This is a genomic window from Amycolatopsis sp. NPDC059657, assembly GCF_042734395.1.
In the GTDB taxonomy this organism is placed as follows: domain Bacteria; phylum Actinomycetota; class Actinomycetes; order Mycobacteriales; family Pseudonocardiaceae; genus Amycolatopsis.
The window spans coordinates 1-57,625 of the sequence record NZ_JBHWEB010000062.1 but is presented as its reverse complement, the minus strand read 5'-3'; the positions used below and the strand labels follow the sequence as shown (position 1 = coordinate 57,625).

General features: G+C 68.5%; 50 protein-coding genes. 18 read left to right on the top strand and 32 right to left on the bottom strand.

The window, feature by feature from the left end:
* Window positions 1-88 precede the first annotated feature (88 nt).
* From narH to ACFV15_RS29100, 14 genes are all read right to left on the bottom strand, one after another.
* The gene (narH, locus tag ACFV15_RS29165; RefSeq protein WP_378354075.1) at window positions 89-1,717 is read right to left on the bottom strand and encodes a nitrate reductase subunit beta; all 1,629 of its coding nucleotides are present in this window, start codon (window positions 1,715-1,717) and stop codon (window positions 89-91) included.
* A gap of 1 nt (window position 1,718) precedes the next feature.
* A complete protein-coding gene (locus ACFV15_RS29160) occupies window positions 1,719-5,429 on the bottom strand; it encodes a nitrate reductase subunit alpha (protein ID WP_378354073.1) in 3,711 nt (1,236 codons plus the stop codon).
* A 406-nt stretch (window positions 5,430-5,835) separates the two neighbouring features.
* On the bottom strand, window positions 5,836-6,828 hold the full coding sequence (locus ACFV15_RS29155; RefSeq protein ID WP_378354071.1) for a ribose-phosphate diphosphokinase: 993 nt from the start codon (window positions 6,826-6,828) through the stop codon (window positions 5,836-5,838).
* A 100-nt stretch (window positions 6,829-6,928) separates the two neighbouring features.
* Entirely contained in the window at window positions 6,929-8,764 is a 1,836-nt protein-coding gene (locus ACFV15_RS29150) for a phosphoenolpyruvate carboxykinase (GTP) (protein WP_378354069.1), read from the bottom strand.
* A gap of 35 nt (window positions 8,765-8,799) precedes the next feature.
* Window positions 8,800-9,594 (bottom strand): hypothetical protein, encoded by a 795-nt coding sequence (locus tag ACFV15_RS29145; RefSeq protein WP_378354067.1) that lies wholly within the window; start codon window positions 9,592-9,594, stop codon window positions 8,800-8,802.
* A 27-nt stretch (window positions 9,595-9,621) separates the two neighbouring features.
* Window positions 9,622-9,828, bottom strand: a complete 207-nt coding sequence (locus tag ACFV15_RS29140; RefSeq protein WP_378354065.1) for a hypothetical protein — start codon at window positions 9,826-9,828, stop codon at window positions 9,622-9,624.
* A gap of 103 nt (window positions 9,829-9,931) precedes the next feature.
* Window positions 9,932-11,461 (bottom strand): NADH-quinone oxidoreductase subunit C, encoded by a 1,530-nt coding sequence (locus ACFV15_RS29135; protein ID WP_378354063.1) that lies wholly within the window; start codon window positions 11,459-11,461, stop codon window positions 9,932-9,934.
* Window positions 11,458-12,939, bottom strand: coding sequence for a proton-conducting transporter membrane subunit (locus tag ACFV15_RS29130; RefSeq protein WP_378354061.1), 1,482 nt, complete (start codon window positions 12,937-12,939; stop codon window positions 11,458-11,460). Before ACFV15_RS29130 ends, ACFV15_RS29135 begins: the two co-directional genes overlap by 4 nt.
* Entirely contained in the window at window positions 12,939-13,604 is a 666-nt protein-coding gene (locus tag ACFV15_RS29125; protein WP_378354059.1) for a hypothetical protein, read from the bottom strand. Before ACFV15_RS29125 ends, ACFV15_RS29130 begins: the two co-directional genes overlap by 1 nt.
* Window positions 13,605-13,643: 39 nt before the next feature.
* A complete protein-coding gene (locus ACFV15_RS29120; RefSeq protein ID WP_378354057.1) occupies window positions 13,644-14,591 on the bottom strand; it encodes a respiratory chain complex I subunit 1 family protein in 948 nt (315 codons plus the stop codon).
* Window positions 14,588-16,606 carry a proton-conducting transporter membrane subunit gene (locus tag ACFV15_RS29115; RefSeq protein WP_378354055.1) on the bottom strand — a complete coding sequence of 673 codons (2,019 nt, stop codon included), beginning with the start codon at window positions 16,604-16,606 and terminating at the stop codon, window positions 14,588-14,590. The genes ACFV15_RS29120 and ACFV15_RS29115 overlap by 4 nt, the downstream gene beginning before the upstream one ends.
* Entirely contained in the window at window positions 16,603-16,965 is a 363-nt protein-coding gene (locus tag ACFV15_RS29110; RefSeq protein WP_378354053.1) for an NADH-quinone oxidoreductase subunit B family protein, read from the bottom strand. Before ACFV15_RS29110 ends, ACFV15_RS29115 begins: the two co-directional genes overlap by 4 nt.
* Before the next feature lie 200 nt (window positions 16,966-17,165).
* The gene (locus ACFV15_RS29105) at window positions 17,166-17,489 is read right to left on the bottom strand and encodes an ArsR/SmtB family transcription factor (protein WP_378354052.1); all 324 of its coding nucleotides are present in this window, start codon (window positions 17,487-17,489) and stop codon (window positions 17,166-17,168) included.
* On the bottom strand, window positions 17,486-18,172 hold the full coding sequence (locus tag ACFV15_RS29100; RefSeq protein ID WP_378354050.1) for a CBS domain-containing protein: 687 nt from the start codon (window positions 18,170-18,172) through the stop codon (window positions 17,486-17,488). The genes ACFV15_RS29105 and ACFV15_RS29100 overlap by 4 nt, the downstream gene beginning before the upstream one ends.
* Window positions 18,173-18,348: 176 nt before the next feature.
* Between ACFV15_RS29100 and ACFV15_RS29095 the strand changes: the two genes are divergently transcribed.
* A complete protein-coding gene (locus ACFV15_RS29095) occupies window positions 18,349-18,732 on the top strand; it encodes an ArsR/SmtB family transcription factor (RefSeq protein ID WP_378354049.1) in 384 nt (127 codons plus the stop codon).
* A gap of 880 nt (window positions 18,733-19,612) precedes the next feature.
* Here ACFV15_RS29095 and ACFV15_RS29090 read toward each other — a convergent pair.
* Window positions 19,613-20,458 carry a class I SAM-dependent methyltransferase gene (locus tag ACFV15_RS29090; protein WP_378354048.1) on the bottom strand — a complete coding sequence of 282 codons (846 nt, stop codon included), beginning with the start codon at window positions 20,456-20,458 and terminating at the stop codon, window positions 19,613-19,615.
* A gap of 350 nt (window positions 20,459-20,808) precedes the next feature.
* Between ACFV15_RS29090 and ACFV15_RS29085 the strand changes: the two genes are divergently transcribed.
* Window positions 20,809-21,705, top strand: a complete 897-nt coding sequence (locus ACFV15_RS29085) for a LysR family transcriptional regulator (protein ID WP_378354047.1) — start codon at window positions 20,809-20,811, stop codon at window positions 21,703-21,705.
* Window position 21,706: 1 nt separating this feature from the next.
* Here ACFV15_RS29085 and ACFV15_RS29080 read toward each other — a convergent pair whose 3' ends face one another.
* The 10 genes from ACFV15_RS29080 to ACFV15_RS29035 all read right to left on the bottom strand — a co-directional run bounded on the left by ACFV15_RS29080 (window position 21,707) and on the right by ACFV15_RS29035 (window position 31,930).
* Window positions 21,707-22,552: an aldo/keto reductase gene (locus ACFV15_RS29080; RefSeq protein ID WP_378354045.1), complete on the bottom strand. Its 846-nt coding sequence runs from the start codon at window positions 22,550-22,552 to the stop codon at window positions 21,707-21,709.
* Complete coding sequence (locus ACFV15_RS29075) at window positions 22,545-23,471, bottom strand: DMT family transporter (RefSeq protein WP_378354079.1); 927 nt, start codon at window positions 23,469-23,471, stop codon at window positions 22,545-22,547. The genes ACFV15_RS29080 and ACFV15_RS29075 overlap by 8 nt, the downstream gene beginning before the upstream one ends.
* Window positions 23,472-23,598: 127 nt before the next feature.
* Window positions 23,599-24,555, bottom strand: a complete 957-nt coding sequence (gene ilvE, locus ACFV15_RS29070) for a branched-chain-amino-acid transaminase (protein WP_378354044.1) — start codon at window positions 24,553-24,555, stop codon at window positions 23,599-23,601.
* A complete protein-coding gene (locus tag ACFV15_RS29065; protein WP_378354042.1) occupies window positions 24,552-25,208 on the bottom strand; it encodes an HAD family hydrolase in 657 nt (218 codons plus the stop codon). Before ACFV15_RS29065 ends, ilvE begins: the two co-directional genes overlap by 4 nt.
* On the bottom strand, window positions 25,169-26,527 hold the full coding sequence (locus tag ACFV15_RS29060) for a D-arabinono-1,4-lactone oxidase (RefSeq protein WP_378354041.1): 1,359 nt from the start codon (window positions 26,525-26,527) through the stop codon (window positions 25,169-25,171). The genes ACFV15_RS29065 and ACFV15_RS29060 overlap by 40 nt, the downstream gene beginning before the upstream one ends.
* Window positions 26,524-27,399, bottom strand: coding sequence for a dTDP-4-dehydrorhamnose reductase (rfbD, locus tag ACFV15_RS29055; RefSeq protein WP_378354040.1), 876 nt, complete (start codon window positions 27,397-27,399; stop codon window positions 26,524-26,526). Before rfbD ends, ACFV15_RS29060 begins: the two co-directional genes overlap by 4 nt.
* Before the next feature lie 11 nt (window positions 27,400-27,410).
* Window positions 27,411-28,085 (bottom strand): RraA family protein, encoded by a 675-nt coding sequence (locus ACFV15_RS29050; RefSeq protein ID WP_378354038.1) that lies wholly within the window; start codon window positions 28,083-28,085, stop codon window positions 27,411-27,413.
* A 32-nt stretch (window positions 28,086-28,117) separates the two neighbouring features.
* A complete protein-coding gene (locus ACFV15_RS29045; RefSeq protein WP_378354037.1) occupies window positions 28,118-30,037 on the bottom strand; it encodes a transketolase C-terminal domain-containing protein in 1,920 nt (639 codons plus the stop codon).
* Between the two features lie 26 nt (window positions 30,038-30,063).
* Complete coding sequence (locus tag ACFV15_RS29040; protein WP_378354036.1) at window positions 30,064-30,879, bottom strand: SDR family oxidoreductase; 816 nt, start codon at window positions 30,877-30,879, stop codon at window positions 30,064-30,066.
* Between the two features lies 1 nt (window position 30,880).
* Window positions 30,881-31,930: an N-acetylneuraminate synthase family protein gene (locus ACFV15_RS29035; protein ID WP_378354034.1), complete on the bottom strand. Its 1,050-nt coding sequence runs from the start codon at window positions 31,928-31,930 to the stop codon at window positions 30,881-30,883.
* 746 nt (window positions 31,931-32,676) lie between these two features.
* On the opposite strand from ACFV15_RS29035, the gene ACFV15_RS29030 reads away from it, so the two are divergent.
* The 11 genes from ACFV15_RS29030 to ACFV15_RS28980 all read left to right on the top strand — a co-directional run bounded on the left by ACFV15_RS29030 (window position 32,677) and on the right by ACFV15_RS28980 (window position 44,264).
* Window positions 32,677-33,066 carry a DUF6917 domain-containing protein gene (locus ACFV15_RS29030; protein ID WP_378354077.1) on the top strand — a complete coding sequence of 130 codons (390 nt, stop codon included), beginning with the start codon at window positions 32,677-32,679 and terminating at the stop codon, window positions 33,064-33,066.
* A 27-nt stretch (window positions 33,067-33,093) separates the two neighbouring features.
* The gene (locus ACFV15_RS29025) at window positions 33,094-34,338 is read left to right on the top strand and encodes a pyridoxal-phosphate dependent enzyme (RefSeq protein WP_378354033.1); all 1,245 of its coding nucleotides are present in this window, start codon (window positions 33,094-33,096) and stop codon (window positions 34,336-34,338) included.
* Window positions 34,335-36,008, top strand: a complete 1,674-nt coding sequence (locus tag ACFV15_RS29020; protein ID WP_378354031.1) for a thiamine pyrophosphate-binding protein — start codon at window positions 34,335-34,337, stop codon at window positions 36,006-36,008. The genes ACFV15_RS29025 and ACFV15_RS29020 overlap by 4 nt, the downstream gene beginning before the upstream one ends.
* Complete coding sequence (locus tag ACFV15_RS29015; protein WP_378354029.1) at window positions 36,005-37,267, top strand: ATP-grasp domain-containing protein; 1,263 nt, start codon at window positions 36,005-36,007, stop codon at window positions 37,265-37,267. The genes ACFV15_RS29020 and ACFV15_RS29015 overlap by 4 nt, the downstream gene beginning before the upstream one ends.
* 46 nt (window positions 37,268-37,313) lie before the next feature.
* The gene (locus ACFV15_RS29010) at window positions 37,314-38,501 is read left to right on the top strand and encodes an MFS transporter (RefSeq protein WP_378354027.1); all 1,188 of its coding nucleotides are present in this window, start codon (window positions 37,314-37,316) and stop codon (window positions 38,499-38,501) included.
* Between the two features lie 19 nt (window positions 38,502-38,520).
* Complete coding sequence (locus ACFV15_RS29005; protein ID WP_378354025.1) at window positions 38,521-39,279, top strand: fumarylacetoacetate hydrolase family protein; 759 nt, start codon at window positions 38,521-38,523, stop codon at window positions 39,277-39,279.
* 4 nt (window positions 39,280-39,283) lie between these two features.
* Window positions 39,284-40,471 carry an acetyl-CoA carboxylase biotin carboxylase subunit family protein gene (locus ACFV15_RS29000; RefSeq protein ID WP_378354024.1) on the top strand — a complete coding sequence of 396 codons (1,188 nt, stop codon included), beginning with the start codon at window positions 39,284-39,286 and terminating at the stop codon, window positions 40,469-40,471.
* A 12-nt stretch (window positions 40,472-40,483) separates the two neighbouring features.
* Complete coding sequence (locus ACFV15_RS28995; protein ID WP_378354023.1) at window positions 40,484-41,668, top strand: ATP-grasp domain-containing protein; 1,185 nt, start codon at window positions 40,484-40,486, stop codon at window positions 41,666-41,668.
* Window positions 41,665-42,609: an ornithine cyclodeaminase family protein gene (locus ACFV15_RS28990; protein ID WP_378354021.1), complete on the top strand. Its 945-nt coding sequence runs from the start codon at window positions 41,665-41,667 to the stop codon at window positions 42,607-42,609. The genes ACFV15_RS28995 and ACFV15_RS28990 overlap by 4 nt, the downstream gene beginning before the upstream one ends.
* A gap of 178 nt (window positions 42,610-42,787) precedes the next feature.
* A complete protein-coding gene (locus tag ACFV15_RS28985) occupies window positions 42,788-43,048 on the top strand; it encodes a hypothetical protein (protein WP_378354020.1) in 261 nt (86 codons plus the stop codon).
* 280 nt (window positions 43,049-43,328) lie between these two features.
* Window positions 43,329-44,264, top strand: a complete 936-nt coding sequence (locus tag ACFV15_RS28980; protein ID WP_378354018.1) for an aminoglycoside phosphotransferase family protein — start codon at window positions 43,329-43,331, stop codon at window positions 44,262-44,264.
* On the opposite strand, the gene ACFV15_RS28975 is transcribed toward ACFV15_RS28980, so the two are convergent.
* Together ACFV15_RS28975 and ACFV15_RS28970 are read right to left on the bottom strand one after the other, a co-directional pair.
* On the bottom strand, window positions 44,240-45,610 hold the full coding sequence (locus ACFV15_RS28975) for a M20/M25/M40 family metallo-hydrolase (protein WP_378354017.1): 1,371 nt from the start codon (window positions 45,608-45,610) through the stop codon (window positions 44,240-44,242). The two genes, ACFV15_RS28980 and ACFV15_RS28975, sit on opposite strands and share 25 nt — an antisense overlap.
* Entirely contained in the window at window positions 45,607-46,764 is a 1,158-nt protein-coding gene (locus ACFV15_RS28970; RefSeq protein WP_378354016.1) for an MFS transporter, read from the bottom strand. Before ACFV15_RS28970 ends, ACFV15_RS28975 begins: the two co-directional genes overlap by 4 nt.
* A gap of 73 nt (window positions 46,765-46,837) precedes the next feature.
* Here ACFV15_RS28970 and ACFV15_RS28965 point away from each other — a divergent pair, with 73 nt between their 5' ends.
* Window positions 46,838-49,666, top strand: coding sequence for an AAA family ATPase (locus ACFV15_RS28965; RefSeq protein ID WP_378354014.1), 2,829 nt, complete (start codon window positions 46,838-46,840; stop codon window positions 49,664-49,666).
* Between the two features lie 133 nt (window positions 49,667-49,799).
* Here the strand turns inward: ACFV15_RS28965 and ACFV15_RS28960 are convergent, their stop codons facing one another.
* On the bottom strand, window positions 49,800-50,027 hold the full coding sequence (locus ACFV15_RS28960) for a TetR/AcrR family transcriptional regulator (RefSeq protein WP_378354012.1): 228 nt from the start codon (window positions 50,025-50,027) through the stop codon (window positions 49,800-49,802).
* Between the two features lie 885 nt (window positions 50,028-50,912).
* Between ACFV15_RS28960 and ACFV15_RS28955 the strand changes: the two genes are divergently transcribed.
* A complete protein-coding gene (locus ACFV15_RS28955) occupies window positions 50,913-51,272 on the top strand; it encodes an ESX secretion-associated protein EspG (protein ID WP_378354010.1) in 360 nt (119 codons plus the stop codon).
* A 552-nt stretch (window positions 51,273-51,824) separates the two neighbouring features.
* On the opposite strand, the gene ACFV15_RS28950 is transcribed toward ACFV15_RS28955, so the two are convergent.
* The 3 genes from ACFV15_RS28950 to ACFV15_RS28940 form a co-directional block, all read right to left on the bottom strand.
* A complete protein-coding gene (locus tag ACFV15_RS28950) occupies window positions 51,825-52,217 on the bottom strand; it encodes a hypothetical protein (RefSeq protein WP_378354008.1) in 393 nt (130 codons plus the stop codon).
* Between the two features lie 89 nt (window positions 52,218-52,306).
* Window positions 52,307-52,804: a hypothetical protein gene (locus ACFV15_RS28945; protein ID WP_378354006.1), complete on the bottom strand. Its 498-nt coding sequence runs from the start codon at window positions 52,802-52,804 to the stop codon at window positions 52,307-52,309.
* A 51-nt stretch (window positions 52,805-52,855) separates the two neighbouring features.
* Complete coding sequence (locus ACFV15_RS28940; RefSeq protein ID WP_378354004.1) at window positions 52,856-53,326, bottom strand: hypothetical protein; 471 nt, start codon at window positions 53,324-53,326, stop codon at window positions 52,856-52,858.
* 1,520 nt (window positions 53,327-54,846) lie between these two features.
* On the opposite strand from ACFV15_RS28940, the gene ACFV15_RS28935 reads away from it, so the two are divergent.
* Window positions 54,847-55,353: a hypothetical protein gene (locus tag ACFV15_RS28935; protein WP_378354002.1), complete on the top strand. Its 507-nt coding sequence runs from the start codon at window positions 54,847-54,849 to the stop codon at window positions 55,351-55,353.
* Between the two features lie 1,044 nt (window positions 55,354-56,397).
* Here ACFV15_RS28935 and ACFV15_RS28930 read toward each other — a convergent pair.
* A complete protein-coding gene (locus ACFV15_RS28930; RefSeq protein ID WP_378354001.1) occupies window positions 56,398-56,988 on the bottom strand; it encodes a hypothetical protein in 591 nt (196 codons plus the stop codon).
* A 58-nt stretch (window positions 56,989-57,046) separates the two neighbouring features.
* Here ACFV15_RS28930 and ACFV15_RS28925 point away from each other — a divergent pair, with 58 nt between their 5' ends.
* The gene (locus ACFV15_RS28925) at window positions 57,047-57,355 is read left to right on the top strand and encodes a hypothetical protein (RefSeq protein ID WP_378353999.1); all 309 of its coding nucleotides are present in this window, start codon (window positions 57,047-57,049) and stop codon (window positions 57,353-57,355) included.
* Window positions 57,340-57,582 (top strand): hypothetical protein, encoded by a 243-nt coding sequence (locus ACFV15_RS28920; protein WP_378353997.1) that lies wholly within the window; start codon window positions 57,340-57,342, stop codon window positions 57,580-57,582. The genes ACFV15_RS28925 and ACFV15_RS28920 overlap by 16 nt, the downstream gene beginning before the upstream one ends.
* Window positions 57,583-57,625 lie beyond the last annotated feature (43 nt).

The window sequence follows — 57,625 nt, the reverse complement described above, 5'->3', positions numbered from 1 at the left end:
ACAACCCCACCCGCCACGGCGGCGCCCAACGAGACACCGAACAGCAGGCCGCAGCCTGACTTTGATCTTGAGGTTGACACAAGGGGTGTCATCGCGGTTCTCCGGACGGCTCGATGGAAAGCCCGAGCCTGCCGTCGTGTCGGCGGGCGAGCAGGCTCCGGCGTCCGGGATGGACTCGCTGTTCGTCGGCCACGAGGTGGAACCGCTCGCCGGTGGCGGTGACCTGCTCGGTCATGCCGGGCCCACCGGCGCAGTCGAGTGAGCAGTCCGAAGTGGATGCCGCCTGGGCTTCAAGCGCGGCGGCGTCCTTGCTGTACGCGGCAGGAATGACGTAACGCTCGTCGTACTTGGCGATCGCGAGCAGCCGGTACATCGCCTCGACCTGCTCCGCTGTCATGCCGACCGCGTCGCACAGTTCGTCGGTGACGGTGCCGTCGAGCGTGCGGGCGCGCATGTGCGACCGCATGGCGGCCAGCTTCATCAATACGCCCGCCACCGCGTCGGCATCACCCGCGGTGAACAGTTCGGCGAGGTACTCCACGGGGATCCGCAGCTCGCGGATCGTGTGGAAGACGTCGTCGGCGTCGGTGTCGTCGAGACCGGCGGCGCCGACCGCGTCCAGCACCGGTGACAGCGGCGGGACGTACCAGACCATGGGCAGCGTGCGGTACTCCGGGTGCAGCGGCAGCGCGATCTTGTACTCGCTGATCAGCCGCCACACCGGTGAGGCCTGCGCTGCGAGCACCCACTCCTCGGGCATGCCCGCGCCGAGGGCCAGCCGCACCGTCTCGGGTGCGTGCGGGTCCAGGAAGACAGCACGTTGCGCGGCGAGCAGGTCCGCCTCGTCCTTGACCGACGCGGCGGCGAGCACAGCGTCCTCGTCGTAGAAGACCAACCCGAGATAGCGCAGCCTGCCGACACAGGTCTCCGAGCAGATGGTGGGCTGGCCCGCCTCGATACGCGGAAAGCAGAAGGTGCACTTTTCGGCTTTGCCGGTGGCGTGGTTGACGTAGACCTTTTTGTAAGGACAGGCGCTCACGCACATTCGCCAGCCGCGACAGCGGTTCTGGTCGACCAGCACGATGCCGTCCTCCTCGCGCTTGTACATCGCACCGGATGGGCAGGCCGAGACGCACGCTGGGTTGAGACAGTGTTCGCAGATGCGGGGCAGGTGGAACAGGAACGTCTTCTCGAACTCGAACTTCACCCGCGCGGCCGCTTCGGGATCCATCGCCGTGATATTCGGGTCGGTACCTGCGCGCTCATGGGCGCCGCCGAGGCTGTCTTCCCAGTTGGCGCCCCAAACCAGGCTCATCGGTTCGCCCGTCAGCGCTGAGCGAGGTTGCTTGACCGGGGTGTCGGCAAGCCCGGCGGGCGCGGTGAGCAGCGCGTCCGTGTCGAAGGTGGCCGGCTCGTAGTAGTCCTCGAGTGAGGGCAGGTCGGGGTTGGCGAAGATCCGCGACAGCCGTTTGACGCGCCCGCCGGACCGCAGGACGAGACGGCCCCTGGAGTCGAGCCGCCAGCCGCCCTTCCACCGTTCCTGGTCTTCGTAGTGTTTGGGGTAGCCGATGCCGGGTTTGGTCTCGACGTTGTTGAACCAGACGTACTCGGTGCCTTCGCGGTTGGTCCAGGTCTGTTTGCAGGTCACCGAGCAGGTGTGACAGCCGATGCACTTGTCGAGGTTCATCACCATCGCGACTTGGGCGCGGATGCGCATGTCAGTACTCCACTTCCTGGTCGCGCCGCCGGATGACGGTGATCTCGTCGCGCTGGCTGCCGATGGGGCCGTAGTAGTTGAAGGCGTAGGTCAGCTGTGCGTGCCCGCCCGCCAGGTGCGTCGGCTTGACCAGCAGGCGGGTCATCGAGTTGTGGTAGCCGCCGCGTTTGCCCTTGCCCGCCCCGGTGGCCTCGGTCTTCGGGACATTCACGGTGCGTTCGGGGGAGTGGTACTGGAACACGGTGCCCTCGGGCATCCGGTGACTGACCACGGCACGCGCCACGATCACGCCGTTGCGGTTGACGGCCTCGACCCAGTCATTGTCGGCGACGTCGATCTTGGCGGCATCCTGCGTGCTCATCCAGATCACCGGTCCACCCCGTGAGAGCGCGAGCATCAGCTCGTTGTCGTGGTACATCGAGTGGATCGACCACTTCGCGTGCGGAGTGAGGAACCGGACGGTGACCCCGCCGTCGGCGAGCTCGCCCGGCTTGCCGAAGTGCCTGGCCATGTTCAGCGGTGGCCGGTAACCAGGCAGGTGCTCGCCCAGCTCGGCGACCCAGTCGTGCTCCACGAAGAAGTGCTGCCTGCCGGTGAGGGTGTGCCACGGCTTGTGCCGTTCGACGTTGATGGTGAACGGTGAGTACCGCCGCCCGCCTTTCTCCGAGCCCGACCACTCCGGGCTGGTGATCACCGGTTGCGGTGCCCGTTGGGTGGCCGCATAGGTGATGCGGTCGTTCTCGTGGCCTTCGACGAGGTCGGTGAACGGGCGGCCGGTTCGCTTTTCCAGCTGCAGGAAACCTTCGCGCGCCAGGCGCCCGTTGGTCGTGCCGGACAAGGCGAGGATCGCTTCGCACATCCGGTCCGCTGTGGACAGTGAAGGCCTGCCCGCGAACGGGCCGTCGGGCACGGTCCCGTTGCGGTGGCGCAGGTAGTCCAGTTCCGGTGCGACGTCGACGGTGATGCCTTTGGTCGTGGTGCCGAGTTCGTCCAGCAACGGGCCGATGGCGCGCATCTTGGCGCCGATGAGGGTGTAGTCGCGTTCGACCTCGACCAGTTTCGGCATGGTCACACCTGGGAGCGGCGCGCAGTCGCCGTGCTTCCAGTCACGCACCCGTCCCGACGGCGTCGCGAGCTCGTCGGGGGTGTCGTGCTGCAGCGGCGCGGCCAGCACGTCACGGCGCGTACCGAGGTGGGTGATCGCGAGTTCGCTGACCTTGTCGGCGAGCGCGAGAAACGCGTCGTAGTCGGAGTGCACGTCGCCGGGCGGGGCGACAGCGGGCGAGAAGGCGTGCACGAACGGATGCATGTCCGTGGTGGAGATGTCGTGCTTCTCGTACCAGGTCGCCGCGGGCAGCACGACGTCGGAGTGCAGGCCGGTGTTGGTCATCCGGAAGTCGATGGCGGTGAGCAGATCGAGCTTGCCCGTCGGTGCCTGCTCACGCCAGGCCACGTCGCGAGGCCGTTCGCCTGGCCCGCATTCCCCGGCTGAGGCCAGCGAGTCGACGCCGAGCAGGTGCCGCAGGAAGAACTCGTTGCCTTTTCCTGAGGAGCCGAGCAGGTTGGCTCGCCACAGGGTCAAGCAGCGTGGGAAGTTCGCCGGATCGTCGGGGTCCTCGGCGGCGGCCTTGAGCTTGCCCGCGCGTAGTTCGGCCGCGATGTGCTCGGAGGTGCTCACACCGGCCGCCGCGGCCTCGTCGGTCAGATCCAGCGGGTTGCGGTCGAACGCCGGATGGCCTGGCGACCAGCCCATCCGCTGCGCGGCGGCGACCGTGTCGGCGAAAGTCATCCCGGCGAAGCGGCCCTGGCCCAGTGGGGAGGCGAGTTCGTCGGCGGGCACCTTCTCGTAGCGCCACTGGTCGGTGTGCAGGTACCAGAACGGAGTGCTCGCCTGGTGCCGCATGGGTCGCTGCCAGTCGAAAGCGAAGCTCATGTGCTGCTGCCCGGTGATCGGGCGTGCCTTCTCCTGGCCGACATAGTGCGCCCAGCCGCCACCGTTGACTCCCTGGCAGCCGGTGAGGGTGACCAGCGCGATGAACGCCCGATAGGTCATGTCGGAGTGGAACCACTGGTTCGTGCCCGCGCCGAGCGCGATCAGGGAGCGACCACGGCTGCGTTCGGCGTTGCGGGCGAATTCGCGTCCGATCTTGGCCGCGAGTGATGCGGGTACTCCGGTGAACCGTTCCTGCCATGCCGGGGTGTTCGGCGTGTCGGCGTCGTCGTACCCAGCGGGCCACTCGCCCGGCAGGTCGCCCCGGCGCACGCCGTACTGGGCCATGATGAGGTCGAAGACACCGGTGACCAAGTGGTCGCCCAGACGCAGGACAGGTACGCCGCGGCGTACGGTGGTTCCGCCTTCGGTCTCGCCGATGTCGAACCTGGCGAGGTCGATCTCGACCTGCTCTGTGGCGTGGCCGAGCACGCCGAGAGCGGGCACGACGTCGCCGAGGTCAAGATTCCAGCGGCCTTCGTTCTCGGCGCCGTACCGGAATCCGAGCGATCCGTTGGGCACCACAGGGTTGCCGGTTCCCTCGTCGAGCAGGACCGTTTTGTGGCCCGCAGAGGCGCTGTCGTCACCTAGGTCGGCGGCGGTGAGGAACCGGTCGGTGGCGTATACCCCGGGTGCGCGTTCGCGCAGTGTGACCAGGAACGGCAGATCGGTGTAGGACCGGACGTAGTCGTTGAAGTAGGGCACTCGCCGGTCCCGGAAGAACTCGGTGAGCACGACGTGGCCCATGGCCATCGCCAGCGCGCCGTCGGTGCCGGGATGCGGGGCAAGCCAGTCGTCGGCGAACTTCACGTTGTCCGCGTAGTCCGGGCTGACCGCGACGACCTTGGTGCCGCGATAGCGGGCTTCTGCCAGGAAATGCGCGTCCGGGGTACGGGTGACGGGGATATTGGAGCCCCACATGATCAGGTAGGTCGCGTTCCACCAGTCACCGGCCTCGGGTACGTCGGTCTGGTCACCCCACACCTGCGGCGAGGCGATCGGCAGGTCGGCGTACCAGTCGTAGAACGACAGCAGCGTCCCACCCAGCAGCGCGTGGTACCGGGTCCCCGCCGCGAACGACGCCATCGACATCGCCGGGATCGGCGAGAATCCGACCACGCGGTCAGGCCCGTGTGTCTTCGTGGTGTGGACATGTGCCGCGGCCACCATGGTGATCGCTTCGTCCCAGCTCGCGCGCACGAGACCGCCCCGACCGCGCTGTCCTTTGTAGACCTCGGCCTTGCGTGGGTCCTCGACGATGTCCGCCCACGCCGCGACCGGATCCCCGAACCGCTTGAGGCCGGCCCTGAACATCGTGAGCAACGACCCGCGCACGTAGGGGTGGCGTACCCGCGACGGCGAATACTCGTACCACGAGAACGACGCTCCGCGCGGGCAGCCTCTCGGCTCGTAGTCGGGGCTGTCCGGGCCCGTGCTCGGGTAGTCGGTCGCCTGGTGCTCCCAGGTGATCAGATCGTCTTTGACGAACACGTTCCACGAGCACGAGCCGGTGCAGTTCACGCCATGGGTCGAGCGCACGACCCGGTCGTAGTTCCACCGGTCGCGATAGAACGACTCCCAGTCACCGGCGTCGATTTGGTGCAGCGTGCGCCCGTGATCGCCGACGGTCTCCTTGGTCAGCAAGCGGCGGACGCCGAGCAGCGGACCATGGCCGGGCAGCCGATCGTTCGCGGGTGCCGCGGGATCTGAATGAGAGGACACGGTGGCACGACTCCTTCGGCGCTGCGGCGAACGGGCACGTCTTCCAGCGCGGTACCGCCGTGGTGCCGGACCGGGCACACTCAGCTTCTCCGGCGCGGCCGTGCTGATCACCAGGCCAACGTCGCGTCTCGTAGGGTCTTTCGTCCTTCTTAGACAGAACGTCCCCTGTGCCGACGGCACAGGACGGGTGGCGTCCGGCGCCGCCCGGGATCATGCGGCCTTGGCGCAGCCGGTGAGCTTGCTCCGCGGGAGCTGGGGAGGATCGCCGGTATGACGATGACGGCCGGAGCGCACGCGTGCGTGGAGGTGGGCGTTGTCCGGGCAGATGGAGTTGCTCGAGGATCTGCGCACACCCGCCGCCTCGGCTCCGGGGAGCGGTGATCAGGGGTCCGCGAGGGACGAGTGATCAGCAGTCGAACAGACTGGTGACCGACCCGTCGGTGAAGATCGCCTCGATGGCGCTCGCGATCAGGGGAGCGACGGATCGCACGGTGAGCTGGGGGAACCGCTTGTCCTCGGTGAGGGGCAGGGTGTCGGTGAGGACGACCTCTCGGATTCCGCTGTGGCTCAGGCGTCCGGCTGCGCCGTCGGAGAGCACCGCGTGTGTCGCCGCGGCGACGACGTCGGTGGCGCCGGCGGCGAGCAGGACCCGGGCGGCGCCGACCATGGTGGCGCCGGTGTCGATCATGTCGTCGACGACGACGCAGAGCCTGCCCGTGACCTCACCGATGAGTGAGGCGGCGTCGGCGTGGTGGGTGTGCAGGGATTTGCGGTGCTGCACGAACGCGATCGGTTGCCCGCCAAGGAGTTCCGCCCAGGTCTCGGCGAGTTTGACCCGTCCTGAGTCGGGCGCGACCACGGTGATGGTGGTGTCGCGGTAGCGCTCGCGCAGGTAGCCGGCCAGCAGTGGCTGGGCGAGCAGGTGGTCGACGGGGCGGTCGAAGAACCCTTGGGCTTGGGGTGTGTGCAGGTCGACCGCGACGATCCGGTCGGCGCCGGCGGTGGCGAGCAGGTCGGCGACGAGGCGGGCGGAGACGGGTTCGCGTCCTTGGTGTTTCTTGTCCTGCCGGGCGTAGGGGTAGAACGGCCAGATCACGGTGATGCGTTTCGCGCTGGCCCGTTTGAGCGCGTCGATCATGATCAGCTGTTCCATCAGCGCCGTGTTGAGCGGCGTGGTGGCGGTGTGCAGGACGAAGGTGTCACTGCCGCGGACAGAGGTGTCGAACCGCACGAAGCTTTCACCGTTGGCGAAGGTGTGCGCGGTCTGCGGGGCGATGGACACGCCGAGCGTGTCCGCGATCTGCCGGGCGAGGCCGGTGGGCGTGCCGCCGGCGAGGAACATGAGCCGTTTGGTGACGGTGCCCGGTAGCCGGCTGAGGGTCGAGGGCGATGCCGTCATGCTCGTGTACTCCAGGGAGGGGTGGGCGTTGAGTGGGACCGTGGGCGGGACCGGCGGGACGAGCGCTTGTACGGTCCCGCCCACGGCACTTGTGGGGCGGCTATGCCAGACGCCGGTTCAGCGCGTCGAATTCGTCCCGCAGCGCGGTGGGCAGCTTGTCGCCGACGTAGGTGAACCAGTCGCGGATCAGGGCGAGTTCCGCAGGCCATTCCGCAGGGGTGACGGCGAGTGCCGCTTCGACGTCGGCCAGGTCGACGTCGAGCCCGGTCAGGTCGAGATCGGCGGGGGACGGGACAGCCCCGAGCGGCGTGTCGGTGGCCTCGGCGGTGCCGTCAAGCCGGCCGATGATCCAGGCCAGTACGCGGGAATTCTCCCGGAATCCTGGCCACAGGAAACGGCCGGACTCGTCGCGGCGGAACCAGTTGACGCTGAAGATCCGCGGCAGTTTCGCGGGGTCGGCGTGCTCCCCGAGCGCCAGCCAATGGGCGAAGTAGTCGCCGACGTGGTAGCCGGTGAAAGGCAGCATGGCCATCGGGTCGCGGCGCACCACCCCGACTTCACCGGTGGCGGCGGCGGTCGTCTCCGACGACAGCGTGGCACCCAGGAACACGCCATGTTGCCAGTGCCGGGACTCCGTCACCAACGGGATCGTGGTGCCGCGGCGGCCGCCGAACAGGATCGCCGAGATCGGGACCCCGGCGGGATCGTCCCATTCGGGCGCGATGCTGGGGCATTGCTGGATCGGGGTGCAGAACCGGGAGTTGGGGTGGGCGGCGGTCTCGGCGGTGCCGGGGTGCCAGTCGCGGCCCCGCCAGTCGGTGAGGTGTTCCGGCGCAGTCTCGGTCATGCCTTCCCACCAGACGTCACCGGTGTCGGTGAGCGCGACGTTGGTGAAGATCGTGTTGCCCTGCTCGATCATCCGCATCGCGACCGGGTTGGTGCGGTAGCCGGTGCCAGGGGCGACGCCGAAGAACCCGAACTCGGGGTTCACCGCGTAGAGGCGGCCGTCGGGGCCGAAGCGCATCCAGGCGATGTCGTCGCCGAGTGTCTCGGCTTTCCAGCCGGGCACAGTGGGCTGCAGCATCGCCAGGTTCGTCTTGCCGCAGGCACTGGGGAACGCCGCGGCGACGTAGTGGACCGATCCGGTGGGGGAGGTGAGCTTGAGGATGAGCATGTGCTCGGCGAGCCAGCCTTCGTCGCGGGCCATGACCGAGGCGATGCGCAGTGCGTAGCTTTTCTTGCCCAGCAGTGAGTTTCCGCCGTAGCCGGAGCCGTAGCTCCAGATGGTGCGGTCTTCGGGGAAATGGGAGATGTACTTGACGTCGCTGCACGGCCAGTGCGTATCGGCCTGTCCCGGCTTCAGCGGGGCTCCGACGGAGTGCAGCGCCTTCACGAAGTCGCCGTCCTCGCCGAACTTCTCCAGCGCCATCGTGCCCATCCGGGTCATCAGCCGCATCGAGACGGCGACATAGGCGGAGTCGGTGATCTCGATGCCGAGTTTCGGGTTCTCGTCGGTGAGCGGGCCCATGCAGAACGGGACGACGTACATGGTGCGACCGGCCATGCAGCCGCGATAGAGCTCGGTCATGATGATCGTCATGTCGACCGGGTCCATCCAGTTGTTGGTGGGCCCGGCGTCTGCTTCATCGTTCGAGCAGATGAACGTGCGGTCCTCGACCCTCGCGACATCACGTGGATCCGACGTGGCGAGGAACGAGTTGGGCTTCTGCGGAACGCGGACCAGCGTGCCCGCGTCGACCAATGCCGTAGTCAGGCGGCGCCATTCGTCGTCGGAGCCGTCGCACCACACCACCTCGTCCGGGGTGGTGAGCTCGGCGACCTCGCGCACCCACGCCACCAGGCGCCGGTGGGTGGTGGGTGCGTTGTCCAGTCCGGCGATGGTGGCTGCCGGGTGGCTCTCGGTCGTGGTGGACATGGTGCCGCTTCCTTTGCTGCGGTTCCCAGTGCCGTTCACCGGGAGAGCTGGTTCTGAAAGACACTGGTCGCCGCGTCGGCGACCAGCCGGGTCAGCGCGATGCCCTTGACGAACGGCATGGAGCGGCCCGCCGGCGGGGCAGCGCTCAATGCCCGTGCGCACGCGCGGAAGACTTCGACGTCGAAGCCCAGTCCGGATGCGCACGCCGCGGCCCGCAGCAGCCCGCTCGCCGCGTACAGCGCTTTACCGGCGTCCTCGCGGGTGATCACGCTGATTCCTGCCAGGTCCGGTGACAGCGCGCCGACGAGATCGACTACCGCGTCTGCCCCGAAGACGATGTTGTGCAAGGGAAAGACAACGGCGTCGGCGAGATTCCAGGTGGTGATGTCGGCGATACCGGACGCCATGAGCAACGCGGTGAGTCCGGGCATCTCCCGTGCCCCGGCGATGACGACCCTGGCGCCATGAGCCCGCCGCCGCCACGTCGTCGGCAGCGCGTCCGAGGTCGCCGAGGCCAGCGCGATCGTGGTGACGTCCTCATCGGTCAGCAGCGGGCGAGGATCACTGTCGCGCAGCTCTCGTCGGACCTGGCGAGCCCGCTCCGGGGTCACCCGGGTCAGCAGTACCGCGCCGGTATCCGGCGGCAGTGCGCGGATGGCCGCGATCAGGCCGGTCGCGTCGGCGGAGAGGACCGCTCTCGGCCGGGCCGCCACCCTGGCGAGGCCGCTGATCAGCGCCGCCACTTCACGCAACGTCGAGATGAGGTCGGTTCCGGCAGGCAGCGCGCTGCCGTCGGACACGATCGCGACCCGTGGGGTCCCGGTACTCACGGGTGAACCCGGCATCGGCATGGCCGCCTAGCCCCTGGTCTCCGCCGTCATCAGCTCCGCCGGGTCGATCCACGCCGCCGTGTCGACGCCATGGCGCTCGGCGAGATCGAGCAGGTCCTTGATCCGGGCGACATGAAGGTAGATCTCATAGTCGTGGCCCGCCTCGCGTGCCGCGGCCAGCTTTTCCTGTGCGCCTTGGATCCGGCCTCGCAGGACCGTCACGAACTCACTCATCGCCGCACTCCTCCCATGCCCACCCATCTAGTGTCTATGCAGTTATAAAAGTCTGCAAGTCATAAGATGTGCGATAGTGCACACACTGCGGCCGACGGGCGTCCTACAGGTCGTTGCCCGCGTAGGAGAGGTTGAAACTTTTGTTGGTCAGCGGGAAGTCCGGGACGATCGTGTTGGCGAGGGCGACCGGCAACGCGGGCCAGTTGAAGAAGCTCGGGTCGACGATCTTCACCCGGGAGAGCCTGCCTTCGGCGGTGAACTCGACGCGATGCACGATGGTGCCACGCCAGCCTTCGACGATTCCCACGCCCGAATGGGCGGTGCCGCCGGACTGGCCGACGCCGCAGGTGATGGACCGGGTTTCGCCCGCGAGCTCACCGGTCAGCTCCGTGATCACGCTGATCGACTGGACGATCTCGTCGGCGCGGACCAGGAATCGGGAGAGCACGTCACCTTCGGTTCGGCTGTGCGCGGCGCGCGGGAAGTCCCTGGGCAGGAAGGGATGGTCGTGGCGGGCGTCGACGGCCAGCCCGCTCGCGCGCGCCACATAGCCAAGTGCGCCGAGGTCCGCGGCTTGTGCGGTGGTGAGGACCGCGGTCCCGGTGAACCGGTCGGCGACTACGGTGTTGCCCAGTGCGAGGTCGACGATCTCGGCTATGTCAGCGCCGATCTCGGACAGTGCGAGGGGATCTGGCAGTGCGCGCACCTCGGCGCCGCCCGGTCGGATCCCGCCGCGCAGTAGCCGGTGCCCGGTGACGGTGTCGTTGATCCGCAGCAGGCGCTCGCGCACCCGCTGCGCGTGGGTGTTGAGGATGGCGTGTCCTACGTCGTTGCACAGCGCCCCGAGGTCGGTGACATGGTTGTAGAGCCGTTCCAGCTCCAGCAGGATCGCGCGGAGCCGTTGCGCCACTGGGGAAACCGGGATGTCGCTCGCGTCCTCGACTGCCTGGCAGTAGGCGAGGCTGTGGCCGACGGCGGTGTCACCGCTGACGCGCTCGGCCAGTTCGACACCTTGGCAAGGGCCTCGTCCGTGGAACAGCCTCTCCAGTCCTTTGTGGACGAACCAGAGTCGGGCCTTGAGGTTGAGGATGGTCTCACCGACGACGGAGAACCGGAAATGGCCGGGCTCGATCAGGCCGGCGTGCACCGGGCCGACCGGGATCTCGTAGACCCCGTGCCCTTCGACGGTCCGGAACGGGTAGGGGCCGTCGACGGCGCCGAACTCGGGAGGTTCTCCCGCGTCGTCCAGCATCGGGTACCAGCCCGCCGGCCAGTGGAAGTGCCGGACCAGGCGGCGGGGCAGTGGGTGGCCGGTGGGCGTGATGCCGAACAGGTCGCGCATTTCGCGTTCGAATCGTCCCGCGGGGAAGGACAGCCCGGCCAGGCTGGGCACGCTGGGTTTCGCACGGTCGAGCGGGACGTGCAGTTCGACGCGCCGGTCTGGCGCGGCGGCGGTGAACAGATATACCGCGCGCAGTGCGTCGCCGTCGTCGTGCCCGGCGACCAGCGCGAGCCGGTGACCGTGCTCGAGCAGAGCCTGTGTCCGTGACGGCAACTCGGCCGGGTCGATGAGACAGGCACTGCGGCGGTGACCGGCATCCTGACTGAACGGGTAGGGCGGTGCGGTGGTCATAGGGTCCCCGTGATGGTGATGGCCGCGTTGTGCAGCAACGAGATCAGTGGCCCTGCGGCGGCACCGAGCACAGCGGAGGCCACCAGTCCGGCGATGAGTGTGAGTGCCAAGACGACCGGTAGCGGCACGGAGGCGGTCGCCGCTCCTGGTCCCTCCGGCGGTGCGCCGAGCACCATGCGGCTGGTGTGCCCGATCAGTGCCGCGGCGATCACCGTCGCCAGCGCGAGCGCCGCGGTGGTGACCCACCCCAGACCGGCGGCGAACCCGGCATGGGCGATCCCCAGTTCACTGGCGAAGAGGCTGAACGGCGGCAGCCCGATCAGCGCGAGTATGCCCAGCCCCAGGCAACCGGCCAGCATCGGCTGTCGTGCGGCAAGCCCTCGCACGCCGTCGATCCGGCTGGTGCCGGTGGTCTGCAGCACCCGCCCTGCGGACAGGAACAGCACGCTCTTCGCCAGGCCGTGCCCAAGCACATGCAACAGCGCCGCCGAGACGGCGAGCGGGCCGCCGATCGCCGCGCCGAGTGCGACCAGGCCGAGGTGCTCGATGCTGGAGTACGCCAGCATGCGTTTGTAGTCCCGCTGTGCCAGCAGCAGCGACGCCGCGACCGCGAGCGACGACAACGCCATGACGATCAACACGGCACGGGCGAATCCGGCGCCGAGTGCCGCGTCGGCGATGACCTTGACCCGCAGGATCGCGTAGAACGCGACCGAGAGCAGCACCCCGGACATGAGCGCGGACACCGGTGCGGGTGCTTGGCTGTGTGCGTCGGGCAGCCAGGCGTGCAGTGGCGCGAGCCCGGCTTTCGTGCCGAACCCGATGAGCAGCAGCACGACCGCGAGGCGAGTCACCCCGGGATCGAGGCCGTGTGCGAGCCGCGTCAGCGCGGCGAGGTCCAGACCGGGGGAGCCGGGCGCGTTCCGAGCGGCGAAGTTGAGCAGGAACGTGCCCAGCAGCGCCAGCGCGATACCGGTCGAGCAGATCACCACGTACTTCCACGCCGCTTCCACGGCGGACCTCGTGCGGCGTTGCCCGACCAGGAACGCCGTCACGATCGTGGTGGCCTCGACCGCGACCCACAGCACGCCGAGATTCGCCGCCAGCACACACAACGCCATCGCGGCCAGGAAGACCTGCACCAGCACGTTGTGCCGAGCCGCGGTGCGGGCGGTCGCGCGCCCTGCGTCGATCTCGCCGCGCAAGTACGCCGGGGTCGCAGTGGTCGCCAGCAGCGCCACCGCGCCGATCACGATCAGCATGAACGCCGACAGCGCGTCCACCCTGAGCATCCCGGCGAAGGCGGTCGACGGGCCCGACGACGACACGGCGCCCGCGATGATGATCGCGGCGGCCAGTGCCAGCCCCGCGCAGCCGGATCCGATCCAGCGGGTCGACGGCCGCCACCCGGCCGCCAGGTAGGCCGAGGCGCCGAGCAGCGGCACGGCGACGGGAACGAGGATCAACGATGTGCTCATCAGTCGCGCAGCTCTCGTAGTTCGTCGAGGTCGGCGTCGCCGAAGGTCTCCCGCATCCGGGTCGCCAGTATCTGCAGCACGAGCACCACCAGTAGCACGTCGAGCGACACCCCCAGCTCCACCACCAGCCCGGCGCCGGTGGTGGTCAGGAACCCGATGGCGGTGATCCCGTTGTCCATCAACAGGAATCCGACGAGCTGGGACAAGGCGCGGCGGCGGGTGACGAGTACGAAGAACCCGATCAGCACGACCGTCATCCCTACCGGGATCGCCTGTGTCGCGGGCGACGGCGCCAGTTCGATGAGTGGCTGCGACACGGCATAGGCCAGCATCGCCAGCACGGCGACGGACAGCAAGGACGCGGCGACGTTGACCAGCGGCCGGGTCTCCCGCCGCCGTTCGCCGGCCTGCGCCAAGGCCCGGCGCAGCAGGTATGGCAGTACGCCGGCGCGCAGCACCGCGAGCCCGGCCGCGACCGCGCCGAGTTCGGCCGAGTGTTCGTGCACGGCGAGCACCGCCACCAGCGCGGCCAGCACCAGTCCTTGCACGGCGAACACCCGGATGATCACCGCGAGTTCGCGGCGCCACACGATGAGGACGGCGGTCAGCAGCAGCCCTCCGCAGGCCAGATCCAGCAGCTGCACATAAGCCGTGTCACTCACCATGACAGTCCTCAATGGACATTCGGCAGCCGTCCTTTCGTCTCAGGCCAGGAAGAACGACGCGGCCACCGCGAGCAACGCGAGCAGGAACGAACCGGCCAGCAGCTCGGGCACCCGGAACAGCCGCAGCTTCGCCAGGAACACCTCACCCGCGGCCAGCAGCGTGCCCAGTACGGCGACCTTCGCGACCCATGCCACTACCCCGAACAGGAGTGCCACCGGGGTCGCCGAGGTGGCGATACCCCAGGGCAGGAACAAATTCGCCAGCAACCCGAGTAACACGCTCAGCCGCATCGCCGACGCCAGCTCGATCAGCGCGAGGTCCGGTCCCGCGTATTCGAGGATCATCGCCTCGTGCACCATCGTCAATTCCAGGTGCGTTGCGGGATTGTCGACCGGCAGCCTGCCGGTCTCGGCGATGATCACCACGATCAGCGCGACCGCTGCGAGCAGGCTGGCCGGGGAGATCACTCGCACCGGGTCGTTCAGCGTCGAGGTCACGATCGCGGCGAGGTCGGTCGATCCGACCCGCACCGACAGCGCGAAGATCGCCACCAGCAGCGTGGGCTCGACCAGCGCGATGATCGTCATCTCCCGGCTCGCGCCCATCCCGCCGAACGCCGTGCCGGTGTCCAGCCCCGCCAGTGCCAGCGCGACCGTGCCCAGCGTGAGCAGCGCGACGACCGCGAACAGGTCGGCGACCGACGCGAGCGCCGAGCCAGTGGTCGCGAACGGCGCCACCACCGCGACGACCAGCGTCGTCGCCACCAGCACCAGCGGCGCGAACCGGAACACCTCGCTCGTGCCACGTGGCGCGATCCGTTCCTTGCCGAACAGCTTGCGCAGATCCCGCCACGGCTGGCCGACCCCGGCACCCGCGCGGCCTTCCAGCTTCGCGCGGACCTGCCGCATCAGCCCGACCAGTGGTGGCGAAGCGGCCACCACGACGACCGGCTGCAGCACGCCACCGACGATTCCGAGCGCGCTCACCGTGTCACCGCCACCAGCAGCAGGACCCCGCATACCGCGTAAAAGCCGTACCCGAGATAGCGGTGCACACTCCCGGTCGCGAGACGGCGTCCCGCCCGCCCCCATGCCGACATCGCGGCCAGCACGGGTTCGTAGAGGCGCCGCTCGATCCGGTCCGGTACCCGCCGTCGGTACTCCACGGCCTGGACGAGGTAGTCCGACTCGCGGTGGTGGGTCACGTCGACATCGGTTTCGGGGCGCACGACGTCGTCGAAAACCCGTTGCAGAGGCTCGGCGAACGAGGTCGCGGTGTATTCCATCCGCGGCGTCATCGGCCCGGCCCCGCAGTCCCACAACCGTGCCGCGCGTCGTGCCCGCCTGGCGGAGGCCGACCGGGCCGCCGCGGCCACGAGCAGTACGGCGGCCGCCAGCGCGAGGGTCAGCATCAGCGGCGACAGCGATCCGGCGAACCCGGTCAGCCGCAGCGTGACATTCCCGGTGACCGCCGGTCGCGCGCCGGTCAGTGCCGTGGACGCCGCGGCGGAGACCCCGGGGAGTACGAGCGTGGGTGCGACCGCCAGTGCCAGGCACGCGGCCGCGGCGACACCCATGCCGGCGAGCATGGTCGGCGGGCTTTCCCCAGCCTTCTCGGCGTCGGCGCTGCGCGGCTTGGCGAGGAAGCCGACACCGAACGCCTTGACGAAGGTCGCGACCGCCAGCCCCGCTGTCAACGCGACCGCCGCGACCGCCAACGGCATCGCGATCGCCGTGGTCACTCCCGAGGAGGGCAGACCATGGACGAGTGCCTGCAGCAGCAGCCACTCGGACACGAACGCCGTGCCAGGAGGCAACGCCGAGGCCGCGAGCGCGCCCCACCCGAACGCCGCGGTGGTCGCGGGCATGGCGGCACGCAGACCCCCGAGCGCGTCGAGATCGCGGCTCCCGGTCGCACGCAGCACTGATCCTGCTGCCAGGAACAGCAGTGTCTTGAACGCCGCGTGCCCGGTCACATGCAGCAGCGCGGCAGCCAACGCCAGTGCCGCCAGTTCATGGTCGCCGGAGGCGGCGAACAGCCCGGCCGCGCCGACGCCGACAAGCACCAGTCCCATGTTCTCCGTTGTGGAGTAGCCGAGCAGCCGTTTGAGGTCGGTGCCCATCGCGGCCTGGAGAATCCCGTACACCGCGGACACGGCGCCGAGCGCGAGCACCAGCAGCCACCACCATCGTGGCCCGCCGCCGAGCAGATCGAAGTCGACCCGCACGATCCCGTACACCCCGAGGTTGACCATCGCCGCCGACATCAACGCCGATACGTGGCTGGGTGCCTCAGGATGCGCGCGCGGTAGCCACGCGTGCAACGGCACGATCCCCGCCTTGGACGCGAACCCGGCCAGCGTCATCACGAACACCGCGCTCGCGATGACGGGCGGCAGATGCGGCCCAGCCGTTCGCAACGCGGTGAACGAATCGCCACCCGTGTGCGCGGCCAGCAACAGCAGTCCACTGAGGATGGTCACGAACCCGAGGTGGGTCATCACCGCGTACCAGCGCCCCGCGCGCGCCACCTCGGCGTGGTGGCGGTGCTCGGCTAGGACGAGCAGCAGCGAGGTCAAGGCCATCAGCTCCCAGCACACGAGCAACGTGCCCACATCGGACGCGATCGGCACCAGCAGCATCGCCACCACGAACACCGGAAGTACCGCTTGGAATGCCCGCGAATCCAGGCCCCGCCGGGCATAGGAGATCCCGTAGATTCCGGTGGCGACCGCGACGGCTCCCGTGACGGCGACGAACAGCCCGCCTAGTGCGTCCATCGTGAGGGAGACACCCGACAGCGGCAGCACCCCGGCAAGGGTGAGTGTGAACGAGTCCCCGGCCATGGCCGCCGCCCCGGCGAGCGTTCCGGCGGCACCGGTCGCGGCGATCCCGGCGCCGGTCACCGCCGAGCGTGCCCGCCTCGGGACGAGCGGCGCCGCGATCGTGCTCGAGACCCCGGCGGCCGCCGCGATGGCGAAGGAGAGCGAGGCGAGGTTCATCGGCCGGTCATCTTCCGCAGCCCGTCGATGATGGCCTCTGGCCGGGGTGGGCAGCCCGCGATCTCGAGATCGACCGGTACCACGTCCGAAACCGCGCCCGCCAGTCCGTACGCCCCGGCGAACGCGCCGCAATTGCGCGCGCAGTCGCCGACGGCGACGACCAGCCGCGGTGCCGGGGTCGCCTCGTACGTCCGGCGCAGCGGTGCGGCCATGTTCCGCGTGACAGGCCCCGTCACCAGTAGCGCGTCCGCGTGCCGAGGTGAGGCGACGAGCCTCGCGCCGTAGCGTTCGGCGTCGTGCACCGGGCCGAACGCCGACCCGATCTCCACCTCGCACCCGTTGCACGAACCGGCATCCACGTGTCGTACCTGAATCGACCCGCCGAGGGCCGCAGCGGCGGGCAAGGCCGGGCCCGGCAGGGGAGGGGCTGCTTCGGCCACTCGTCCGGTACGGCGGATCTTGCGCCACAAACCCAGCACGCCGGCTCCTGACTCTTGCTTCGGGTAAAGGTGCGGCCACCCACCTGGAGGCGGGGAGGGTTCAGGTGGGTGGCCGTGGCTCATGCGCGCAGGTCGTCGAGCAGCTCGATCTGGCCTGCCAGCACACCGGTCAAGATCTGCCGTGCGACGCGGAGCAACTCCGCGACGTGCGGGCTGGTCAGCGAGTAGTAGACGGCCGAACCTTCCTTACGGGTGACGACCAGGCCTGCTCGCCGCAGCACAGCCAGCTGCTGCGACAGGTTCGCTGCCTCGAGTTCCAGTTCGGGTAGCAACTCGCCCACTGCGTGTTCACGCTCGCTCAGCAGCTCCAGTACGCGGATCCGGGCGGGATGACCCAGTGTTTTGAAGAAGTCGGCCTTTGCTTGATAGAGAGGGCGGCTCATGGGCTCTCCTCCGTCTCGGGTGCGCTGGCGCTCAGGAGGTCGTCGGCATCGTGACCCATCTTGTTGCGGACGGCGACGACACCGGGTACGTGGTGTGCCGCCGAGATCGCGTGATGAACCGCGCTGCCCGGAGCGCGGGCGCCGCCGAGGGTGACGATTCCGTTGGTGACATCGACGGTGACGCCGGACGAGTGCGGGATCGCCGTGGCGAGTTCGCGTTCGACCTCCGCGCGGATGGTGTCGTCGGGGCGGAGGAACGGACGGAGGGTGTCCTGGCGTGCCAGCATCCCGATGAGCAGTTCGTTGGCGTCGACGACGCAGACTTGCCGTATTTGCCTGGCACTGAGGGCGTAGACGGCGGTGCTGAGCGGAGTGTCGGCCGTGACCATGATCGTCGGCGTGGTCATGAGGTCGGCGGCGGTGAGTGCGGCCGCCTTGTGCCAGCGCGCACGGGCACGCGACCCGCCTGCCGGCGGTGGATGCACGATACCGGCGTGGAACTCCAGTTTGGGCAGCACGTCGGCCTCGGCTACGACGCCGACAGGTCGGCCGGCGGCGTCGATCACCGGCAGGGCTGCCTGGTCGCGGGCGATCATGATGCCGATCACGTGCTTGAAGGGTGTTTCGGGTGCGAGGGTTGCGATGTGGGGATTCATGACGTCGGCGACGGTCGGCTCACGCATCGGCACCTCCTCGGTGGCGGGCACTTCCCACTCTCGCATAGTTAAGCAGTTGCAAAGATTTGCAACTTAACAACCATGCTACTACCACGTGTCGCAACTCGCTACACGCGGGCTTGGGGGAGGATTGGCGTGGGCCGACGACCGGTCAGGTGTGACCAAGTGAAGAGGGGGTGAGCGTGATCAGGCCGCTGTATCAGCTCAAGGCGGAGTTCTTCAAGACACTGGGCCATCCGGTTCGGATCCGGGTGCTGGAGCTGCTCAGTGAGCGTGAGCACGCGGTCTCGGAGATGCTGCCGGAGGTGGGGATCGAGATGGCGAGCCTGTCGCAGCAGCTGGCTGTGCTGCGGCGGGCAGGCCTGGTCGTCACCCGTAAGGAAGGTTCGGCCGTCTACTACTCGCTGACCAGCCCGCAGGTAGCGGAGTTGCTCCGGGTCGCACGGCAGATCTTGACCGGTGTGCTGGCAGGTCAGATGGAGCTGCTCGACGACTTGCGCACGCCTGCGGATCCCACGCCCGCGCGTGGGCGCGCCAAAGGTGGTTCCACGTCGTCAGGCGGGTGAGCCGATTTCGCCGAGTGTCGTGCCGATCGGTGTTTCGTCGACGGTCGCTCGAACACATGCGGCAGCTCATCGGCGGGGCCACCGGGTCATCGACATCGAGTTGCTCGTGGACTGCCGCGGAGTACTAGGGGCCGGTTGGGCTCGAAGCGGCCGGGGTCCCAGCCGAGGGAACGGAACAGTGCGCGTTCGTGCACGCGGCCGGCGCGCGGCGGGCAGTGTCGGCAGGCGTGCGGGTGCCGCCCGCCGCTCGACGTTGTCGGGCACGAGCGCCGCGATCAATTGCTCCTGTGGCCGGCCCGGTTGTTTCGGTATCGGAAGGCGATCCGTCACCCCGTCATCGTCGCGCTCAGCGGGCGATGCACAACCGTACGCTCGGGTAACCACTCCGACGTGGTGTGCCGATGACCGAATGCCTCGGACGGCGGACGGCGCCTCACGAATCGACGCGGGTTGCGTGGCCCGGCCGCAGAACACGGCCGGGCCACGCCGCCGCGACTACGGGCGTAGTTTCTGTGTCCAGTCGCGGCGTCTGTCCGAGAATTCGTAGAACTCGAGCATCACGCTGGAAGCGCCGCCCGCGACGTCGGATTTGACGTTGCGGGCGGCGGAGGCGGCCCCGTCACACACCCACATGCCGTCGGCGCTTCCGAGGTTGTCCCGGTCGGCTCACGTCACTCGATTGCTTTCGCAGGCTGCGTTCGCGGCGAACTCGGTGGCGGCCGCACCCGGGCACGGCACGATGGCCACGATGATGAAGCGGAAATTGGTGGCGGCCGAACTGTCACGGCCGTGGGCTGATGCCAACACCTGACTCGGCGATGCCCGCGACACCCTGTCCCGGCCCGTCCGGCATGCTCAGCCGGTGAGGATCAGTCCTCGCTCAGGTGACCCGCGCGGTCACCAGGGTCTCGAAGGTATAGGGCCGCAGGTCGTCGGTACGGCCGGCGAAGTACCGCTGCTGGAGGTCTGCACGTGTGGGGTGGTCCACGACCTTCAGCCCGCACCGGCTGACCAGTCTCTCGATCTCGGCTACCGGCCAGCCGGGTTGAAGAGGCTCGCCGACAGAAGCCGCGATCGGGGTGTAGATACGGGCGTATTCCGCCCCCGCGTCGTCGAGCGCAGCGTCCTCGGTCAGGTAGGAGAACACCACCTCAGACCCGGGAGCAGCCGCGGCGATCGTGTGCAACGTCGACTCGATCGCCTGTGCCGTCAGATAGGGGGCGACGCCCGTCCAGCAGAACATCGCCGGCTGCGCCCAGTCGAACCCGGCCGCGCCCAGAGTGTCCTGAACCGGTTCGGCCTCGAAATCAACCGGCACGAATACCTGCGAGTCGCTGAGCGGCAGGCCGAGATCTCTGACCCGCTCGAGCTTCCAGGCCTGGGAGGCGGGGTGATCAACCTCGAACACCGTCAGCGAGCCGAGGAGATCGGGCCGCCGCCACGCGAACGAGTCAAGCCCCGCGCCGAGAATCACGTACTGCGTGAAGGCGCCGGCAGCCAGCCGGTCCTCGGCGTACCGGCTGCGGGTGCAGACAGCCGCGCGGGCCTCGCGGCGGACCGGGTCGGGGAACAGCGGATCGAACTGGTCTCGCAGCTGCTGCCATACCGGGCCGACAAGCACCAGGGCCAGCGCATCGTCCAGTACCCACGGCGGCGCCGTCTCCAGGCGGAACAATCCACGCGACACAGCCGCGAACATCGCCGTCCTGCTCGGCGCGCTTTCCATGCGTTCCTCCTTGCCGGCCAGAACTCAGCGTGCTGGTCACACCCACCCAGCCGGCGCACGTCACAGGATGCCGCCTGAAGCGCCCTGACGGCCATAGCCAGATCGCCTGCCAGTCACGATCTGCTCGGCGGCTGGGTGAACGGGGAGTTCATCGACGCGGTCATCCTCGGAGCGATCGTCCCTTGAGCGTAGCCTCGAAAGGCGGGCAAAAGGGACCATTGGGATGACCGGTGGCGAGTTGAGTCCTTTGTGGACTGTGGAATGGTTCCACTCGCGACGCCGAATTTCGGTCATCTGACAGTAATTGCATTACGCGGGTGGGCCGCGTCGATTTCCATATACTGGAGCGCATGCACGATCTGGCGCAACTGCGCGCACTGCACGCGGTCGCCCGTAACGGTTCCATCAGCGGGGCGGCGGACGCTTTGCACGTCACCACCTCGGCGATCTCGCAACGGCTGGCCAAACTCGAACGCGATGTCGGGCAGCAGCTGCTCGAACGGCACGGGCGGAGCGTGCGCCTGACGGACTCGGCGCGCCTGCTCGTCGGCTACATCGACCGGATCCTGCTGCTGATGGGGGAGGCCGAGGCGTCGCTGGAGGGGCAGAAGGGCGCCGTGACGGGCTCGCTGACCATCGCCGCGTTCCCGACGGCCGCGCGGGGACTGGTGTCGGGCACTTTGCGCAGCCTGCGGGAGAGTTACCCGCACTTGCGCGTCGAGTTCACCGAACTGGAGCCGGAAGAGTCGTTGCCGAGGGTGGTCCGCGGCGACGTGGACATCGCGGTGGTGCAGGACTGGTTCACGTCGCCGCTGCAGATTCCCGATGTGCTGATGAAGGAACACCTGCTCGACGACGTCACCGATGTGGCGCTGCCCGACGGGCATCCGCTGGCCGAGCGCGAGACGGTCGAACTCGGTGAGCTGGCCAACGATCCGTGGGTGACCTGGTCGATCGGGCAGATGTGCCACAACTGGCTGCTCGACACGATCCGCGAGCACGGCGTCCAGCCGCGCATCGCGCACACCGCCGCCGAGTACGCGACGCAGCTGGCGCTGGTGGCGGGCGGCAACGGGGTCGCGATGATTCCCCGGCTGGGCCGGGACAGCACCCCGCCGGGGGTGCGGATCGTCGGCGTCGAGCCGGTGCTGAGCCGTCAGGTTTTCGCCTTGTGGCGCAACGAGGCCGTCCGCAGGCCCGCGATCCGCGCGGCCGTCGAGGCGCTGGTGACGGCCGCGCGGTCGTGAGCTAGGCGGGGGCTATCTCCGACAGCCTGCCGAACTGCTCGTCGGTGAGCTTCAGCTCGAGGGCGGCGTGGTTCTCCTCGAGGTGCTTGATCGTCGAGGTGCCCGGAATCGGGATGATGGCGGGGGAGCGCCGGTACAGCCAGGCGAGCGCCACCTGCGACGGCGTGGCCTCGAGTTCCTTCGCCACCAGGTCGAGCGGGCCGTCCGCCGTGGCGAGCTCGCCCTTGGAGATCGGGCGCCACGGGATGAACGCGATGTTCTCGCGCTCGCAGTAGTCGAGCACGGCCTCGTGCTGGCGCTCGGCCACGTTGTAGAGGTTCTGCACGCTGGCGACCTGGATCTGCTCTCGCGCCTGTTCGATCTGCTCGACCGTCACCTCGGACAGGCCGAGGTGACCGACCTTACCCTCGTCCTGCAGTTCCTTGAGCACACCGAACTGCTCGGCCGCCGGCACCTGCGGGTCGATCCGGTGCAGCTGGTACAGCTCGATCCGCTCCAGCTTGAGCCTGCGCAGGCTCAGTTCCGCCTGCTGGCGCAGGTATTCGGGGCGCCCCAGCGGTTTCCACTTGCCGGGGCCCGGACGGCTCTGGCCTGCCTTCGTCGCGATGACGACGCCGTCGGCGTACGGGTGCAGCGCGTCGGCGAGCAGTTCCTCGTTGCTGCCGGGGCCGTAGGCGTCGGCGGTGTCGATGAAGGTGATGCCCAGCTCGACGGCGCGGCGCGCCACCTCGATCGCACCGTCGCGGTCCGCCGGGTCGCCCCAGACGTTCGGGCCGGTCAGCCGCATGGCGCCAAAACCGCTCCGGTGCACCACGAGGTCACCGCCGATGGCGAAGGTGTCATCCATGTGTGTCTTCCTCTCTTCCTGATCCAGGCCTCGCCGAAACCGGTTCCGGTGGCGGCTGAAGTGGTGGTGCCGCAGCGCTGGTGCGCCGCACGAGCGCGACACCGGCCAGCGCGACGGCCATGCCCGCGATGGCGTTCCAGCGGAACGGTTCGGCGAGCAGCGCCATGCCGAGCAGCACCGAGACGATCGGCAGCAGGTAGGTGACGGTCGACGCCACGGTCGAGCCGTCCTCGACGGTCAGCCTGAAGTTGAACAGGTACGCCACCCCGGTGCAGAGCACGCCGAGGATGACCAGCGCGATGATCGCGTCGGCGCGCACGGTCACCGGCGGCATGCCCGTGACCGGGATCGTCAGCGCGGACAACCCGGTCGCCACCAGCAGCTGCGCGGCCACCATCGCGACCGGGTCGAGACCGGAGCCGGTCAGGAACCGCTTGGTGTAGACGTAACCGATCCCGTAGCAGGCGGCGGCCGCGAGACACAGCAGCGCGCCGCCGAGCGCGCCGCCTGCCTCCCATGGCGAGAGGCAGAGCAGGGTGCCCGCGAAGCCGAGCACCAGTCCGGCGCCGCGCCAGGCGCCGACCGACTTCTCCTGCCTGACGCAGAGCGCGATCGCCATCGTCCACAATGGAGTGCTGGCGTTGAGCACGCCCGCCAGGCTCGAATCCACCTGCTGCTCGGCGATGCCGTAAAGCAGATAGGGGACGAAGTTGGCGAAGACCGCGGCGACCGCGATCTTCGCCAGCAGCCGTGGGGACCTGGGCAGGGCGAGCCCGCGCGCGGCGCACAGCGCGAGCAGGCACAGCCCGCCCAGCGCGAGCCTGACCAGCACGATCTGCCCCGGTGAGAAGCCACGCAAGGCGAGCTTGATCCACAGGAAGCTGGAGCCCCAAAGCAGTGCGACGGCAGCGAGCCGCAGCAGACTGCCGCGTTTGATCGTGGCGATGACTTTCCCCCTGAACCGGCCGCTTCCCGTACCCCTCCAGTCTGCCGCGCGGCGGCGCCGCGATGTGTGAAACGTTGTGCGGCGAACCCTTCAGCGCTGCTTAACTGTCGAACCTGACCTCGGTCAGCCACTCGTCGTGCCCCTGGGTGCCGCGCACGATGGCCGAGTACCGCTGTTCCAGCAGCCCGGCGACCGGCCCCATCTTCCCGTCGCCGACCCGCAGCCCGTCGATCGTCGTGATCGGCAGTACCTCCCACGCGGTGCCGAGGAAGAACAGCTCGTCGGCCAGCTGGAGCTCGCTGCGGTCGATCTCGCGTTCCTCGACGGCGATCCCGGCTTCCGCCAGCAGCGTCAGCGCGGTCGCCCTGGTCAGGCTTTCGAGCAGCCCGCTGGTGAGCGACGGTGTCGACACGACCCCGTCGCGCACCATCGCGATGCAGGCGCCGGGGCCCTCGCTCACCTTGTGCCGGTCGTTGAGCAGAATCGGCCAGTCGTGCCCGTTCTCCCTGGCCTCCAGCATGGCGAGCCTGCCATTGTGATAGTTCGAAAACGCCTTAGCCCTCGGCGGCATGGACGTCTCGCTCACGCGCAGCCAGGTGCTCACCGCGGCCCGGCACCCCCTGGGCCGCAGCAGCTTGGTGGTGAACGGCCAGCTGTCGATCACCACCTCGCACGGCACGTCGGCGGGCACCATCTGCTCACGGATCAGGCCACGCGGGAAGACCCACGGCCGCAGGTAGGTGTCCTGGCGCCAGTCGTTGACCCGCAGCAGTTCGACGACGGCCTCGCGCAGCTCGCTCACCTCGTACGGCATGGCGATGCGGCACAGCCTGGCGGACGCGGCGAGCCGGGCCAGATGGTCGTCGAGGCGGAACAGCAGCAGCCGCTCGCCGTCATCGGCCAGATAGGCCTTGATGCCCTCGAACACGGCCGCGACCGAGGCGTGCCCGACCGCGTTGACGTGCACGGTCGCCTGTTCCCACGCGACCATCGCGCCGTCGCGCCACAGCCACTTCGGATGCTCGAAGCCGCCTGTGGCCAGCGAGTCCATGCTCATCGGACCGCACCCTTCTGCTCGGTCACCGCGAAGCCGTCCAGTGTTCCGAGCACGAGGTCCGCCTCGCCGAGGTCCTGGTGCCCGCCTGCCGCGCCCGGCACGGCCACGCACCGCAGCCCGGCCGCGCGCGCGGCGCGGACGCCCGCCACCGAATCCTCGATGGCCAGCGCGGACTCCGGTTCGACGCAGGCTCGCCGCAGCGCGAGCAGGTACAGATCGGGGGCGGGCTTGTGCCGCTCTGTCAGCTCGCCGGTGATCAGGAAGGCGAACCGGTCCCTGATCCCCAGCCGCTGCAGGTGCCCGCCGACCCACGGCAGCCCCGAGCTCGACACGACGGCCGCCAGCGCGCCTGCCCCGGCCACCGCGTCCAGGCATTCTTCGACACCGGGGCGCAGCGGCTCCTCGGCGACGAGCGCGTCCTTGCGTGCCCGGCGCCTGGCGAGTTCGGCGGGGGAGAGCCCGGAACCCCGGCGCAGCGCGAGATCGCCGACGGCGACCTCCTCGCCGGCTGAGTTGCCCATCATCCGGCCCCACACCTCGTCGGTGAAGTCCACTCCGGACTCCGCGTAGAGCTCTTCCCATGACCGGCGCGCGGCGCGCTCCGAGTCGCAGATCAGCCCGTCGAAGTCGAAGAAAACTGCTTCGAGTGCCACTGCCCCGCCCTTCCTGTGCCGTGTACCGGGCCGAGCACGCCGTTGACGTAGTCGTTGCCGAACCGGCCGTCCGGGTCCAGCTTCGCCCGGATGTCCTGGAACAACTGCCATTCCGGGTAGCGCGGCGAGAGCACCTCGGCGGTCGCGGTGTGCGCCTTGCCCCAGTGCGGCCTGGCACCGAAGCCGCGCAGCACCTGCTCGACGCTCCGCAGGATCCCGTGGTATGCCGTCGGCCTCGGCACCGTGACGTTGACGTACGCGGTGTCGCGGCCGTACGCGGGGCTGAGCGGCGCGTCGTCGCCCGCGCCGACCCTGGCCAGCACGCTGTACGGCGAGTAGGCGCCCGCCCGGCGCAGCACCCCACGCAGCTCGGTGAGCGCCGGTGCGAGGTCCGCCAGTGGCAGTGCGTGTTCCAGCGCCAGGAACTTGATCGGCTGCGCGAACGCGAACGCGTCGGCGCTCGAGGACACCCACGGCCGGTCGGGGCCAGCCGGTCCACTGTCCCGATCGGACAGTGCGCGCACGGACGGCGGGTGGAAACGTCCTGCCAGGCCGATGATCCCGCAGCGCAGTTCGTCCACAGTGGTCCGATACGGCTTGAACCGGGAGCCGGTGCTGATCGGCGCGTCGGTGCGGTGCAGCGAGCGCAGCGAGATCGCGTCGTGCCACGGGCTCCAGTTCAGCTGGACGTGGTCCGCGCTGCGGGGCCACTCGCCCGCCTGTTCGCGGAACTCGTCGAACCCGACCTCCGCCCGCTTGACCAGCAGATTGAACTTCGGCACGCAGGCCAGCGTGAGCTCGGTGAAGACGCCGAGCGTGCCGAGCGCGGTGCGCGCGCAGCGCCAGACCTCGGGATCGCCCGCGCTGTCGTACCGGCTCGCGGTGCCGTCGGCGGTCACCATCCGCAGGCTCTTCAGCGTGGTCGACAGCGGGCCGTGCGCCATGCCGGAGCCGTGGTTGCCGGTCGACATCGCGCCGGCCACCGTCTGGTCGACCAGCGACCCGATGTTGGGCAGCGCCATGCCTTCGCGGTCCAGCGCTGCGTTGACCTGCCGCAGCGTCGTGCCCGGCTTGACGGTGACCGTGGCTGCCTGCCGGTCGATCTCGGTCACCCCGGCGAACCGGGACAGGTCGAGCAGGATGCCGTCTGTGCAGGCCAGCGGGTTGAACGAGTGCCCGGTGCCCGCGGCGCGGACACCGAGCCCGTTGCGGGCGGCCAGGTTCACCGCGTCGATGACCTCGGCTTCGCCGCGCGGGGTCAGCAAGTAGCGCGGTGTGCAGTGCGCGCTGCCGGACCAGTTGCGCCACAAGGGTTTCATCGTCGTTCCTCCAGTGCGGCGATGAAGCGCTCGATGCCGTCCGTCCAGTGCGGCATGCGGTGGCCGAGCCCGGCCAGCCTGGCCGTGCTCAGCGCCGAGTTCACCGGCCTGCCGCCGTCGAACTTGCAGTCGGCCAGCGCGATGGCGTCGGGCCCGAGGTCCGCCGCCACCGCCTCGCCGAGCGTGGCCAGCGTGTGCACGCCGACCTGGTGCCAGCTCGCCGCACCCGCGTTCGCCACGTGGACCGTGCCTGCGGGAGCGGGGGCCAGCGTCAGCAGATGGACCAGCGCCGCGGCCAGGTCCACGGTGTAGGTCGGACAGCTGAACTGGTCGTCGATCAGCTCCGAGCGCAGGCCCGCGCGGGCGCGCCCGACCATCGCGAGCACGTTGTCCGTGCGTTCGTCCGTGCCGCCGAACAGCCAGGACGTCCGCACGATCAGGCTGTCCGGCAGCGCGGACGCGATCCGTTCGCCGGCGAGCTTGGTCAGCCCGTACACGCTCACCGGATTCGGCGTGTCCGTCTCGGTGTAGCCGCCTTCGGGTGGCTCGATGCCGTCGAACACGTAGTCGCTGGAGATGTAGACCAGCCTGGCGCCGGTCTCGCGGCAGGCCTCGACGACGTTGCGGACTCCGGCGATGTTGACCCGCATGGCGAGCTTGGGGTCGTTCTCGCAGTCGTCCACGATGGCGTGCGCCGCGGCGTGCACCACGACGTCCGGCCCGAACTCGCGGATCGAGCAGGCCACCGCGTCGGCGTCGGCGATGTCGTGGTCCTTGTGCGAGACGCCCTTGACCGTCCACTCGCCGCCCGCCAGCGCCGCACGCAGCGCGGTGCCGAGCATCCCGTCGGACCCGGTGAGGTACAAACGCATCGGAGTGCCTTTCACAGGTGACCGAACTCGGCGAGCAGCTCGGTGACCGAGGCACCCGAGTTGATCTTGTCGCGGATCATGGCCTCCTTGCTGATGTTCAGCCTGGTGCCCTCGAGCACCTCCTCGGCGTCGGCCGACGGCACCACGGCGATGCCGTTCTCGTCGGCGACGACGATGTCGCCCGGCTGGATCAGCTGGCCGCCGATGACCACCGGCACGTTGACCTGGACGGGTTCCGTGCGGTCGTGCACGGCGGTGGGCGAGGGGCGCGGGACGGTGCTGCGGTACCAGACGGGGAAGTCGAGGTCGCGGATCTCGTCGACGTCGCGGATGGCGCCGTCGACGATGCCCGCCGCGATGCCCGCCTTCTGCGACAGGGTGGACATGAGCCCGCCCCACATCGCCGTCCTGGTGGTCTCGTGGCAGGCGATGATGATCACGTCACCCGGCTTCGCCCTGGCGAGCACCGGCATGCAGTCGACGAGGTCGTCGATCGACAGGTTCACGGTCAGCGCGGGGCCCGCGATCTTGTGCGACGCCTTGACCGGCAACAGCCCGCCGATGGCGCCGACGCGCTTCATCGCGTCGGTGACCAGGCAGCTCGGGCTGTAGTTGGTCAGCACGTCCTGGTAGGCGTCGAGGATCTGCTGCGACGGCCTGACGAGTTCGTTGTAGACGGTCTTCACGTGGTTTCCCTTTCGGTACTGGGTTTTTCGCTTCAGTGGTCGCTGAGCAGCTCGGCGGACTTGACCAGCTCGGCGAGCTGGTCGGCGTGCAGGCCGTGCGCGGTGAGCACCTCTTCGTCGTTGCCGCACTGCGGGATCTCGGTGAGCCCGATGCCGCGCACGCGGGGCATCCTGGCCGGTGCGAGCTCCAGCAGCGCCCTGGCGATGAGGTCCGCCTGGCCGCCGTGCGTGTAGTGGTTCTCGACCACGAAGAGGTGGTCAGCGCCCGCCGCCACCTCCTCGAGCCACGCCGGGTCGACGCGGTTGAGCCACGGCAGGTTGATCACGGTCAGCTCCAGCTCGCCGCTGACGTGCAGGTGCTTCGCCGCGCGCAGCAGCTGGGTGAGCACCACCGGGCCCGACCCGATCGCCACCGTCCGCCCGCCGGGGCGGATCACGCTCCCGACGCCGGTCACCAGCGGCTCCGACGGCAGGCTCGCGACCTCGGCCGGGCAGGGGCCGCTGACGAGTCGCAAGTAGACGCTGTCCTTGGTGCTGCCGCAGAAGTCCACCGCCGCACGGGTTTGCGCGGGGGAAGCGGGTTCGAGCAGCACCAGGCCGGGCACCGCGCCGAGTGCCGAGATGTCGCGGACGGCCTGGTGTGAGTGGCCGGGCCCGGCGGGGAGCACGCCCGCCAGCGAGCCGACGTACACCACTTTCCGTTCCTCGGTGGCGTTGTTGTAGATCTGCTCGTTCGGGCGGGCGTGCAGGAAGCACGAGAACGAGTGCACGAACGGCAGCAGCTCCTTCGCGGCGAGCCCGCCTGCCACCGAGACCATGTCCTGCTCGGCGATCCCCGACTCGATGAACCGGGACGGGAACTTGTCCGAGAACGGGATGAGCCCGGTGTCGAGCACGAGATCGGCGTCGAGCGCGATCACCCGCTCGTCGGATTCCGCCAGCTCGACGAGTGCCTGGCCGTACACCTCCGGCAGCTTCGGGCCGTTCGGCTTCGCGACCACCTGGCGCTCCGCGGACCGCAGCTCGAGGGGGAACAGGTCGCACTGGTCGAGCAGCTCGTCCGCGACGGTCACCAGCTCGCCGAGCGCGCTGACGTAGTCGTCGTGATGCGGGGCCCCGCTGTGGAACCGGTAGAGCCGGTCACCGTCGGCCATGGTCGTGGTGGCGGCGAAGGTCGGGCAGCCCGCGCCCTTGACCGTGTCCGCGATGATCGCGACCGGTGACTCGGGGAACCGGTCCCGCCTGGCGGCGAGCGCGATGTCCAGCGCCAGCGGGTCGTTTCCGTCGCAGCGCAGTGTCTGCCAGCCGAACGCGGTGAATTTCGCTTCCAGGTCACCGAGATCGCTGACGTCCCGCACCCAGGTGTCCGACTGGATCTTGTTGTGGTCGACGATCACCGTCAGCTCACCCATGCCGCGGTGCGCGGCGCCCGCGAGCGACTCCCAGTTCTGCCCCTCCTGCAGCTCGCCGTCACCGGTGAGCACGAAGACCCGCTGGTCGACGCCGCTGAGCCGGTTCGCGAGGATCACGCCCTTCGCCTTCGCGATGCCCATGCCGAGCGAGCCGGTGTTGAACGGCATGTGCGGGGTGTGCACGTCAGGGTGACCGGGCAGCCCGGCGAGCCTGCGCAGCTCGTGCACCGTCTCCTCCGGCAGCGCGCCGAGCCCGATCAGCGCGGCGTAGAGCCCTGGTGCGTCATGGCCTTTCGACGAGAAGTACAGGTCGCCGTCGGACTCGAACGGCCTGCGCAGCTCCTGCAGGTAGAGCCAGCTCACGATGTCCGCCGCGCTGAAGCTGGACCCGATGTGGCCCGAGCCTGCCTTCATGATCATGTAGAGCGTGTTGATCCGGCTCATCGCGGCGAACGCCCTGGCCCGGTCGTGCCGCTGGTCGATCCCGGCGCGGACCCGGTCGAACTCGGCGCGCGGCAGCCAGCTCAGCTTCGATCGCACATTTCCTCCGTGAAGTCTTCCGTGGCTCACCACGCGGTGAACCCGCCGTCGACGACGAGCTCCGTGCCCGTCACATAGCTGCTGAGCCCGGAAGCCAGGAAGAGCAGCGGCCCGGCCAGGTCGGGTGCGACGGCGAGCCGCCGCATCGGCACCCTGGCGCTGAACTTGGTCAGGAACTCGGGATCCTGGCCGCCGAGGACCCCGCCGGGGGACAGGGTGTTGACCCTGACCCCGGCGGGTCCCCACGCGGCCGCGAGGTAGCGGCTCAGCGCCGCGACCCCCGCCTTGGACATGCCGTACGCGGGTGGCTTGAGGAACGGCGGGTCGAGCGGAAGATGGTCGTACATCCGGGGATCCGGGGCGACCCCGCCGTAGAGCGAGCCGATGTTGATGACCGAGCCCTTGCCCCTGCGTGCCATCTCCGAGCCGAACACCTGGCACATCCGCAGCGTTCCGTGCGCGTTCACGTCGAGCACGCCGGCGGAGCGCTCGTCCGGAAGGTCCTCGAAAAGCCACGACCGTTCACCGGCCGCGGACGGCGGCTGGTCTATCCCGGCGTTGTTGACCAGCACCGTCGGCGCGCCAGGACCGGCCAGGCAGGCCTCGAGCGCCGTGCGCAGCCCGGCCCGGTCGGTCACGTCCGCCTTGAGCAGCACCAGCTTGTCCTCGCCGTGGTTCCGGCGCACCTCGGCCAGTGCCGGCGTGACCGTGTCGGCGAGGTCGAGCCCCACCACGGTCGCGCCTGCGCCGGCGAGCGCCGAGGCCCAGACGGACCCCAGCTTGCCCAGCACACCGGTGACCACGGCGACCTCGCCGCCGAGGTCGATGTTCGCGGTCTCCACGTCAGCTCAGCTGCCCCATGGAGAACTCGGCGTCGGCCGCGAGCGGGGTGGTCAGCGTGCGGCCCAGTATCTCGGTCAGCAGATACGGCTTCATGCCGTCGCCGCCGGGTGACTTGATGGCGATGTCGCGCTCGGTGAGCTGGTGACCGGCGGGCAGATCGAAGGCGGCCACCAGTTTCTTGCCCATCTTGCGGAGCGCGCCCGCCTCGCCCGGCAGCTGGCGCTTGACGTTCGAGCCCAGTGATTCCCGCGTCCGGCGCAGTCCCTCGACCAGCTCGGTCAGGTGGGACGGCTCCAGCGAGAAGTGGTGGTCGCTGCCCGGCCTGGCCCGGTCGAGGGTGAAGTGCTTCTCGACGACCCTGGCGCCGAGCGCGAAGGCGGTGTAGCTCGCCTCCGGGGTGTCGTCGTGCCCGGAGAAGCCGACGACGACCTCGGGGAACTCGCGCCGGTATGTGGTGATGACCGAGAGGTTGAGATCCGCGGCCGAGGCCGGGTAGACCGCGGTGCACTGCAGGAGCGCCAGATTCGGGTTGATCGGGAGGATGGTCTCGACGGCGCGCCGCACGTCGTCCATCTCGGCGCCACCGGTGCTGACGATCAGCGGCTTGCTCGTCTTGGCCGCGTACGCCAGCAGCGGGGTGTTGGTCAGGTCGGCGGAGGCGAGCTTGATGGCGGGCACGCCGACGTCGGCGAGGAAGTCGACGCTGGGAAAGTCGAAGGCGGTGGAGATGAAATCGATGGACAGTTCGGCGGAAAGCTGTTGCAGTTCCACGTACTCCGTCCGGCCGAACTCCAGTGCCTCCCGGTGCAGGCCGTAGGTGGCGCCATAGCTGTTCCGGCCGGTGTAGGGCTGGTCGTACATTTCACGGGTGTAGAGGGAGCGGTTGTCCCGCTTCTGCAGCTTGGCCGCGTTCGCGCCGGCGGCGGCAGCCCGGCGCACCAGCTCGATGGCTTTGCCGAGGTCACCCTCGTGGTTGTGGCCGATCTCGGCGATCACATAGGCGTCGGTTTCGTCGGATATCGTGAAGTCGGCGACTTGTAATTCGCGCATGGTCGATCCCCCTAGAAATTTTGTTGCTCGGCGAATGCGCAGGCGTGCGTCGGTGCTCTTCGGCATCGGGCGGCAGAGCCCTGCCCGGTGCCGGTGTGGCGTGCCCCCATGCACGCGAACGCCTGTCGTTTATTTCCCCAGTCGCGGCGGCAAGATCCTGCCCGCGGCTCGATTCGAACAGTAGCCACGAATTTCGGGGACGTCAAGCAAGACCAAAAAGTACTGTTAAGCGTCTGTGGATTGGAACGAGCGTCCAAGGCCACCTGGCCACGGAACGTGCCGCACCATTTAGCGCGCCTTTACTGAACTGTTCAGCGCTGCTGAATCCATAGATATATATGGTGGCGAATCGAGGGTCGTTACACCTTGGGGATTAGGCAGATCGAGTGAATCGGCGCGTCCTCCTTGACCGGTCGAATCGGCCGGGTAAGTTGAATTTCAGCCAGGGGTGCGCGGCTGGAAGGCGGCGCTGACGAGGGGGAGAGGCGAAAAACGGGGGGCGGTGCGACGCGTGTGCGGGTCGTACCACCGGTATTCGGCATGCCTGCGACCGGGTTTGCTGGAATTGGGCTGTCGTATCGCTGTCAGGCCGCTGACAGATCGCTGAAACCGGCCCAAATGTCCGATTTGCGCGAGATACATTTCAACGAAGTGAAATGTAGGTGAGCGCCAGGCTGAATTGATTTATCGCGAGAGGACTTACTGTGGGCGAAATTGTCCAGGAGTCGCCGAATCGGACGGCGGGCATGTTCGGGAGCCGGTGTGTGATATCCGCGCGCTGGTCGGCGGTCATGCGGCATCGCCGAAATGACAGGCGCATGGTGCCGAGCGCGTGGAGGACCCGCTGCCTGCGGGCAGGCGAGATCCACGAATTCATCCTCTGCACGCCCTCGGCCGACCGTTCCGAGCCCATGGACGACGTCTCCTACCTGGGCTTCGCCGAGATCCTCGACGGCGGGGTGCTCGCCGTCGGCGACGAACTGCGCTCCGGCGAGCACCTGCTGGGCACCGTGCACGGCTTCGACGAGACCCACTTTCCCAACCACTACAACATTCTGATCGCCGCACAACGGCTGGACACCGGCGTCGAGCTCGGGCTCGAGGTCGGCGGCGGCATCAGGCTGGCAGCCGGCTGACCGGCTCGACTTCCTTTGGGGGACTTTGTGTCTGTTCCGACGCTCAACTACGAAAGTCTTGTCCGCAAGAACCACGGCACCGCCGTCGGCAGGGACAAGGTGATCAAGCTCGCGTGCATACTCTGCGAGACCGAGGTGACCGACCCCCGGCTCAACCGGTGCCCCGAGTGCAAGGGCGCGGTCGACGCCGTCTACGACCTCGGCCAGGTCCGCCTCGACGCCGAGGTCACCCCGGACGTGCTGCGCCGCTACTTCCCGCTGCTTCCCTTGCGGGACAAGGAAAACAGTGGCTGGCTCGGTGAGGGCAACACGCCGTGCTTCCAGGTGCCGTCGCTGGCGGAGAAACTCGGCATCGGGCAGCTGTGGTTCAAGGACGAGTCGGCCAACCCGACCTACTCGACCAAGGACCGGATCGCCTCGGTCGGGCTGGCGCGCTTCGCCGAGCTCGGCGTGCGCGACCTGGTGCTCTCCTCGACCGGCAACAGCTCGACCGCGTACGCCCGCGGCGTTCAGCTGCGCCCGGGGTTCAACCTGAACATCTTCGTCGGCCGTGACTTCGTCAACCGCCTCAACTACGAGGACCACCCCGCGATCGCGACGCACGTCGTCGACGGCGCGTTCGTCGCGGCCGGCAAGGTCGGCATGCAGTACGCCAAGGACAACGGCTACTTCTGGGAAGGCGGCTTCTTCAACTACGCCCGCCGTGAAGGCCTCAAGCTCGCCTACCTCGAGGCGTTCGACGCCATGACCGAGCAGCCGAACTTCGTCTTCCAGGCGATCAGCAGCGGAATGGGCCTGATGGGGGCGTTCAAGGGCGCCATCGAGTACCGCGAGCTCGGCAGGATGGATCGCCTGCCCGCGTTCATGGCCGTGCAGCAGGAAAGCTGCGCGCCGATGGCACACGCCTTCGGCGAGGACGTCGACGCGATCGCCGAGCGCCACATCATCCGCGAGCCGAAGGGACTGGCCTACGCGATCCTGCGTGGCGACCCGACCGGCACCTACCCGTACATCAGGGGACTGTGCCAGCAGAGCGGCGGCCGGATCCTCGCGGCGCCGGAAACGGGCATCCACGAGGCACGCGCGCTGCTCGACAGCGTCGGCCTGCGTCCGTGCTTCGCGAGCGCGACCTCGTTCGCGGGCGCGATCAAGGCTGCCCGCGAAGGCGTGCTGGGCAAGGACTCCGTGGTGCTGGTGAACCTCACCGGCGCCGACCGGCCAGCGGTGCAGATCCCCCAGGCGTACTCCACCTGGACGGCGGACGCGGCATGACCCAGCTCGCCCATCCGGTCCAGCAGCCGCGGCCTGCCGCCGCGCCTGCGCCGATCGCGGCCGACGCCGTGCTCGGCGGGCTCGCGGCGGCCGGGGTGCGGACCGTGGTCGGGTTCCCCGGCGAGACCTCGCTGCCCCTTTACCTCGCGGCACAGCGGCAGGACGCGATCCGGCACGTGATGGCGCGCTGCCCGCGCTGCGCCGGCTACATGGCGGAGGCCTACGCGCGGATCTCCGGTGAGGTCGGCGTCTGCGACGCGCCAGGCGGGATCGGCTCGCCGTTCACCGTGCCCGCGCTGCTCGAGGCGTACAACAGCTCCACCCCGCTCGTGTTCGTCGCGAGCGGGGTGTCCAGGACCAACGCGGGCCGGTGGACCACGGGGGAGTGCGCGCAGCAGGAGCTCTTCGGCGCGGTGACCAAGGATTCGGTACGCGTCGAGCTGCCGGAGGACGTCGCGGGGCACCTCGTCAGCGCGGTGCACACCGCGGCCGCTCCCCGAGGCGGCCCGGTGTTCGTCGAGATCCCGTCCGACGTGCTGGCCGCGCCGGTGGCGGACGCCCGTCCCGCGTCCGCCGTCCAGGAACCGCTGCGCGCCGCGCCCACCGCGGCCGCGGTGGCGCTGATCGCCGACCACGTCCGTACCGCGCGGTCGGTGGTCATCGTCGCGGGCGGCGGGGTGCACCAGGGTGACGCGGCCGCCGAGCTGCGTGACCTGGTGGCGGCGACCGGGTTGCCGGTCGCGACCACGCTCAACGGCAAGGGCGCCGTCGACGAGCGGCTGCCGTTCGCCGCGGGCGTCACCGGCGCGAAAGGTTCCTTCGCCGCCAACGACTTCGTGCGCTGCGCCGACGTCGTGCTCGCGATCGGGACGAAGCTCGGTGACAAGTCGACCGACAAGTACCGGTGGCCGCGCGAAGGCCAGGTGGTGGTGCACGTCGACTCGAGCCCTGCCGAGCTGGCCAGGCGCGGGCATCCGAGTGTGCCGGTGCTGGCCGACGCGGGCGAGTTCTGCCGGGCGCTCACCGGCGAACTGGCCGGTTACCGCTATCCGGGCCCGTTGCCGGTGGCGAGCCCGGTGTTCTGGGACAGGGGCCTGACCGATCACCTGTGCAACCGGCTCTCCGGCGAACTCGGCGAAGAGGACATCGTGGTCGCCGACGCCAGCGTGTCCAGCGGCTGGGCGGGCGCGGCCATCCGGTTCTCCGGTGGCAGGCAGCGGCTGCTGACCCCGCGCGGCAGCGGCAGCATCAGCTACGCGCTGCCTGCCGCGCTCGGCGCGAAGCTCGCCAGGCCGGACGCCAGGGTGTTCGGCATCGGCGGCGACGGCGGCCTCTCGATCGCCATGCACGAGTTCGAGACGGCGGTCCGCAACGACCTGCCGATCACCTATTTCCTGCTCAACAACGAGCGGCTCGGCCTGATCGACCGGCACGCGGTCGACCTGCTGGGCGGCGGACCGGTCAGCGCCGGGTTCGGCTCGCTCGACTGGCAGGCCATCGCGGCCGCGTTCGGCTGGCGCGGCCTGCGCGTGGGCTCCGGCGCCGAACTGGACGCCGTCTGGGACGAGGCCGTCGCCGGGACCGGGCCCACCCTCGTCGAATGCGTGGTGCCCGCCGACGAAGGCGCACCCGACTTCATCGTCACCAAGCAAGGAGAACGGAAAGCATGAGCATCCTGTTGCTGCACACGAAGAACCTGAGCCGCCGCAGGCACCTGGCGAGGGCCAGGGATTACGCGCGCGAGCACGGCGAGCGCCTGCTGCTGATCGTCAAGGAGCCGACCTGGGAGCACGAATACGTCGACAGGGTCGTGCTCGCCGACACCACCAGCATCCCGGAGACCGTCGAGGTGGCGAAGCGGCTGGCCGAGGAGGAGACCGAGCCGATCCGCGCGGTGCTGACGTTCGTCGAGCACAGCGTGCCGTCGGCCGCCGCCGTCGCCGCCGAGTTCGGCCTGCCGCACGTGAGCCCCCGCACCGCCTACATCGCGCGTGACAAGTACGCGATGCGTGAGGCGTTCGCCGAGGCGGGCAACGTCCCGCAGCCGCGCTTCGGGCTGGCCCGCACGGTCGAGGAGGCGAAGAAGGTCGCCGAGACGGTCGGCTATCCGCTGATCCTCAAGCCGTTCATCGGCGGCGGTAGCATGTACGTCCGCAGCATCGAGAACGAGGCGGAGCTCGACGAGTTCTTCGACTTCATCCGCGACGGCGCGTGGGACGGCTTCGACTACGACCCGCTCTACCGCGACGCGGTCGAGGAGTACGGACTGGCGATCCTCGTCGAGGAGTTCGTGCCGGGCGTCGAGATCAGCGTCGAGTCGCTGGTGGTCAACGGCGAGACGCACTGCATCGCCATCCACGACAAGCCGCTGCCGACAGGCCCGTACTTCGAAGAGGTCTACGCCTGCACCCCGACGCGGCTCTCGCCCGAGCAGGTGGACGTGCTCTACGCCGCCACCGCGGCCGCGCACAAGGCACTCGGCATCGACACGGGCGCGACGCACGTCGAATTCCGCCTGCGTGACGGCAAGGAGCCGGTGATCCTCGAAGCCGCCGCGCGCCTCGGCGGCGGGCCGATCTACCGCTCGGTGCAGCTGAGCACCGGTGTCGACATGGTCGAGGGCGTGCTCGACCTCGCCATGGGCCGCACCCCGGTGGTCGAGCCGTGGGAAAAGCCGGTGTGGACCGGTTTCCGCAACATCTTCCCGAGCGAGGCCGGCAAGCTCACCGAGATCACCGGTCTCCCCGAAGCCGACGCCGACCCGAACGTCCACGACATCGAGATCTACCGCAAGCCAGGCGACTTCCTGAACGTGCCGCCGCACACCTTCCAGGGCCACGGCCACGTCATGTTCACCGCGGACTCCGAGGCGGAACTGGACAAGCGGTTCGACGGCCTGCTGCGGTCGATCCGTTTCCTGGTCGAGTAAATCCGCTCGACGGCTCGTCTCGCGTTCCACCTCCGAAGGAGACCCAGTGCCCGAACTCTCCGCGAAACGGTTCATCGCCACCACCCGGGTGATCACCAGTTTCGGTTTCTACCTCACCATCCCGCTGCTCGCCGTGGTCGCGTTGCGCGCGGGGTCGATGACGGTGGCCGAAGTCGGGATCCTGCTCGCCGCGCAAGCCCTGTTCCGGCGCGGCATGGCGATACCCAGCGGCATCCTGTGCGACCGCTACGGCGGCGCGAAGCTGCTGGTGGCAGGGCTGGCGGCGGAGGCGGTGGGTTATGTGCTGCTGAGCTCGTCCATCACGTTCTCGATCTGGCTGATCGCGGTCGTGGTGGACGGGGTCGGCGGCGCGGTCTACAACACGGCGAGCCGGGTCGTGCTCGCCGAGGCCTCGGACGACGCGGCCGCGTCCTCACTCGCGGGGTTCTACGTCGCGACCAACGTGGGCGCGCTGCTCGGCCCGCTGATCGCGGCGCTGGTGGCCGACCACTCGGCGCGGATCGTGCTGGCGATGTCGGCGCTCGCCTACGTCGTCAGCGCGATCAGCGCGTACCGGCGCTTCGGCAGGCACGCCGAAACCAGGGCCGCGACCGGGAAGTCCATCTGGCACAGCACACGCCAGGCGATCAGGGATCCGAAGTTCCTCGTGTACTGCAGCCTGACGATTCCGCTGTGGTACGGGATTTCGCTGCTCGTCTCGGCGCTGCCGCTGGAAGCCAACGCCAAGCACCTCGGCTACTTCGACGTCGGCCTGATCAACTCGCTCAACGCGGCGATGGTGGTCGCGTTCGGCACCATGGGCGGCCGGTGGGTGGACAAGCTCGACCACAAGCAGCGGCTTCGGCTGCTGGGCGCGGGATCGGCGATCATGGCCGCGGGCTGCCTGGTCTGCCTCGCGCCGGGCCGCTGGTCGCTGTACGCGGGCATCCTGGTGATCACCGTCGGCGAGCTGATCAACATCTGCGCGTCGGAGGCGGTGGCCGTGCGGTTCGCGCCGAAGGGCGCCACCGGGGTGTACCTCGGCTTCATCACCACCGCGTGGTCGGTCGCCGGTGTCGCGGTGAGCCTGCTCGCCGGCGCACTGCTGGGCGGTGACCCCGCCTCCCGGACCTTGTTCTGGGTGTTCAGCGCCGGGCTGCTGGTCGTCGGCGCGGTCGCGCTGGCGCTGTTCAGCAGGGTGCCGGTGAACCAACCGGTCCCCGTGGCCGACTGACGAGTGGAGGGAGACCCGCATGCGCATCGTGCGGTTCGCACACGGTGAAAGCACCGCCTACGGTGTGCTCGAGAACACCCAAGTGTCCGTTGTGGACGGTTCGCCGTTCGGGACGCTCGCGCTGACCGGGCAGCGGTACCCGCTCGGCGAGGTGCGGCTGCTGGCACCCGTCGTGCCGACCAAGATCCTCGGCGTCGGCCGCAATTTCGCGGCAGGCGGGGAATCCGCCGAGCCGTCGGGTGATCCGCTGGTGTTCTCGAAGCCACCGTCCAGTGTGGTCGGTGACGGGGCGGCGATCGTGCTGCCCGCCTGCGCCGGTCAGGTGGATTTCGAAGGGGAACTCGCCGTCGTCATCGGCGACCAGGCCCGCCATGTGTCGCGGGAACGCGCCTACGATGTCGTTTTCGGCTACACGATCACCAATGACATCAGTGCCCGCGAATACCAGCGCTCGGACGGGCAGTGGACCAGGGCCAAGGGTTTCGACACGTTCTGCCCGCTGGGCCCGTGGATCGAGACCGAGCTCGACCCCGCCGACCTGCTGGTGCGCACGCTCGTCGACGGCGAGGTGCGGCAGAAGGGCAGCACCGCGCGGCTCATCCACGACATCCCCCGCCTCATCGAATGGCTGTCCGCGGTCATGACGCTCGAACCGGGTGACGTCATCCTCACCGGGACTCCCGAAGGCACCGGTCCGCTGGCCGCCGGTCAGACCGTGACCGTGGCGATCGAGGGGCTCGGAAAACTCGTCAACCCGGTAGAAAACGCGAAGGAGTAACACCGTGCACCTGCTGATGTTGGGCGCGTGGCCGGAACTGGCGGAACGGCTCGTCGGCCTGCCCGCCAGGGTCACCCTGATCCAGCCTCCCGGCGTCGCCACGGCCAGGGAGGCCGCGTGGGCGCACCGCTACGTCGAACTCGACTACCACGACCACGACAAGGCGATGGAGATCGCCGAGCGGATCCACCAGGCCGATCCGGTCGACGCGGTGGTGAGTTTCCGCGAGCTCGCGCTGCCCGCACTGGCGGCGGTGGCCGCGCGGCTCGGGGTCCGCAGCATCTCCGGGCCGGTGGAAACCTTGCCCAGGAACAAGAACGCGGTTCGCAAGCTGCTCAACGCGGGCGGTTGCCGGGTGGTGAAGCACCGCGTGTGCGAGTCGGCGGACGACCTCGCCGCGTTCGCCGCGGAATGCGGGCATTCGGTCGTCGTCAAGCCGTCGGTCGCCTATGTGATGGGCGGGGCGCACGGGGTGGCCGGGCCCGAGGACGTCGCACCCGCGTGGCGCCACGTCACCGCCGCCACCGAGGAGGAGATCCTCGCGGAGGAACGCCTCATCGGCCCCGAGTTCAGCGTCGAGGTGCGCTCGGTCGACGGCGAGCACGAGGTCGTCATGGTCACCGGGAAGCAGCACACCGGCATGCCGTACTTCATCGAGGTCGGCCACGTGGTGCCCGCCGCGATCGGCGCAGACGACCACGCCGCCATCGTGCGCGAGACGGTGCTGGCGCTGACCGCCGCCGGGCACGAGACCGGCCCGTCGCATGTCGAGGTGATCCTCACCGAGGACGGCCCGGCGATCGTCGAGATCAACCGCAGGCTCGCCGGTGACCGGATCTGGGAGCTGATCCAGCTCGCCACCGGCCGCGACCTGATGACCGAGGTGCTGCTCGACGCGGCAGGCGCGCCGCATTCGCCGACGCACCGGCCCGCGGGCGGCGCGGCGATCGCGTACCTCGTCGCCGACGCCGAGCGGCGGGTCGCCGACGAGCTGCCGGTCGACGCCGCGAACTCGGTCGACGGGCTCATCCGGGTCAAGGTCACGGCGCAGCCGTCGTCGATCGCGCGCACGCCCGACGCCCCGCACAGCAGGCTGGGCTACGTGATGACGGTCGCGGAGACCGGCGAAGCGGCTGCCGAGGCCGCCGAACGCGCGAAAGAGCTTGTCCTACAACAGTTGTTCGCACACTAGGAACGGTGGAAGATGCACCTGCTCGTACTCGGGGCGTGGCCGGAGCTGGCCAACCAGCTGGTCGGACTGCCTGCCAGGGTTTCCCTGCTGCAAGCGCCGGGAGCGGCCAACGCGCGTGAGGCCGCCTGGGCGCACCGCTATGTCGAAGTCGACTACACCGGCTTGGACCAGGGCATGCGGGCGGCGGCGGAGATCCACGCCGAGGACCCGGTGGATCTCGTCATCGGCCTGCGTGAGGCCTCGCTCGCCGTGGTCGGCGAGATCGCGCGCAAACTCGGCGTGCCCTCCATGCCCGGCCCGGTCGAGTCGCTCGGCGCGGACAAGGGCGAGGTCCGGCGGCTGCTCAACGGGGGCGGCTGCCACCAGGTCCCGTACCGGGTGTGCTTGCGGCCGGACGATCTCACAGCGTTCGTGAACGAGCACGGCTTTCCCGCGATCGTCAAGCCCGCCAACGGTTTCGCCAGTTTCGGCGTGCACACCGTCACCGGCACCGACGACGTCGATCCCGCGTGGGCGCATGCCAGCGACGTCGGCTTCGGCGCGGTGCTGGCCGAGAAGCTGCTGACCGGCCAGGAGTACAGCGTCGAGACGCTGTCCGTGGACGGCAGGCACGAGGTGGTCGCGGTGACCGAGAAGCTCACCACGGGCGCGCCGTACTTCGTCGAGACCGGGCATATCGTGCCCGCCAGGCTCGACACGCCCGCGCTCACCGCGGTGGGGGAGGAGGCGCTGCGCGCGCTGACCGCGATCGGGCACCGGCTGGGGCCGTCACACGTCGAGGTCATCCGCACCGAGGACGGCCCTGCGGTGATCGAGATCAACCGGCGCCTCGGCGGCGACCGGATCTGGGAGCTCGTCCAGCTGGCCACCGGCCGCGACATGGCACGCGAGGCACTGCTGCACGCCGCGGGCGTCGCCTTCGAACCGGCGAAGGTGCCGCCGAACGCGGCGGTGATCCGCTACCTGTATTCGACGGTCGACGCGCGGTGCGTCACCACGTTGCCGCACAACGCCGCCGCCGGGGTGCCGGGGCTGGTCCGCGTCGAGTTCTCGGTGGCCGGTGGCGCGCGGGTGCGGCCCGTGCTCTCGTCCAAGGGGCGGCTCGGCTACGTGCTGGTGCACGGCGTGGACTCGGAGCGGGCCGTGCAGGCGGCTGCCCAGGCGTACGACGCCGTGACCGCCGCACTGCTGCGATGACCGTCCGCTACCTGTCGCGGGCCGACCTGGAGTCCGTCGATCTGCCGATGGCCGAGGTCGTCGAAGCCGTCGAGCAGGCGTTCAGCGAAAAGGGGAGCGGCCGGGTGCTGATGCCGGCCAAGCATTGGCTGGCCCCTTCGCCCGACCGGTTCTACAGCGCGATGAGCAGCGTCGTGCCCGCGGCGGGCGCGGCCGCGTGCAAGTGGCAGGCCGGTGGCGGAAACCCTTACCTGACAGGGCTTCTGCTCCTCAACGACCACGCGACCGGCTTGCCGCGCGCGATCATGGACGCCACCTGGATCACCGCGAAACGCACCGCGGCGGCCAGTGCCGTGGTGGCGAAGTACCTGGCCGCTCCCGGCACCGGCACGGTCGGCGTGATCGGCACCGGAGTCCAAGGCCGCACCCACATCGAAGCCCTGAGCTGCGTGCTGCCCGCGCTGGCGAAGATCAGGGCGTTCGACATCGACCCGGCCGCACTCCGCCGCTACGCCACGGAAATGCGTGACCGCGGTTTCGAGGTCGTCGAATGCGCCGACGCCCGCTCGGTGTTCCGCTCGGCGGGGGTCGTCGTCACCGGCGGCCCCATCCGGCCGGACGCCGCAAGGCAGGTCACCCCCGACTGGCTCGAGCCCGGCCAGCTGGGCATCGGCATCGACTACGACTGCTATTGGACACACGCGGCCCAGCGGTCGGTCTCGCGGCTGTTCACCGACGATCTCGGCCAGCTCGAACACCTGCGGGAGTACGGCTATTTCACCGCGGCCGACGAAGCCGTCGACTTCGCGGACGTGGTCACCGGGCGGCACCGTGGCCGCCTCAGCGCCGACGAGACCGTGCTCGCCTTCCCCATCGGCGTCAGCGTCACCGACGTGACGACGGCGGTCCGGGTGCTGGACAGGGCGGAGAAGCTGGACGTGGGCGTGCTGCTGCCACTGTGAGAACCGCGCACGCCGACTGTGGCCGCAGTGCGTCGTGCTTTCCTGGCTGTGCTGCGAAGAACGCAGCAGGTGCTCGGCGATGTCGCGGTCGCCGGTGGTGGTCATGTTGCCTGACTGTTCGGCGTCGGCGACCGTGCGTTCGGCGAACACGAGCGACTGCAGAGCCGCGGGGGCCGCGGTGATGGTGGTGTCGGCGTCGTCGACCTCGGCGCGTTTGGCCAACTACTTCCGTGCCGCGCGGTTCGACCAGGACGTGACCTTCGGCGGCGCACGTTTCGCCGACATGGCCGTGTTCGACGACGCGGTCTTCCACGACTTCGTCGGCTTCAACAAGGCGGTTTTCGCGGGACAGCGCGATCTTCACCGAGACGAAACTGCTTGCCGAGGCGCGATTCCGCTACACCCGCTTCAATGGCAAAGCCCTCTTCGGCGGTTCTGAGTTCGGCCGCCACGCGAACTTCGACAGCACCCTGTTCGGCGCGGAGGTCAGCTTCAGCGACGTGAAGTTCACCGGTACCGCCACCTGCACGGGCGCGTATGCCCGGCTCGACGGGCACGACGTGCGGATCTGGCCGAACTCCTGGCTGCTCGCCACACCGCCCGCCCCGACACGGGACGGCTCCAGGACATGCCTGGTCGCTGGGGCCTCCTGTACGACCGGTGAAATGCGATCGACACGAACGCGCGACTGGCTATCGTTCAGACCTCACCCTTTCCGAATGCAGCGAGGATGCCGCTTGAGCAGTACACCGGATCTCGGTCCTCGGCCCCAACGCGTCACGGTCGACGCGGAGCAGGTGCGCCGGTTGGTCGGCGACCAGTTCCCGCAGTGGGCTTGCCTTCCGGTTCGGCCCGTGGCCGAGAGCGGCTGGGACAACATCACCTTCCACCTCGGCGACACGATGGTGGCGCGGCTGCCGAGCGCGGCCGCGTACGCCTTGGCGGTCGACAAGGAACACCGATGGCTTCCGGCGCTCGGGCCCCGGCTGCCGCTACCCATCCCGGTCCCGCTGGCACAGGGGGATCCCGGCGCGGGTTACCCGTTCCCGTGGTCGATCTACCGATGGCTCGACGGCGAACCCGCGAACGTGGATCGCATTTCCGATCCCGTCCGCTTCGCACTCGACCTGGCAGGGTTCCTGGCAGCCTTGCAGAGTGTCGATGCCGCCAGCGGCCCCCAGCCGGGTAAGCACAACTGGTTCCGGGGCGCCACCCTGCGCACCTACGACGCGCAGACCCAGTGCGCTTTCACGGCACTGGACGGCCACATCGACGTCGGCTTGGCCCGCGAGATCTGGCGGACCGCGTTGAACGCCCCTTGGGACGAGGTGGACGTCTGGTTTCACGGCGACGTCGCACCGGGGAACCTCCTGCTCGACGGCGGGGAGCTGGCGGCCGTCATCGACTTCGGGACCTGTGGTGTCGGCGACCCGTCCTGCGACATGGCCATTGCCTGGACACTGCTGACCGCCGACGGGAGCCAGGCCTTCCGCGAACGCCTGGCCGTCGACCAGGCGACTTGGGCGCGAGGACGCGGCTGGGCGCTGTGGAAGGCGCTGATCACCTGCGTACAGACCCTGGGCCGGTGCGATGAGGAGGAAGCGAACGCGCGTCGCGTAGTCGCCCGGATCTATTCCGAGTACTCCGCCGGCTGAAGGTCAAGGCGTCCGCCGTCCGTGGCTTGCCGTGCGAGTTCGGTAAGCAGCAGGGCTTCGGCGTGGCAGGCCCGTTCGAACTCCGCGAGGTGCACGCTCTCGTTCGCGCCGTGTGCGTTGGCTTCGTTGTCCGCGCCCGCGCTGGTGATCAGGATCGCCGCCGAGGGGAAGGCGGTGGCGAACTCGGCGACGAAGGGGATGCTGCCGCCGCTGCCGATGTGGACCACGTCGTTGCCGTACGCGTCCCGGTAGGCGCGCCTGGCCGCCGCGAATGCGGGGCCCGAGGTGTCGACGGCGTGGGGCTGCGCGATTTCGGTGACCGTCACCGACACCCGTGCGCCCCAGGGCGCGTGTGCGGTCAGGTGCTGGGCGAGCGCGGCGCCCGCGCGGACGGCGTCGTCGCCGGGCGCGACCCGCAAGCCGACCTTGGCTCTGGCCACCGGGACGAGTGTGTTCGACGCGTCCGCGACGGACGTGGCGTCGATGGCCAGGACGCTGACCGCCGGTTTGGCCCACACCCGCGCGGCGACGCTCCCCGTGCCGTGGAGCCCGACGCCGTCGAGCACACTCGCCTCGGCGCGGTACCTCGCTTCCGGGTAGTCGTATGCGGGAATCTCACCGCTGCGGAGCCCGGACACCGCGACGTCGCCGTTCTCGTCGTGCAGCGTGGCGAGCAGCCTGCACAGCGAAGTCAGCGCGTCGGGCGCCGCGCCTCCGAAACTGCCGGAGTGCGCGCCGCTCTTGAGCGTGCGCAGCTCGACCAGGCACGCGGCGGTGCCTCGCAGCGTGGTGGTGAACATCGGGGTGCCGACCCGCAGGTTCTCCGAGTCGGCGAGCACGATCACGTCAGCGGCGAGCCGGTCGCGGTACCGGGCCAGCATGGCGGGGAGCGTCGGTGAGGAGATCTCCTCCTCGCCTTCGATGAGCACGGTGACGCCGACCGGCGGCCTGCCTTCGTGCGCGAGTATCGCGGCGAGGTGGGCGGCGATCCCGGCCTTGTCGTCCGCGGTGCCCCTGCCGTACAGCCTGCCGTCGCGTTCGGACGGCTCGAACGGCGCACTGGCCCAGCCGCCGAGGTCACCGGCCGGCTGGACGTCGTGGTGCGCGTACAGCAGCACGGTCGGCATTCCGGGCGGGGCCGGACATGTGGCCAGCACGGCAGGTTGCCCGCCGGGGATGTCGTCGATGATCTCGACTTCCGGCACGTTCGCGTCGCGGAACAATTCGGCCGTCAGCTCCGCGCTGCGCCGCAGGTCGGTGGTGGGCGACGCGCTCACCGACGGAATCCGCACCAGCGCGTCGAGTGCGGCTCGTGCCGCGGGCAACACCTCGCCGATGTCGATCACGCGGTCCGCTCCCGCCGGTCCGCCACGGCGGGGAGGAGTGCGCCTGCCAGCACGGCGGCGGTGAGCGCGAACCCGGTCAGGTAACCGAACGGCTCGGCGACCAGGCCGACGCCGACCGCGCCGATACCGAATCCGGCGTCGTACGCCAGATTCCACAGCGCGCTCGTCGGGCCGTGGTCGGCGTTCCCGGCCCGCTCGATCATCAATGTCAGTGTCACGTTCTGCGCGGCACCGAACCCGGCGCCGAACAACGCCATGCCCGCGATCGTCGCGAGTGGACTGTCCAGCCACAACGCCAGTGCGGCACCGGCCGCCGAAACGAGCACGGCCGGGACGAGCAGCGGCCCTGAGCCACGCCTGTCGCCGAACCGCCCCGCGGCGAACCGCGCGGCCGACATGGTCAGCGCCTGGACGAGCAGCGCGACGGCGGCCGGCCCGCGCGTCTCCGCGGGCACGGCGATCGGCAGGAAGGTGGCGAACACCCCGGCGCCGAAGGTGATCGCGGTGAAGATCACTGTCGGACGCGCTAGCCCGCGGGTGCGGAAAGCACCCACCACAGAACCTGGGCGCCCGCGTTCACCCGGCTTCGCGGGAAGCGCGGGCAGCACCACGAGCGGCGCCAGCGCCACCGCGCCTGCGACGGCGAACACCGGTGTGAACCCGAACCGCTCGCTGAGCCAGATCCCGGCGGGCAGCCCCACGACCGCGGGCACACCGACCACGACGCCGTACAGCGCGAGCCCCTCGGCGCGACGTCGCCCGGGGACCAGTTCGGCGGCGAGTGCGCTCCCGACGACCACGACGATCCCGAGCCCGGCGCCCCGTACCAAGCTCACCACCAGAATCAGCGTGGTCGCCTGCGCGAGGATCAAGGCGAGCGCGGGCACGCCGAGCAGGACGAGACCGAAACCGAATGTCGTCCGGTGCCCCAGTCCCGCCAAAAGCCGTGGCACGGCCAGCTCCGTCAAGACGGTGGACAGCATCATCGCCCCGGTGGCGAGCCCGGCGCCGAAATCACCACCTCCCGCGCCTGCCGCGTACAACGGGACGACGGAGACCAGCAGGTAGAACCCGCTGAGCGCGCCGAACGCGGCCACCAGCAGCAGCGTCAGCCGCCTGGTCAGCAGCGGGGGAGCGACGGAACCGAGTGACATGTCATCAGCGTGCGCGCGAGTGGCGGGTGAGCACATCGGGCAGATGCCCCATAGTGATCCTTAGACTCGGCCAATGGGGTTCGTGGAACGGGATCGGGAGCTCGGCGAGCTGCACTCGGCGTTCGAGCAGGCGCGTGAGGGCGCACCGGTTACCGTGATCGTCGCCGGTGACGCCGGAGTGGGGAAGTCGAGCCTGATCGGCCGGTTCGCGGCAACGCTCGGCGACGCCGCCAGGGTGCTGCGTGGCGGATGCCTCGACCTCGGCGCGGACGGTCTCGCCTTCGCGCCGTTCACGTCGATGCTGCGTGATCTGGTCGGCGAGCTGGGGGTGGCAGCGGTCCACGAGTTGCTGCCCGGCTCGGTGGCAGGCGAACTCGGGCGGTTGCTGCCGGTACTGGGCGTGCCGCCTGCCCAGGACGCGTTGGCCAGGGCGCGGCTGTTCGAGCAGGTCCTGGGTTTGCTGCGGACGTTGGCGGCAAAGCGGCCGCTGGTGCTGCTCGTCGAAGACATCCACTGGGCGGACCAGTCGACCAGGGAGCTTCTCCTGTTCCTGGTCGGGAATCAGCGCGCCGTGCCCGCCTCGCTCATCGTCGTCACTTCCCGAACCGATCTCGCACGTTCCCACGCCGCGCGCTTGTCGCCGTCGGAACTGGAACGGACCGGCTGGACGCGCCGCCTTGATCTTCGGCCGCTGTCGAGAAGGGGTGTGACGGCGCAACTTCGTGAACTGCTCGGACACGAACCCGAGGTCGGTCTCGCCGACGATGTCTTCACGCGCAGCGAAGGCAACCCACTGTTCGTCGAAGCGCTGCTGAGTGCTCGTGACCATTGTGGATCGGCGGTGCCGCCGTCGATCCGCGACCTGCTGCTCGCCCCGCTGACACGATTGCCCGCACAGAGCCAGGAAGTCGTGCGCGCGGCCGCACCCTGCGGTGTCCACATCGGACACGAGTTGCTGGCCACCGTGACCGCGCTCGGCGAGCCGGAGCTGGTGGCCGCACTGCGTCCCGCCGTCGCCGCCCGGCTGATCATGGCCGACGGCGACGGTTATCGGTTCCGGCACGCGTTGATCCGTGAGGTCGTCCTCGACGACCTGCTGCCCGCGGAACGTGCCCGGCTGCACCTTCGTTACGCCGAAGCACTCGAACGCGATCAGTCGCTCGCGCTGCCGGGACAGGCCGCCGCGCAGCTCGCCGGGCATTGGGGCGCGGTCGAGCGCAAATACCCCACCCGGGCGTTGACCGCGGCTTGGCGTGCCGCGGCGGACGCGGGCCGCTCGCTCGCCCACGCCGAACAGCTGCACATGTTCACCGAGGTCGCGCGGCTGTGGGACGCCGTGCCCGACGCCGAGGAGCGTCTCGGCGTCGACCGCGCCACCGTGCTCGCCATGGCGGTCGACGCCGCCGGAGCGGCGGGTGACGTGACCCGCGCCTTGGCCTTGCTCGAGACCCTGCTGGCCCAACCGGAGGCCGAGCCTGCCAAGAAGGGCCGGCTGCTCGTGCGCCGAGGTGAGCTTCGGCACGCACTCGGGCAGTCAGGAATCGAGGACATACGTGCGGGCGTCGCACTGATCCCCGCTACCGATCCGGCCGCCGCGGCGGCGCTCGCGACGCTCGTCTACCGGCTGCTGACCGTGCCTCTCGACGACGAGGGACGAGCGGTCGCCCGTGCGGCCGTGGTGGCGGCCCGCAGGTCCGGCGACACCCGTGCCGAGGTCACGGCGACAGCCGACCTGGCCTATTCCCACGCCAGGGCAGGCGATCTGGACGCCCGGTTGCCCGAGCTGGAGCGAGCCCGTTCGATGGCACGGCGTCTCGGCGACGACATCGCCGAGCTGCACGTGTTGCGCCGGGAAGCCGACGTACTGCAAGGCGCCGGCCGGTATACGGAGGCGATGGCGGCGGCCCGCCGCGGCCTCGACGTCTGCGCCAGCGCCGGGCTGGCGCGCACAGCGAGCCCCATCCATGCCGCCAACCTCGCCGAGTCGCTCATCGCGCTCGGCGACTGGGACGCGGCGGCCGACACGGTCGAGCACGCACTCGGCCATCCGCCGGTCCCCGGCCTCGACGCTTACCTTCTGGTCCTGCAAGGCACGATCCGGCTGGCCAGAGGCGACCTCGTGGGAGCGAAGGCAGCGGCCGCGTATGCGCGCGAAGTGTTCGCGCACGGCTACCCCGACACCCAGGACCTGCTGCCGCTGACCCGGCTGGAAGTAGACCTGAAACTGGCCGAGCGCTCGCCGGAGGAGGCAGCCGAATCACTGGCCGAAGGATTGGCATTGCCGCACGTGGAAGCGAGCCCGCGTTACCTGTGGCCCGTCTTGGTGTCGGGAGCGAACCTGCCTGGCCTGCTTCCCCGGCTGCGGCCGATCGCCGACCGGTTGCCCGTCGTCGGCCCCGTGCAGCGGGCACACCGCCTCACCTTCGGCGCGACGGCCGAGCCCGATCAGGCGGCATGGGATCGCGCCGCGGCGGCCTGGGCCGAGCTGGGTGAGCCTTACCCGCAGGCGCGGGCCTTGATGGCGGCGGCATCGGCCGCGGCCGAGACCGGAGCCCACGATCACGCGGTGACCCGCCTCCGTACCGCCACCGCGCACGCCGACCGGCTCGGCGCCACCCCGCTGCGTGCCGAGATCGACGCTCTGGCGGCGGCGCTCCGCCTGTCGCTGACCGAACCCGGCGGTCCGACCGGCGCCCGACACGGCTTGACCGGCCGCGAATTCGAGGTGCTCCGGCTGCTCGCGGACGGCCTGACCAACCGTCAGATCGCCGCGGAGCTGTACATCTCGGCGAAAACCGTGAGCACCCACGTGTCGAACATCCTGACCAAACTGGAGGTGCCCGGCCGCGTGCAGGCGGCGATGGCCGCTCGCCGGCTCGGCTTGTTGTCCACCGAGGACTGACAGAATCGGACGTGTCCATTTCGGTTTGAAAAGCTCGGACCATGTGCGCGGCGAAGCGCCGGGAGGCCGCGATTCGTGCTTCCAGCAGTACCGACGTGGATACCGCTGCTGGCCATGATCACGAGGATGAAAGTCATCCAGGACCAGCTCGCAGAGCTTCCCACCGCGAGGCGAAAGCCTGCCAGGGACCGGGGCCGGCGAGCCCTTGGTCCAAAGTGGATCGCCATGCGAGCACATGCTCGGTGAACACCGCGGTGGCGAGCATTTCCTTGGTCGGGAAATGGCGGTAGACGGTCGCGGGCCCGACCTCGGCATGTCGAGCGATCTCGCGGATCGGGGCGAAGAAAGGCCTGGACCGCATCTCCGAACGCTGGCGTGCGCACGGCTTCGATCTCGACCATACGAGGCTGCGATATTTCGGTACGTGCAACGAACCGGCTCAGTATCTGACCGAACGCGGCTGGCCCTGAACGCCATCAGAACCCGGGGCCTGTAAGCCGCCAACGACCTTCTGCCACTGCAGGACGACGACTTGCGCATGGGCGTGCTCGGTCTTCGGTAGCACGAGGAAAATCCCTGCGGAAGTTACTCTCAATCTTCGTCAAGTCAGGTTGTTCGACCTTAATTCGTTCTCTGGTGCGCAGTCGCGAACTGATGCCGAAGGTTACGCCATTCGCGTGTTGGACGATGAGACTGTCTGGGTGGACGAAAATTTCCGGGGTAGGCCAGCTTGCACGCGTCGCTATCACCGCGAATTTCTCGAAATCGAGTTTCCCGACAGCCTCCTTCAAGGTTCGGCATAGGTTGTCCGACTTTTTCTGGCTGTGTGGCTTGCTCTTGTGTGCATAGTAATCCTTCCGGACAGTGGGATCGGCGAACAAAAGTTCGGCCATCGGCAAGGTTTCCCGAAAATGGATTTAGTAGTGCGCTTCGCTCGCAGGTTGTCACCCACTCCGACGCCGGACGAGTTCTCTACTCGACAGGTCATGGTTGTTCACCACCGAGCAACGTGGTGTGGGTCGCGGTCATGACCTGGTGGTGTAGATCAGGAGTGTGGATCGGCGGGGGACTGCGGCGAGCAGGATCCGGTCGTGGGCGCGCAAGCCGTAGCGGGTCCGCAGTGGCGCGGGGATTTGGATGTAGCCCGAAGGGGCAAGGGTGAACACGCCACGGGGTCGCGACGGATGATCACTGCGCCGTCCTCGGCGGTGATCGTCAGTGGCTCGCCAGGTATCCAGCCAAGTGCGTGCAGCACGGCCTGGTCCGACACTCGGCCGGACGCGTCGACTTTCGCCATGGCGCAGGTGACGGGAATCGGGCCGGTCGCGATGGGCTGGCTGAGCCGCGGCGCCCAGGATCCGAGGACTACCTACGCGAACTCATGCACGCCAGACGCGATGCTGTTCACCAGCTCTACGCCGCTGTCCGCGACCGGTCGGGAGCCCGCAGGCGGAGCCTGCCGCTGTCCGCGATTGACCTCACCGACGAGGGACGCATCCTGACCTACCTCACCGATAACGATGAGGGTGAGGAGGAGATCAACCTTGTCTCAGCAACGCCGCGCAAGCTCGTGGCCATTCTTGCCGCCACCCTCGACGAGCTCTAGGTATCTCGCCGGCCGCAAAATGGTGTTTCCCGCTACGCTCACGGCGGGCGTGGATGGCGCCGTCTCGCTGGTCATCGACGCGAACATGGTTGCTGCACCCTGAATAGCGGTCGTGAACCGGGCCCGTTCGCTCGCGGGCGCTTGGAATAGGCAGCGATACCGATTGGGGTGTCCTAGGTTGACGATAGGCATCAAGCTCGAGCGTCGTCAGGGCACGGCGAGCGCTGCCCTGACGACGCTCGCGGCTACTGGAGCGTTAACCTCACTTGCGCGATCGGCCTGAATCACCACGGTCAGGTCGTCGCGGAGTTCGAACTCGCCACGGGTGCTGGAGTACCCACCGGTGAAGCAGCGCCGTTCTTTTTGGCCTCGATTTCGAGGAGAAGGAACGATGCGACTCGTTCCGGACTGCCTGACGGCAACCAGGAGTAGAGCATGACCGGCGCGCAGCGATATTTCTATGTCGACGAGGTGGCTCGCCTCGTCAGCTGGAGGGCTGGGGACTTTCGAGCGAAGCCGATCCGGGATGCCCGAACACGAGCTGGTTAATTGCTACGAATTGCCGAAGGGGTTCTTGACCCATTTCGTGTAGTACTTGGTTCCGTCGACTGAACCGTAGTACATGATCCGCACCCACGCCAGAGGTTCGCTGTAGCCGAGGTACATGTTCTTGTAAGCCTTGCAATTGGCGGTGTAGCGTTCAACGCGCATAATCACCGGCGCCAGTGCCTGGGCTGACTCGCCCGACGAGTTGATGAGCATGACCTGCAAGCGGGCAATCGCCTCATTTGAGTCACGGGTGTTGTGGTCACACAGCTGTACGTCGATGTTCTCAAGTCGATGTACGTTATCCCATTGGCCGCTCCAGTCGACGCTGAGGCCTCCGCCGTCGCTCGAAGGGAATTGGGAGGCCATCGCGGGCATTGATTGTGTCACGGTGAACAACAGTGAAACGACGGTAAGCAGTAAAAGTTTGACAAACCTGGATCTTGATTTTCGCATTTGTTTCGATCTCCCCTGCGTAGGATACGGATCTAGCGAACAAACTCTTCCGGGTAGGCGTGGCATGCCGTTGTGCCGGTCGAAGTAGGACTACACAAAGTAACCCTGATCATGGTCACTCCGCCGACCAGGTTGGGATCGCCCATGTCGAAAGCGAAGTCCAAGCCCCATCCGTTGCTCGCCATGGCGGTTCTGGTCTGTGTAGCGCCGACTTGGTGGCCTCCGGCGAAAGCCTGGAACCTCGCCTGAAGCCAGGTGGTTTTCGGGGTGGTGTCCGAGCTGACCCGGCCGGAGATATGCACCATCCTCGCGTACCAGGTGATCCAGCCGTAAACATATGACGGATCGGGGCAGGTGGGGACGTCGCAGATCATGAAATACTTCTCTGTGGCGGCGACACCGGTTGGTGCTGGCTCCGCTCCCATGACTGGACGCGGAAGCGTAGCCGACGCCGAACCGGTTGACATGAGCATTGCTGCGCCTGTGGCGGCGAAAACCGCGCGGATCGCAACCTTGCTGAACAGGGACACATCCTCACCTTCCTGTGGCTGACCGTCGCGGAACAGGGCATCGTCAGCGGGTCATCGCGTCTGGGAGGTCGAACCCCAGGCGTACCAATCGCCGGTGTGGCTGCTGGTCACTGTCGCCTCGGCGCGGAACGTGTAGAGGCGGCTGAGGCCAGTGAACTTCGGCGTCCAGCACCGCGTCTGCCCCGGTAGCACCTTGCCATTTCCTCCGGGGCTGTCACACGAAATGGATCCCTGGAGACCGTCGCGGTACCGGGTAAGTACGGCGTCCGCCCACTGACTGGTCGTCAGTGGGTTATTGAGCAGCACAAAACCCCAGTATTTGTAGTCGCTGTCACGGCACAGCTGGATCTTGCCGATTGCTACATTTCCAGTTTGTGTCCTCAGGTAGGCGCGGTCTACGACTACGCCGTAGGTATTGCCGAACTGGCAGTCCGGCGCGGCCGCGGTCTGTGCCGACGCTGACGGCACCAGGCTCACCAATGCCACGACCGTGCTTGTCAACGCGCCCAGAACCTTCATCATGATTTGCGTCCTTTCCGACATGTGCGACGACGAGATATGAGGCGGAGAGCGATGCGCGTCGCCGTGACCTCTCCAAGTTGGTGTACTGAGTGTGGCCGCCTGTCCGCGCTGTATTTGCTGCCTCCAGCTATCTTCCGCGAATGTGACGACTCTGCAGTGCAGAATCTGTAACCGGGAAGCATCTGATTCAGTTCACATCTCACGTGTGATGAGTACTACCCGCGTCCAGGATCCGGCTGCGTCAGCCGATGTAGATATGGACGTGCCAGGTCACTCGTCTCTGCCATCACGTTCGGCGCGGCGCTTACCTCTGGCACAGGTGGAGTCTCCGGGGGTTCGTGGACTGGCAGGTACCCAATGCTCAGGTCGGGCTGTCTGCTCACCAGATTCGGCATCCCGTCCTCGGTTAGATCACGGCAGTGTGCACGGATCGTTGAACACGATCTCCGGCTGCGGTGGGTCTGGGTCGGTGGCATCAGAGTCAACCGGGGCATGCCGGAGGCAGCCGTAGACACCGGTAACAGGCTGACTGTGAACACCGCCGCGACGAACGCGCTCGTCCTGCGCCACTTCCGACGCCCGTTCAGCTGCGTTTTTGGTGGTGGGCACCATAGGTCTCAACGGTTGGTCGTGGGACGGTCATAGACGGTCTCCCCCTGATCTCCAGATCCCCGGTAGGTCCGGGGCTGCCACCCTGGTCGTGCCCGAAAAGTGGGTATGGGTTTGACTTGGGTGATTGCTTCACCTGTCTAGCCGCAGGCTCGGCGCCACACAGTGACCCCTCCCGCCGGCGTCAAGCATCCACGGCGCAGCACGCCGGCGTCAAGCATCCACGGCGCAGCACCCCTTGGGATGGGAGGAATCCGGGGATAGGTCCGCTGTCGAACCGGTCACCGGGTTCGTGTACCTCCGCGCCGGACTAGCGGATCGCCTCTGCCGCTCGGGTCGAAAGCCGAGCGGCAGAGGCCGCTGCCGTGGGAGAACTGTCCGGCCATCGTCAAGGTCGAGATACGGCCGGTCAGCTCATTTCTTGACCGGGTAGGACTCGGGTGCGCCATCCTGTTGATCAAGTCGTGCCTTCCTCGATCGAAAGCGCCGAAAACACCGCACCGACCAGCTTCGCTATCTCAGTCACAAGCGATCATGGCAGCCCTAGCAAACCCGTCTGGCCGGGGACTCGCCGCACCATCACCGAAAGTGCGTCAGAGCCGAACATTTTACAGGCCCACCTGCGAGCCTCCAGTTCAATAGATTCCCCGAGTGACAACTATCGGCTGTCGTCACAGTGACGAGGGGCAGGCCTTGTTCTTGCGGAGCTTTCGGGCGAAGTGCGCTGGTTGTAGCGGGTGCTCGTTGGCCTCAGTCGTCGACGTGGGCGCGACCTGGGCGGAACCTGGGCGGAACCTGGGCGGGTGCCGTCGCACTATGAGCGAACTGCACCCGGACACTCGACGGGGTGGCAAGCCTTGCGAAGGCCCCAGCGGATGAGGGCTGCAGCGATCATGGGAAAGGAATCACTGATGGCTCGGACTCGCCATATGCGAAATGCCGAAATGTTCTCCAGTCGATTAAAGAAGCTTCTGGTCATCGTCGCCGGAGCTTTCGTTGCAGCAGCGTTGATCGTGCCGACGTCAGCTTCTGCTGCGAACGCGCAGTGGACGGTCAACGCCTACAGTGGCAGTACGCTGCGCGCCAAAGCCTATGGAGACTTTGCCAACAACGGCGGGGTATACGCCACTGCCGGTATCAACTACGTTGACATGCTCAACAATGGAAACCCGGTCTTCGTTGAAGTGCACTGGTCGTTTTGGCGAACCCCGGTTGGCGGTTCCAATCCGGTATGGATTGCCGAAGAGAAATATAAGCAGACTGCCCGTACTGAACGCATGAAATATGTGCCCACGAGTTTGTCAAAAGGGCTGCGCAGTGATTCTAATAGAGTGCGTGCGATAATCACAGTGTGTGAAGATAGGAATCTCAATTTTGACATCTGCTCCGATCCGGCTATCGTAGCCTTCGATTACTGATCGGGTCGCCAACCTGATGCCTACCCTGCCCCCGGGAAGCCTTTGCCGGTAGCAGGGGTGTTGAATCCGACCCGGGTAAAGGCTTCGTCCGTGGGGGCACCGCCAGTTCGACCTTCGAGTCTCACCGTCAGTCGCGGCTTGGTAGTGGCATGGCGCATGTTGGGCCTCACGACCTGGTGGTGCCGAACGACACGGCGTACATATCGGCTTGGAGATCACTGGCGTCGTATGGCAGTGGTCTCCAGGTCGGACAGCGGTTCGCTCTCCTGCGAGACTGAGCAACTCCTCGCTGACGCGCGCCGGACCGTGCCTTTGCGGTAGACCGAGAACACCACAACCTGGTCGCGTAACTCCTCGATGGCGTCCTCGAGGTCACAGATCGGGCGACTTCCCCGCCGTGCATCTGGGCGGAGGAAATGACGCGGCTGAGCTTGCGGTAGTCGTCGACGTCGCGGACGAGCGCCAGCAGGTGCTCGTCGCCGGGGTCGGCGGGACCGGTACGCGTTTGGGCATGCCGAGAGAGTTCGGCGCCGTCCCCGACCCGCATTCCGGCACTGATGGATGACAGAGTCGGTGAGCAGCAGACGCGTGAGCTCCAGGTGTGACTCGCACACCACGGGGCCCTGTTCGGTCGCCGACCAGAAGGTGCCCGAGCGGTGCTTCCGTCCCCTGAACCAGCGGAAAGAGCGCCACGGCTCAGCGCTGGCGGCGACTTCGCTGTCAAGCACCGAGCCTGGCAGCGGAACATCCAACAACACCGCACCCGCGGTGGTGCCAGCAGCTCGGGTCGACGCCACGACCTACACATCGGCGCGGAACCGGTTGCGGGTGAGCCGCCGAGGGTGGCACGAGGAACACCGTTGGAAGACCGAGGGGCTGTAAACGTTCGGTGCAGCTCCCGATCATGCAAGTGCACCGCCGTACGGCGGTCTCCAGCTGACCAGGGTTGCCCTGATGGAGGGCGGTTCTAACCGGGTTCTCACCGGCCTTACCCACTCACGAGTCGCAGGGCTGGCGGAAGGGCATGCCTGGGAAGTAGTCGCGTCAGTCTTTTGGTGTCATTGTGCCTGCGCCTTGACGGCAGATCGCCGCGCGGGCGCCCTCGCGGGTCAATTCCCAGCGCCACCACCAGACGTCGGGAGACGCGGTTGCGACGCTGATGCCCGCGATCGATTTTCCGTCATCCGAGAACCTGATTGATGGCCCATTGTTGGCCATGCCGGGGAACTCATGCAGTTTCTTGATATTCGCCAGGTCGGCGATATCCCAGATGATCAGTGCCCCGTCCACTCCCGATGACGCCGCCAGTTTCTCCTCGGAATTGACCGCCACAGAGGCGGACGCGCCAGGGTGGGCGTGCACCTTCGCCAGCATCTTGGGTGGCGTGACACGGAGATCCCAGGTCGCCAGCTCACCGCCGCCATCGAAGGTGACCATGGCATGTCTCTGCGGCAGCAGTGTCACACGGAAGGACCGGTGCTCGGATTCCTTTAACGATATCGAGTATTTCACCACTGGGTTTTCCGGCTGTGCCAGGTCGAGGACCTGAGTGGCCGCATTTCCCGGGTCCAGCGATGTCCCGATGACGAATTGACCTGTCGAATCGAATTCTGCCCCGTGCGGTGCGGTGCGCACGGTCGAAAGGGGGCGGGGGAACCGGGTATCCGCCAGGTCCCACATCAGCCACCGCCCGGTGTCATGGGCCTCGTGCGGCTTCGTCTCCTGGTTCGAGTCACCCGCCGACGCCGACGCGGCGGCGAGCCCCGGCGACTCGCTCAAGGCCAGCCGCGACGCGGTGCTGACTCAAATGGTGGTGGGCGGGCTGGTCTTCGGGCTGATCACGGGTGCCGGCGCCTACCTGCTCGGCGACCTGATCCTCGAGCTCGCCGCACCCGGCCTCGGCTACACCAGCCTCGGCTTCGCACTCGGCGTCGGGCTGATGAACTGGATGTTCGGCGCACTGGCCTACGCCGTGACGGTGTCCGCGTGGGGCGCTGGCTGATCGTGGCCAGGCTCTGGCTCCCGTTCACCGGCCGCCTGCCGTGGCGGCTGCGCACCTTCCTCGAAGACGCCTGCGACTGCGGCGTGCTGCGCCGATCCGGGCCCGTCTGGGAGTTCCGCCACGAACGTCTGCAGCGGCACCTGTCCGGTCACTCGTGCGCGTCGCGGGCGGTGAGAACCGCCCGCAACGCGCACGAGCCGGTCATGCCGGGGTCTGGCAGGAGGTGAAGGCGGTGTTGGTCTGCGCGGCGTAGATGAGCGCGCCCCCGTC

Coding starts and splice junctions, on each gene's coding strand:
- ACFV15_RS28995 (WP_378354023.1), top strand. CDS start 40,484: ATGCACCTGCTCGTACTCGGGGCGTGGCCGGAGCTGGCCAACCAGCTG.
- ACFV15_RS29020 (WP_378354031.1), top strand. CDS start 34,335: ATGACCCAGCTCGCCCATCCGGTCCAGCAGCCGCGGCCTGCCGCCGCG.
- ACFV15_RS28960 (WP_378354012.1), bottom strand. CDS start 50,027: ATGCGGTCCAGGCCTTTCTTCGCCCCGATCCGCGAGATCGCTCGACAT.
- ACFV15_RS29030 (WP_378354077.1), top strand. CDS start 32,677: ATGTTCGGGAGCCGGTGTGTGATATCCGCGCGCTGGTCGGCGGTCATG.
- ACFV15_RS29100 (WP_378354050.1), bottom strand. CDS start 18,172: ATGCGTGAGCCGACCGTCGCCGACGTCATGAATCCCCACATCGCAACC.
- ACFV15_RS28970 (WP_378354016.1), bottom strand. CDS start 46,764: ATGTCACTCGGTTCCGTCGCTCCCCCGCTGCTGACCAGGCGGCTGACG.
- ACFV15_RS28990 (WP_378354021.1), top strand. CDS start 41,665: ATGACCGTCCGCTACCTGTCGCGGGCCGACCTGGAGTCCGTCGATCTG.
- ACFV15_RS29060 (WP_378354041.1), bottom strand. CDS start 26,527: ATGAAACCCTTGTGGCGCAACTGGTCCGGCAGCGCGCACTGCACACCG.
- rfbD (WP_378354040.1), bottom strand. CDS start 27,399: ATGCGTTTGTACCTCACCGGGTCCGACGGGATGCTCGGCACCGCGCTG.
- ACFV15_RS29155 (WP_378354071.1), bottom strand. CDS start 6,828: ATGACGGCATCGCCCTCGACCCTCAGCCGGCTACCGGGCACCGTCACC.
- ACFV15_RS28935 (WP_378354002.1), top strand. CDS start 54,847: ATGGCTCGGACTCGCCATATGCGAAATGCCGAAATGTTCTCCAGTCGA.
- ACFV15_RS29125 (WP_378354059.1), bottom strand. CDS start 13,604: ATGGTGAGTGACACGGCTTATGTGCAGCTGCTGGATCTGGCCTGCGGA.
- ACFV15_RS29140 (WP_378354065.1), bottom strand. CDS start 9,828: ATGAGTGAGTTCGTGACGGTCCTGCGAGGCCGGATCCAAGGCGCACAG.
- ACFV15_RS29035 (WP_378354034.1), bottom strand. CDS start 31,930: ATGCGCGAATTACAAGTCGCCGACTTCACGATATCCGACGAAACCGAC.
- ACFV15_RS29150 (WP_378354069.1), bottom strand. CDS start 8,764: ATGTCCACCACGACCGAGAGCCACCCGGCAGCCACCATCGCCGGACTG.
- ACFV15_RS29090 (WP_378354048.1), bottom strand. CDS start 20,458: ATGGAAAGCGCGCCGAGCAGGACGGCGATGTTCGCGGCTGTGTCGCGT.
- ACFV15_RS29135 (WP_378354063.1), bottom strand. CDS start 11,461: ATGACCACCGCACCGCCCTACCCGTTCAGTCAGGATGCCGGTCACCGC.
- narH (WP_378354075.1), bottom strand. CDS start 1,717: ATGCGCATCCGCGCCCAAGTCGCGATGGTGATGAACCTCGACAAGTGC.
- ilvE (WP_378354044.1), bottom strand. CDS start 24,555: ATGAGCATGGACTCGCTGGCCACAGGCGGCTTCGAGCATCCGAAGTGG.
- ACFV15_RS29130 (WP_378354061.1), bottom strand. CDS start 12,939: ATGAGCACATCGTTGATCCTCGTTCCCGTCGCCGTGCCGCTGCTCGGC.
- ACFV15_RS29015 (WP_378354029.1), top strand. CDS start 36,005: ATGAGCATCCTGTTGCTGCACACGAAGAACCTGAGCCGCCGCAGGCAC.
- ACFV15_RS29005 (WP_378354025.1), top strand. CDS start 38,521: ATGCGCATCGTGCGGTTCGCACACGGTGAAAGCACCGCCTACGGTGTG.
- ACFV15_RS28940 (WP_378354004.1), bottom strand. CDS start 53,326: ATGATGAAGGTTCTGGGCGCGTTGACAAGCACGGTCGTGGCATTGGTG.
- ACFV15_RS29085 (WP_378354047.1), top strand. CDS start 20,809: ATGCACGATCTGGCGCAACTGCGCGCACTGCACGCGGTCGCCCGTAAC.
- ACFV15_RS29115 (WP_378354055.1), bottom strand. CDS start 16,606: ATGAACCTCGCCTCGCTCTCCTTCGCCATCGCGGCGGCCGCCGGGGTC.
- ACFV15_RS28965 (WP_378354014.1), top strand. CDS start 46,838: ATGGGGTTCGTGGAACGGGATCGGGAGCTCGGCGAGCTGCACTCGGCG.
- ACFV15_RS29080 (WP_378354045.1), bottom strand. CDS start 22,552: ATGGATGACACCTTCGCCATCGGCGGTGACCTCGTGGTGCACCGGAGC.
- ACFV15_RS29105 (WP_378354052.1), bottom strand. CDS start 17,489: ATGAGCCGCCCTCTCTATCAAGCAAAGGCCGACTTCTTCAAAACACTG.
- ACFV15_RS28980 (WP_378354018.1), top strand. CDS start 43,329: ATGCAGCGAGGATGCCGCTTGAGCAGTACACCGGATCTCGGTCCTCGG.